The 57,671-nt window shown below is 48.3% G+C and carries 56 protein-coding genes and 2 tRNA genes (2 of these 58 running past the window's edge); 11 read left to right on the forward strand and 47 right to left on the reverse strand.

The features are described 5' to 3' along the window. Positions 1 to 651, reverse strand: the 5' portion of a protein-coding gene (locus tag MAQ5080_RS10240; RefSeq protein ID WP_067209551.1) for a S49 family peptidase. The gene continues 357 nt to the left of window position 1, outside the view; the window shows 651 of its 1,008 coding nt (coding positions 1-651); the start codon lies at positions 649 to 651; its stop codon lies beyond the left edge, outside the window. A gap of 142 nt (positions 652 to 793) precedes the next feature. Between MAQ5080_RS10240 and MAQ5080_RS10245 the strand changes: the two genes are divergently transcribed. Beyond that, positions 794 to 1,201 (forward strand): MaoC family dehydratase, encoded by a 408-nt coding sequence (locus MAQ5080_RS10245; RefSeq protein ID WP_082861076.1) that lies wholly within the window; start codon positions 794 to 796, stop codon positions 1,199 to 1,201. Between the two features lie 77 nt (positions 1,202 to 1,278). On the opposite strand, the gene rluC is transcribed toward MAQ5080_RS10245, so the two are convergent. Further along, positions 1,279 to 2,247 (reverse strand): 23S rRNA pseudouridine(955/2504/2580) synthase RluC, encoded by a 969-nt coding sequence (gene rluC / locus MAQ5080_RS10250; protein WP_067209557.1) that lies wholly within the window; start codon positions 2,245 to 2,247, stop codon positions 1,279 to 1,281. Positions 2,248 to 2,677: 430 nt separating this feature from the next. On the opposite strand from rluC, the gene rne reads away from it, so the two are divergent. After that, complete coding sequence (gene rne / locus MAQ5080_RS10255) at positions 2,678 to 5,953, forward strand: ribonuclease E (RefSeq protein WP_067209561.1); 3,276 nt, start codon at positions 2,678 to 2,680, stop codon at positions 5,951 to 5,953. A gap of 113 nt (positions 5,954 to 6,066) precedes the next feature. Here rne and murI read toward each other — a convergent pair whose 3' ends face one another. The 8 genes from murI to MAQ5080_RS10295 are packed head-to-tail and all read right to left on the reverse strand — an operon-like array spanning position 6,067 to position 12,349. Continuing rightward, positions 6,067 to 6,843 (reverse strand): glutamate racemase, encoded by a 777-nt coding sequence (gene murI, locus MAQ5080_RS10260; protein WP_156496563.1) that lies wholly within the window; start codon positions 6,841 to 6,843, stop codon positions 6,067 to 6,069. Then, positions 6,834 to 7,871 (reverse strand): UDP-N-acetylmuramate dehydrogenase, encoded by a 1,038-nt coding sequence (murB, locus tag MAQ5080_RS10265; RefSeq protein WP_067209567.1) that lies wholly within the window; start codon positions 7,869 to 7,871, stop codon positions 6,834 to 6,836. The genes murI and murB overlap by 10 nt, the downstream gene beginning before the upstream one ends. Beyond that, complete coding sequence (locus MAQ5080_RS10270) at positions 7,864 to 8,319, reverse strand: low molecular weight protein-tyrosine-phosphatase (RefSeq protein ID WP_067209571.1); 456 nt, start codon at positions 8,317 to 8,319, stop codon at positions 7,864 to 7,866. The genes murB and MAQ5080_RS10270 overlap by 8 nt, the downstream gene beginning before the upstream one ends. 3 nt (positions 8,320 to 8,322) lie before the next feature. Beyond that, positions 8,323 to 8,511, reverse strand: coding sequence for a Trm112 family protein (locus MAQ5080_RS10275; RefSeq protein WP_067209574.1), 189 nt, complete (start codon positions 8,509 to 8,511; stop codon positions 8,323 to 8,325). Next, positions 8,504 to 9,535 carry a tetraacyldisaccharide 4'-kinase gene (lpxK, locus tag MAQ5080_RS10280; RefSeq protein ID WP_067209577.1) on the reverse strand — a complete coding sequence of 344 codons (1,032 nt, stop codon included), beginning with the start codon at positions 9,533 to 9,535 and terminating at the stop codon, positions 8,504 to 8,506. Before lpxK ends, MAQ5080_RS10275 begins: the two co-directional genes overlap by 8 nt. After that, entirely contained in the window at positions 9,532 to 9,954 is a 423-nt protein-coding gene (locus tag MAQ5080_RS10285; RefSeq protein WP_067209580.1) for an ExbD/TolR family protein, read from the reverse strand. The genes lpxK and MAQ5080_RS10285 overlap by 4 nt, the downstream gene beginning before the upstream one ends. Before the next feature lie 12 nt (positions 9,955 to 9,966). Then, on the reverse strand, positions 9,967 to 10,578 hold the full coding sequence (locus tag MAQ5080_RS10290; protein WP_067209584.1) for a MotA/TolQ/ExbB proton channel family protein: 612 nt from the start codon (positions 10,576 to 10,578) through the stop codon (positions 9,967 to 9,969). Further along, positions 10,562 to 12,349, reverse strand: a complete 1,788-nt coding sequence (locus MAQ5080_RS10295) for a ComEC/Rec2 family competence protein (RefSeq protein WP_067209587.1) — start codon at positions 12,347 to 12,349, stop codon at positions 10,562 to 10,564. The genes MAQ5080_RS10290 and MAQ5080_RS10295 overlap by 17 nt, the downstream gene beginning before the upstream one ends. A 37-nt stretch (positions 12,350 to 12,386) precedes the next feature. On the opposite strand from MAQ5080_RS10295, the gene MAQ5080_RS10300 reads away from it, so the two are divergent. Next, complete coding sequence (locus MAQ5080_RS10300; RefSeq protein WP_067209591.1) at positions 12,387 to 12,911, forward strand: DUF2062 domain-containing protein; 525 nt, start codon at positions 12,387 to 12,389, stop codon at positions 12,909 to 12,911. A 69-nt stretch (positions 12,912 to 12,980) separates the two neighbouring features. Here MAQ5080_RS10300 and MAQ5080_RS10305 read toward each other — a convergent pair whose 3' ends face one another. From MAQ5080_RS10305 to dapA, 5 genes are read right to left on the reverse strand one after another with little or no spacing between them, the layout of a single operon-like run. Continuing rightward, entirely contained in the window at positions 12,981 to 13,664 is a 684-nt protein-coding gene (locus MAQ5080_RS10305) for an ABC transporter ATP-binding protein (RefSeq protein WP_067209593.1), read from the reverse strand. Beyond that, on the reverse strand, positions 13,657 to 14,898 hold the full coding sequence (locus MAQ5080_RS10310) for a lipoprotein-releasing ABC transporter permease subunit (RefSeq protein ID WP_067209596.1): 1,242 nt from the start codon (positions 14,896 to 14,898) through the stop codon (positions 13,657 to 13,659). Before MAQ5080_RS10310 ends, MAQ5080_RS10305 begins: the two co-directional genes overlap by 8 nt. A 59-nt stretch (positions 14,899 to 14,957) precedes the next feature. Beyond that, positions 14,958 to 15,674 (reverse strand): phosphoribosylaminoimidazolesuccinocarboxamide synthase, encoded by a 717-nt coding sequence (gene purC, locus MAQ5080_RS10315; RefSeq protein WP_067209600.1) that lies wholly within the window; start codon positions 15,672 to 15,674, stop codon positions 14,958 to 14,960. A gap of 36 nt (positions 15,675 to 15,710) precedes the next feature. Next, the gene (locus MAQ5080_RS10320; RefSeq protein WP_067209603.1) at positions 15,711 to 16,805 is read right to left on the reverse strand and encodes a hypothetical protein; all 1,095 of its coding nucleotides are present in this window, start codon (positions 16,803 to 16,805) and stop codon (positions 15,711 to 15,713) included. A gap of 2 nt (positions 16,806 to 16,807) precedes the next feature. Continuing rightward, entirely contained in the window at positions 16,808 to 17,689 is an 882-nt protein-coding gene (dapA, locus tag MAQ5080_RS10325; protein WP_067209606.1) for a 4-hydroxy-tetrahydrodipicolinate synthase, read from the reverse strand. Positions 17,690 to 17,862: 173 nt separating this feature from the next. Here dapA and bcp point away from each other — a divergent pair, with 173 nt between their 5' ends. Further along, positions 17,863 to 18,309: a thioredoxin-dependent thiol peroxidase gene (gene bcp / locus MAQ5080_RS10330; RefSeq protein ID WP_067209608.1), complete on the forward strand. Its 447-nt coding sequence runs from the start codon at positions 17,863 to 17,865 to the stop codon at positions 18,307 to 18,309. Between the two features lie 62 nt (positions 18,310 to 18,371). On the opposite strand, the gene MAQ5080_RS10335 is transcribed toward bcp, so the two are convergent. Together MAQ5080_RS10335 and MAQ5080_RS10340 are read right to left on the reverse strand one after the other, a co-directional pair. Then, positions 18,372 to 19,454: an AI-2E family transporter gene (locus MAQ5080_RS10335; RefSeq protein ID WP_067209612.1), complete on the reverse strand. Its 1,083-nt coding sequence runs from the start codon at positions 19,452 to 19,454 to the stop codon at positions 18,372 to 18,374. 2 nt (positions 19,455 to 19,456) lie between these two features. After that, entirely contained in the window at positions 19,457 to 19,702 is a 246-nt protein-coding gene (locus MAQ5080_RS10340) for a sulfurtransferase TusA family protein (RefSeq protein ID WP_067209614.1), read from the reverse strand. A gap of 96 nt (positions 19,703 to 19,798) precedes the next feature. On the opposite strand from MAQ5080_RS10340, the gene MAQ5080_RS10345 reads away from it, so the two are divergent. Then, entirely contained in the window at positions 19,799 to 21,148 is a 1,350-nt protein-coding gene (locus MAQ5080_RS10345) for a M48 family metallopeptidase (RefSeq protein ID WP_197464603.1), read from the forward strand. 82 nt (positions 21,149 to 21,230) lie between these two features. Here the strand turns inward: MAQ5080_RS10345 and nadA are convergent, their stop codons facing one another. The 18 genes from nadA to MAQ5080_RS10435 all read right to left on the reverse strand — a co-directional run bounded on the left by nadA (position 21,231) and on the right by MAQ5080_RS10435 (position 37,210). After that, complete coding sequence (nadA, locus tag MAQ5080_RS10350) at positions 21,231 to 22,277, reverse strand: quinolinate synthase NadA (protein WP_067209620.1); 1,047 nt, start codon at positions 22,275 to 22,277, stop codon at positions 21,231 to 21,233. Between the two features lie 36 nt (positions 22,278 to 22,313). Then, positions 22,314 to 22,389 (reverse strand) — tRNA-Lys (locus MAQ5080_RS10355). A gap of 23 nt (positions 22,390 to 22,412) precedes the next feature. Beyond that, positions 22,413 to 22,488 (reverse strand) — tRNA-Lys (locus MAQ5080_RS10360). Between the two features lie 43 nt (positions 22,489 to 22,531). After that, positions 22,532 to 23,293 (reverse strand): tol-pal system protein YbgF, encoded by a 762-nt coding sequence (ybgF, locus tag MAQ5080_RS10365; protein WP_067209623.1) that lies wholly within the window; start codon positions 23,291 to 23,293, stop codon positions 22,532 to 22,534. Beyond that, positions 23,293 to 23,847, reverse strand: coding sequence for a peptidoglycan-associated lipoprotein Pal (pal, locus tag MAQ5080_RS10370; protein ID WP_067209625.1), 555 nt, complete (start codon positions 23,845 to 23,847; stop codon positions 23,293 to 23,295). Before pal ends, ybgF begins: the two co-directional genes overlap by 1 nt. A gap of 24 nt (positions 23,848 to 23,871) precedes the next feature. Continuing rightward, the gene (tolB, locus tag MAQ5080_RS10375) at positions 23,872 to 25,170 is read right to left on the reverse strand and encodes a Tol-Pal system beta propeller repeat protein TolB (RefSeq protein ID WP_067209628.1); all 1,299 of its coding nucleotides are present in this window, start codon (positions 25,168 to 25,170) and stop codon (positions 23,872 to 23,874) included. Next, the gene (gene tolA / locus MAQ5080_RS10380; RefSeq protein WP_067209631.1) at positions 25,170 to 26,156 is read right to left on the reverse strand and encodes a cell envelope integrity protein TolA; all 987 of its coding nucleotides are present in this window, start codon (positions 26,154 to 26,156) and stop codon (positions 25,170 to 25,172) included. Before tolA ends, tolB begins: the two co-directional genes overlap by 1 nt. Positions 26,157 to 26,159: 3 nt before the next feature. Continuing rightward, positions 26,160 to 26,582, reverse strand: a complete 423-nt coding sequence (gene tolR / locus MAQ5080_RS10385) for a protein TolR (protein WP_067209634.1) — start codon at positions 26,580 to 26,582, stop codon at positions 26,160 to 26,162. Between the two features lie 2 nt (positions 26,583 to 26,584). Continuing rightward, positions 26,585 to 27,259, reverse strand: coding sequence for a protein TolQ (tolQ, locus tag MAQ5080_RS10390; RefSeq protein ID WP_067209637.1), 675 nt, complete (start codon positions 27,257 to 27,259; stop codon positions 26,585 to 26,587). A gap of 14 nt (positions 27,260 to 27,273) precedes the next feature. Continuing rightward, the gene (gene ruvB / locus MAQ5080_RS10395) at positions 27,274 to 28,287 is read right to left on the reverse strand and encodes a Holliday junction branch migration DNA helicase RuvB (protein WP_067209641.1); all 1,014 of its coding nucleotides are present in this window, start codon (positions 28,285 to 28,287) and stop codon (positions 27,274 to 27,276) included. 2 nt (positions 28,288 to 28,289) lie between these two features. Continuing rightward, positions 28,290 to 28,889: a Holliday junction branch migration protein RuvA gene (gene ruvA / locus MAQ5080_RS10400; protein ID WP_067209644.1), complete on the reverse strand. Its 600-nt coding sequence runs from the start codon at positions 28,887 to 28,889 to the stop codon at positions 28,290 to 28,292. Then, positions 28,889 to 29,437, reverse strand: a complete 549-nt coding sequence (gene ruvC / locus MAQ5080_RS10405; protein WP_067209647.1) for a crossover junction endodeoxyribonuclease RuvC — start codon at positions 29,435 to 29,437, stop codon at positions 28,889 to 28,891. Before ruvC ends, ruvA begins: the two co-directional genes overlap by 1 nt. 131 nt (positions 29,438 to 29,568) lie before the next feature. Then, positions 29,569 to 31,338, reverse strand: coding sequence for an aspartate--tRNA ligase (gene aspS, locus MAQ5080_RS10410; protein ID WP_067209650.1), 1,770 nt, complete (start codon positions 31,336 to 31,338; stop codon positions 29,569 to 29,571). A gap of 166 nt (positions 31,339 to 31,504) precedes the next feature. After that, on the reverse strand, positions 31,505 to 31,990 hold the full coding sequence (locus tag MAQ5080_RS10415; protein WP_067209653.1) for a GreA/GreB family elongation factor: 486 nt from the start codon (positions 31,988 to 31,990) through the stop codon (positions 31,505 to 31,507). Positions 31,991 to 32,053: 63 nt separating this feature from the next. Then, a complete protein-coding gene (gene cysN, locus MAQ5080_RS10420) occupies positions 32,054 to 33,667 on the reverse strand; it encodes a sulfate adenylyltransferase subunit CysN (RefSeq protein WP_067209656.1) in 1,614 nt (537 codons plus the stop codon). 17 nt (positions 33,668 to 33,684) lie between these two features. After that, positions 33,685 to 34,599 (reverse strand): sulfate adenylyltransferase subunit CysD, encoded by a 915-nt coding sequence (gene cysD, locus MAQ5080_RS10425; RefSeq protein ID WP_067209659.1) that lies wholly within the window; start codon positions 34,597 to 34,599, stop codon positions 33,685 to 33,687. Positions 34,600 to 34,754: 155 nt separating this feature from the next. Further along, on the reverse strand, positions 34,755 to 36,113 hold the full coding sequence (trhP, locus tag MAQ5080_RS10430) for a prephenate-dependent tRNA uridine(34) hydroxylase TrhP (protein ID WP_067209662.1): 1,359 nt from the start codon (positions 36,111 to 36,113) through the stop codon (positions 34,755 to 34,757). Positions 36,114 to 36,250: 137 nt separating this feature from the next. Further along, complete coding sequence (locus MAQ5080_RS10435) at positions 36,251 to 37,210, reverse strand: hypothetical protein (protein WP_067209665.1); 960 nt, start codon at positions 37,208 to 37,210, stop codon at positions 36,251 to 36,253. A gap of 166 nt (positions 37,211 to 37,376) precedes the next feature. On the opposite strand from MAQ5080_RS10435, the gene MAQ5080_RS10440 reads away from it, so the two are divergent. From MAQ5080_RS10440 to fusA, 4 genes are all read left to right on the forward strand, one after another. After that, entirely contained in the window at positions 37,377 to 37,961 is a 585-nt protein-coding gene (locus tag MAQ5080_RS10440) for a superoxide dismutase (protein WP_055462928.1), read from the forward strand. A 165-nt stretch (positions 37,962 to 38,126) separates the two neighbouring features. Then, positions 38,127 to 38,792, forward strand: coding sequence for a TIGR04211 family SH3 domain-containing protein (locus MAQ5080_RS10445; RefSeq protein WP_067209668.1), 666 nt, complete (start codon positions 38,127 to 38,129; stop codon positions 38,790 to 38,792). 19 nt (positions 38,793 to 38,811) lie between these two features. Next, a complete protein-coding gene (locus MAQ5080_RS10450) occupies positions 38,812 to 39,987 on the forward strand; it encodes a cation:proton antiporter domain-containing protein (RefSeq protein WP_067209671.1) in 1,176 nt (391 codons plus the stop codon). Positions 39,988 to 40,146: 159 nt separating this feature from the next. Continuing rightward, positions 40,147 to 42,237, forward strand: coding sequence for an elongation factor G (fusA, locus tag MAQ5080_RS10455; protein WP_067209674.1), 2,091 nt, complete (start codon positions 40,147 to 40,149; stop codon positions 42,235 to 42,237). Between the two features lie 78 nt (positions 42,238 to 42,315). Here fusA and MAQ5080_RS10460 read toward each other — a convergent pair whose 3' ends face one another. The 10 genes from MAQ5080_RS10460 to gorA all read right to left on the reverse strand — a co-directional run bounded on the left by MAQ5080_RS10460 (position 42,316) and on the right by gorA (position 55,391). After that, positions 42,316 to 43,368 (reverse strand): aldo/keto reductase, encoded by a 1,053-nt coding sequence (locus tag MAQ5080_RS10460; RefSeq protein WP_067209683.1) that lies wholly within the window; start codon positions 43,366 to 43,368, stop codon positions 42,316 to 42,318. A gap of 106 nt (positions 43,369 to 43,474) precedes the next feature. Continuing rightward, a complete protein-coding gene (locus tag MAQ5080_RS10465) occupies positions 43,475 to 44,536 on the reverse strand; it encodes a cytochrome-c peroxidase (RefSeq protein WP_231870819.1) in 1,062 nt (353 codons plus the stop codon). A gap of 238 nt (positions 44,537 to 44,774) precedes the next feature. Further along, positions 44,775 to 45,032, reverse strand: a complete 258-nt coding sequence (gene minE, locus MAQ5080_RS10470; RefSeq protein WP_067209689.1) for a cell division topological specificity factor MinE — start codon at positions 45,030 to 45,032, stop codon at positions 44,775 to 44,777. A gap of 1 nt (position 45,033) precedes the next feature. Further along, entirely contained in the window at positions 45,034 to 45,843 is an 810-nt protein-coding gene (minD, locus tag MAQ5080_RS10475; RefSeq protein WP_067209691.1) for a septum site-determining protein MinD, read from the reverse strand. A gap of 44 nt (positions 45,844 to 45,887) precedes the next feature. Then, positions 45,888 to 46,610, reverse strand: a complete 723-nt coding sequence (minC, locus tag MAQ5080_RS10480; RefSeq protein ID WP_067209694.1) for a septum site-determining protein MinC — start codon at positions 46,608 to 46,610, stop codon at positions 45,888 to 45,890. Between the two features lie 270 nt (positions 46,611 to 46,880). After that, positions 46,881 to 50,546: an AAA family ATPase gene (locus tag MAQ5080_RS10485; RefSeq protein ID WP_067209697.1), complete on the reverse strand. Its 3,666-nt coding sequence runs from the start codon at positions 50,544 to 50,546 to the stop codon at positions 46,881 to 46,883. Beyond that, positions 50,543 to 51,736 carry an exonuclease SbcCD subunit D C-terminal domain-containing protein gene (locus tag MAQ5080_RS10490; protein ID WP_067209700.1) on the reverse strand — a complete coding sequence of 398 codons (1,194 nt, stop codon included), beginning with the start codon at positions 51,734 to 51,736 and terminating at the stop codon, positions 50,543 to 50,545. The genes MAQ5080_RS10485 and MAQ5080_RS10490 overlap by 4 nt, the downstream gene beginning before the upstream one ends. After that, a complete protein-coding gene (locus MAQ5080_RS10495; RefSeq protein WP_067209703.1) occupies positions 51,736 to 52,476 on the reverse strand; it encodes a 2Fe-2S iron-sulfur cluster binding domain-containing protein in 741 nt (246 codons plus the stop codon). The genes MAQ5080_RS10490 and MAQ5080_RS10495 overlap by 1 nt, the downstream gene beginning before the upstream one ends. Next, on the reverse strand, positions 52,469 to 53,962 hold the full coding sequence (locus MAQ5080_RS10500) for an aminoacyl-histidine dipeptidase (protein WP_067209705.1): 1,494 nt from the start codon (positions 53,960 to 53,962) through the stop codon (positions 52,469 to 52,471). The genes MAQ5080_RS10495 and MAQ5080_RS10500 overlap by 8 nt, the downstream gene beginning before the upstream one ends. A gap of 70 nt (positions 53,963 to 54,032) precedes the next feature. Continuing rightward, the gene (gorA, locus tag MAQ5080_RS10505; RefSeq protein WP_067209709.1) at positions 54,033 to 55,391 is read right to left on the reverse strand and encodes a glutathione-disulfide reductase; all 1,359 of its coding nucleotides are present in this window, start codon (positions 55,389 to 55,391) and stop codon (positions 54,033 to 54,035) included. Positions 55,392 to 55,563: 172 nt separating this feature from the next. Between gorA and xthA the strand changes: the two genes are divergently transcribed. Further along, positions 55,564 to 56,376 carry an exodeoxyribonuclease III gene (gene xthA, locus MAQ5080_RS10510; RefSeq protein WP_067209712.1) on the forward strand — a complete coding sequence of 271 codons (813 nt, stop codon included), beginning with the start codon at positions 55,564 to 55,566 and terminating at the stop codon, positions 56,374 to 56,376. A 178-nt stretch (positions 56,377 to 56,554) separates the two neighbouring features. Then, positions 56,555 to 56,860 (forward strand): ArsR/SmtB family transcription factor, encoded by a 306-nt coding sequence (locus tag MAQ5080_RS10515; protein ID WP_067209715.1) that lies wholly within the window; start codon positions 56,555 to 56,557, stop codon positions 56,858 to 56,860. Positions 56,861 to 56,873: 13 nt separating this feature from the next. Here the strand turns inward: MAQ5080_RS10515 and MAQ5080_RS10520 are convergent, their stop codons facing one another. Together MAQ5080_RS10520 and MAQ5080_RS10525 are read right to left on the reverse strand one after the other, a co-directional pair. After that, entirely contained in the window at positions 56,874 to 57,563 is a 690-nt protein-coding gene (locus tag MAQ5080_RS10520) for an alpha/beta fold hydrolase (RefSeq protein ID WP_067209718.1), read from the reverse strand. Further along, on the reverse strand, positions 57,563 to 57,671 hold the final stretch of the coding sequence (locus MAQ5080_RS10525; protein ID WP_067209721.1) for a DNA ligase. The gene runs 734 nt beyond the window's last position; 109 of the gene's 843 nt are visible here — the last part of the coding sequence; the start codon falls outside the window, past its right edge — the gene reads right to left on this strand; its stop codon occupies positions 57,563 to 57,565. The genes MAQ5080_RS10520 and MAQ5080_RS10525 overlap by 1 nt, the downstream gene beginning before the upstream one ends.

The following is a 57,671-nucleotide window of genomic DNA, read 5'->3' on the forward strand; positions in this document are numbered from 1 at the left end:
CCCAGCGGTGAACAATCGACGTTTAACGCCCACCTTGTCAAGCAACTCACTGGCTTCAAAGCCACCTGATACCACACCAATAGAGCCCACTAAACTGGCCTTATCGACAACAATCTTATCGGCCGCGGAAGCAATATAATAGCCACCGGACGCTGCCATGTCCTCAACCGCCACCACCACAGGTATCGTAGGGTATTGGGCGCGATATTGCATAATCACATCATGCAGAATGCCTGAGTGCACCGGACTGCCACCAGGGCTATTCATTTCAATCAGCACCGCTTTGGTTGTACGATCAGCATAAATCTCATCAAACAACGGCACATAGTCGTTGGCATCCACTTCATTCTCTGCGCCAATGGTGCCCTGCATACGCAGCACCGCGACACTGTCATTTACCGAAACATCTTCCATATCGGCCCGCATTAAGGTCGTCACGAGAACACCAATAAATACAAACAGATACAGGAAACGGAAAAAGATTTTCCAACGCCGAGCGCGACGTCGCTCAACCATATGAGAGCTCAATACTTCTTTAAGCGCCTCAATTACTTTTGTTTCACCATTATCACGAGATTGCTGTGGAGCCTGCTTAGTAGCCCCCTTTTCAATCTCAGTATTGTTTTGATCGTCTTCTTCGTTCCAAGCCATGAAACACTCCGTCCGGCGAACCGCTACTACTATCTAGAGTAGACCGTAAAACAAAAATACGGCGCTTAAATGCACCATAAGCCTTAAGTAAACACTGATTGGAGTGTAACATAGCGCCATTTACAGAAATAAGGACTTAATAGTGAGCTACTCATTTGAAGACTTGACCGAAGGTCTGAGCGCAAGCATCGAAAAAACTGTCACAGAACAAGACGTTCAAGCGTTCGCTCAAGTAACCGGCGACACCAACCCAGTGCATCTGGATGCAGACTATGCTGCCACTACAAGCTTTGAAAAGCCGATTGCCCACGGCATGCTGACCGCAGGCTTTATCTCTGCTGCCATTGGCACCCAACTACCAGGGCCTGGCTGCATCTACCTAGAGCAAACCCTTAAGTTTCGCGCCCCAGTATTCATTGGCGCCACCGTCACAACTACCGTAACTGTAAAAGAGCTAAACGAGCGCCGTCGTCGCGCTGTGATCGAAACCGTTTGCACCGTAGAAGGCAAAAAAGTGGTGACAGGCGAAGCCACCATCATGATCCCTTAACCCAAACGCAAACAAAAAAGCCGCATAACTGATTCAGTGATGCGGCATTTTTACTTTATTTTCGATCACACAAGCCGTTAATACTTACTCGGTAGCGCTTGCATGGCTTCTTTCCAAGCGTCTTCAATCGGCGCTTCGAGCACTAACTTCTCACCTTCATAATCGATCTCAAGCTTTGCTGCATGCAAACATAGGCGTTTAAAGCCCAACTGCTTGGCCTGCGCATTGGCCTCATTCGGTGCGTACTTATCATCGCCAACGATTGGATAGCCGGCAAACTGAGTGTGCACACGAATCTGGTGAGTTCGCCCCGTCACTGGCTCACATTCGATAAACGTGAAGCCATCAAACGCTCGTAACACTTTAAAACGCGTTAGTGACTCTTTGCCATCTGTATGTACTTTCACCACACGCTCACCAGATTTCAATTCATTCTTGAGCAGCGGAGCATTCACCTGCAGCTTACGTTTCGGCCAAGAACCAAACACCAAAGCATTATAAGTCTTCTGCACCCCTTCTTTTTCACGCAGAGCGGCGTGCAACAATTTTAATACGCTACGCTTTTTGGCGATCATAATCAGACCTGAGGTATCACGATCCAGTCGATGAACCAGCTCAATGAATTTTTCTTGTGGGCGCATTTGACGCACCACTTCCACCAAACCAAAACTCAAACCACTGCCACCATGTACGGCTAGACCAGAAGGTTTGTTGACGACAATCAAACCTTTATCTTCGTACACGATACGGTTTTCAATCTCTTGCTTAAGCCCCTCAGCCACCATCGGCTTATCACTTGGCTCTGCCACGACAATTGGCGCAATACGGATCACATCGTCACTATTAAGACGAAAATCGGGCTTTATGCGCTTCTTATTGACACGGATCTCACCTTTGCGCAGTAAGTTGTAGATTTTCCCCTTGGGCACACCTTTTAAGAAAGTGACCAAAAAGTTGTCGATACGTTGACCATGATTATTTTCATCAATCGTCACAAAACGTACCTGTGGGCGCTCTGGCGCACCATTATTTTCACTTGCAGCCAAAAGATTGGTTTCCTATGTAATTGAAGCACTTAGATTTTACTGTTATATTCAAAACCACAGAGGGTAAGAGGCAACAGAAAGCCTCGAAGAAGCAATTGTAACGAATGAAAAGCCATTACCAAAGCGACACTTTGGTCATTTCTTACCTCTGAGCAAAAAGTTAAATTTTTATATAATAAACCGCATGAATCAGTGAATCGGTTCATGGGTGTAACAGTTTACCATTGAAGACGCTTTCAAGATCAGCACCTTTCATGTTGACCGATAGTTGAATCACACATTACAGCAACACAGAAAAGAGCGATGCCATCCCTACAAACGGGCAACAGTGGCGAGCCTGTAAATTGTGACTGAATCAAGATAGCACTTTAAAAAATCGTTATAGCTCATGAGCTTAGCATTCTCTGAATCATTAAGAAGAGTCATTTCAATGATAAGAATGTTAATAAACGCAACTCAACAAGAAGAGTTGCGCGTTGCGTTAGTAGATGGGCAGCGCCTGTACGATCTAGATATCGAATCAGGGTCACGTGAGCAAAAGAAGGCGAACATTTACAAGGGTAAAATCACTCGTATTGAGCCAAGTTTAGAAGCCGCTTTCGTAGACTACGGTGCAGAACGACACGGCTTCCTACCTCTTAAAGAAATCTCCAAAACTTACTTTTCCAAGAAATCTAATTCTGATGGTCGCATCAACATCAAAGACGTGTTGACGGAAGGCCAAGAAGTAATCGTTCAAGTTGATAAAGAAGAACGAGGCAACAAGGGTGCAGCACTGACGACCTTCGTGAGTTTAGCTGGTCGCTACCTTGTCCTAATGCCAAACAACCCTCGCGCTGGCGGTATCTCTCGTCGTATCGACGGTGACGATCGCACACAATTGAAAGAAGCCATGTCAGGCTTAGAAGTACCTGACAACGGCGGTCTAATCGTTCGTACAGCGGGTGTTGGCCGCTCAACTGAAGAGCTTCAGTGGGACTTGGATTACCTACAAACGCTTTGGGATTCGATCACTAAAGCCGCAGCCGATCGCCCTGCTCCATTCTTGATCTACCAAGAAAGTAACATCGTTATTCGTGCCATCCGTGACTACCTACGCGATGACATTGGCGAAGTGCTAATCGATGAGAAAAGTGTTTACCAAGACGCTCTAAACTTCGTTATGCAGGTGATGCCGCACTTTAAGAGCCGCATCAAGCTGTACACAGAGCCAACCCCACTGTTTAACCGTTTCCAGATCGAAACTCAGATCGAAACGGCTTTCCAGCGTGAAGTACGATTACCATCTGGTGGTTCGATTGTTATCGACCCGACGGAAGCATTGGTGTCTATCGATATCAACTCTGCTCGTGCTACTAAGGGCGGCGACATCGAAGAAACTGCGCTGCAAACCAACCTAGAAGCGGCAGACGAGATTGCGCGCCAATTACGCCTACGTGACATCGGTGGATTGGTGGTCATCGACTTTATCGACATGACCCCTGTGCGTAACCAGAAAGAAGTAGAAAACCGCATGAAAGCGGCTCTAGAAGCGGACCGTGCGCGCGTGCAAATCGGCCGCATCTCACGCTTCGGCCTTCTTGAAATGTCACGTCAGCGCCTACGCCCATCACTAGGCGAAACCAGTGGCATCGTCTGCCCACGCTGTAACGGCCAAGGCTTTATCCGTGACGTAGAATCTCTAGCACTGTCTGTCCTTCGCCTAATCGAAGAGGAATGTGCTAAGGAACGTACCGCACAAATCCGCGCTATCCTGCCGGTTTCTGTCGCGACTTTCCTATTGAACGAGAAGCGCACTAACATCGCTAAGATCGAAAAGCGCAACCACGTTCATATTATCCTCGTACCAAACCCACACATGGAAACACCTCACTTCCATGTAGAGCGTATCCGTGATGACAACGAAGTCATTGCCCAAGACGACAGCAGCTACAACTTGGTAGAAGAGCCAGTACAACCTCCGTACGAGCCTCGCCAAGCCGGTGAAAGTGCCCGTCAGCAAGCTGCGGTAACCAGTATTGCCCCAGCACAACCAGCACCTGCCCCCGTCGCACCGGAAGCGAAGGTAACGGCGAAGAAACCAGGCTTCTTCAAACGTCTCTTTAATGCCCTATTCGGTTCAGCAGAAGAAACCGTTGAGCAAGAAGTAGCGCCGAAGAAAGAAGAACAGAAACCAGCTGCAAAAGCTGCCTCTGAAGAGCGTAAACCACAGCGCAACCGTCAACAACGTGAACGCCGCCCTGCGCGCCAGCAAGACAAGGACAGCAAACCTCGTCAAGACGGCGAGCAAAAGCCTAAATCAACACGTCAGTCACGTCGTGCTCAGGCACAAGCTCAAACTCAAGACACAAACGCAAACGCAAAAGAGAGCAACAACCGCAACAAGCAGCGCGAGCAATCAAACAAAGACGAGCAGCAAACGCAAACTAAAGAGCCGACTAATAAGGTTAAAGCGCGTCGCCCTGAGCCAGAAGTTTCAGAACGCAAGCGTGATCGCAACGACAACAAACGTCGTAACGGCAAGCTGAAAGACGAAATTGAGCAAGCACAGCAACAAGCACAAGCTGAGGCGGAAGTTGAAGCGAAAGCCGCTGCTGAGCAAGCTGAGAACTCAAACAACGCTGCGCAAGATAATTCTGAAGCTAACTCTGGTGAGCGTAAACCACGCCGCTCACGTCGCTCACGCCGCAATAACAACAAGTCTGAAGAGACTGCGGCAGCTGCGAACACTGAGGAAGCCAACACAGAAGACAAGTCAGCTTCTAAGCCTCAAAAATCCGAGGCAACAGAAGTAGCGACAGCACAAACTGATGAGCAACCGACTAAAGCAAAAGCCGCTAAGTCAGACACAAGCGCGCAAGCCGAAGATCAAGCTGACAAAGCTGAAGCAAAAGGCGAAAAAGGCGAAAAAGGCGATAAGCCAAGCAAACCAAAAATGTCAGTTAAAGCAGGCATGAATAAGGTTGAGCAAAGCGAACAGGCTGATACTCAAGTAGCTGAACCAGCAGAACCTGCTACAGCCGCCAAAGAAGAAATCGCTGATACGCCAGCCATTGCGCCAGCAGCAAGCGATACCGAGCAAAGCTCTGACACTGAAGCAGCTAAAACTGATACGACTGAAGCCGTTGAAACAGTTAATACTGATACAACCGAAACAGTTGAAGCAGCTAAGACGGATGCAGCAGAAGCAGAGACAGCCAAAGACATCGAGTCAGAAAGCGCTAACCAGCAAGAGTCAAGCACTGCACTTGAGGCAACCGAAACAGAAGCACCAGCATCTGCCGAAGAAGAAAGCCCTGCAGCGTCACTTGAAAGCCCTGCAGCGTCACTTGAAAGCACTGAGAGCGAAGCGGTGACTGAAGAAACCTCTACGACGGCAGAACCAGCACCACAATCTGCCAAGCCTGAAGTTGAGTCGGAGCAGAACAGCGACAACACCTCAGGCCGTAAAATTCGTCAACCGCGCCCAATCCGTGGCCGTAAAGCCGCTAAGCCAGCAAGCGAAGAAAAAGCGCCAGTGGAGCTGCCGAAAGCACTGATCGAGCAACAGGAAAAGGCGAAGCAAGAGCTTCTTGAGAAGCGTGAGCAAGCGGCTCAAGAACGTCGCCAGCGTCGTTCAGGTCGCGTTAAGAACGATCCTCGCCTAAGCAGTGAAGCGAACTCTGCAACAGATAGCACACCTGAAACTGAGTCCGTTTCCGAATAAAGGAAGCGGTCACAGCACAGGCACAAAACAAAAAGCCAGCTAAGAAATCCTTAGCTGGCTTTTTTAATGTCTAAAACCTTGGCAATGAACTATCGCATTACAGGACCTAGCGCTTACAGCTCAATACACAGCACATCCCCAAGCGCGGGCGTCGCCCAGTATTGCAATGCATGGCGGGGCTCACCATCGACATTGGTCAACAACGACAAACGCCCCTCACCCGACTCATGATGACCATCTTGCAAAAGCCGCAGCACTTGGGCCGTAACCCCCTTACTGGGCTCAATGATCACCACATCCGGCAGTACCTCATCGAACATTTCTTTAATTAAAGGGTAATGCGTGCAGGCCAACACCAAGGTATCCGATTGGTTTTGCTGAACCAACTCAGCAATACGCTGCACTTCAGCCCGCACCGCAAGCAGGGACTGTGGCATCGCATCAATCAAGGAAGCAAGGGAAGGACTGGCAACAATCGACACCTGAGTATCCAAGCGCCAAGTGTCGATCAAATCATTGAGCCGACGGCTCTTACTGGTGCCTAAAGTGGCCAAAACCGTGACACGCTTGCATAAACTGCTGCTGCAGGCCGGTTTCACTGCGGGCTCAACGCCGACCACAGGCATGGATGTCGCCGCCCTTAACTTAGCAATGCCTGCTACGGTTGCCGTATTACAGGCCACCACCATCAACTGACATCCTTGACGTACAAAATAGTCTGCAATGGTAATCAGACGCTGAGCGATGCAGTCATTGTCTCTAGCGCCATAAGGCGCGAACGCTTGATCCGCAAAATACAGTAAATCCGCTTGCGGCAAAGCAGCGTGAATCGACTGGAGAATGGTTAAGCCACCCGCCCCAGAATCCATCACACCTATTTTTATCGACACGAAGCGGCTCCTAACAGCACCGGCTCTCGCTCCAATTCAACGCCAAACATGGCTTGCACCGAGTCCTTTATCGACTGCTCTAGGGCCAACAAAGCATCAGCCTTGGTGCAGTCATAATTGACCAACACTAACGCCTGTTTCTCATACACCCCAACACCCTGGCCACGGTAACCTTTCCAACCTGCTTGATCATTCAACCAACCAGCGGCCAACTTCCATTGCTGTGCTTGCGCAAAGGCCACCACATTAGGAAATTTCGCTTTAATGGCAGCATAACATTCAGCATCAACCACAGGATTTTTAAAGAAACTTCCTGAGTTGGCAAGTTGGGCAGGATCAGGCAGCTTACTACGGCGTATCTCGCACACAGCATCAAACACCTGACGAATCCCAGCACCTTCTGACACGGCATTTTTGAGGCCGCCATATTCAAGCGTCAACAGCGGCTGCTTACTTAAGCGTAATGTCACCGAGGTAATCACATAGCGCTCACGCCATTCATGCTTAAAGCGCGACTCGCGATAGCCAAATGCACAGTCTTCTGGTGCTAGGGTATGCAAGGATAAGTCTGCAACATCCAACACCTGAATCGCAGCGATCACATCTTTGACTTCCACCCCATAGGCGCCAATATTCTGAACCGGAGCCGCACCCACTGAGCCAGGAATGAGGGCTAAGTTTTCAATGCCGCCAAGCCCTTGCTCGACCGCCCAAGCAACACTGTCATGCCACACCTCCCCAGCACCAAACTCAATCAAAGCTGAGTCCAGCGTTTCTTCTAGGCGAGTAAGACGTTTGATGTGATTTAGCAACACCAGTCCAGCAACATCACCTTGAATAAGAAGATTACTGCCCCCGCCTAAAACCGTGACAGGCAGCGTACAAGACTTAGCCCAAGCAATGGCCTGAACTAATTGCTCAATGGTTTCAATCAGAGCGAAGTATTGCGCTTGATAATCAAAGCGAAAGGTATTGTAGGGCTGTAAAGACACATCCGTTTCAATAAACGCAGGACGAGGATCATTCATAAAGATGGGCCAAAAAGTCGTTACTGATCTTAATAAGCTGCTGCTTCATGTCTTCGAATCCTTGCTCGCCACCATAATAAGGATCGTCCACCTCGCCAAAATCGACACCCTTACGGTAACGACCAAACATCACCACTTTCGCCTCATGGCCAGCAGGTGCAATGCGTTGTAAATTGGCCAGATTTTCGGCATCCATGGCAAGAATCCAATCAAAGCGATGAAAGTCTTCAGGGGACACTTGGCGGGCGCGCTGATGAGTAATATCGATCCCAGCGTTACTTAATGTACGAATCGAGCGCGCATCAGGCAACTTACCGACGTGATAGGCTGCTGTACCTGCTGAGTCGACACTCAAATCAACACCGCGCTGTTGCGCTAAATGCTCTAGAATCCCCTGCGCCGCTGGGGAACGACAAATATTACCCAAACAAACCGTCAGTAGTTTCATCGCTTACTTGTCGTCTAGACGCTCTTCTGCAGTCAGAGTGCGAGCTTCCGTTTCCAACAAAACAGGAATACCGTCACGCACAGGGTAAGCCATGCCACCCACTTTGCTGATCAGCTCTGTCCCTTCCTCATTTAGCGTTAACGGCGCTTTGGTCACAGGGCATACTAAAATTTCTAACAATGCTTTATTCATGTTTTTGTGTCTTCTGTTGTATTACATCTTTCAATCGCGCCATAAATGCACGAACAAATTCTTCTGGCAGCTCTAACTCGGCCGCCACATACCACCAATCATCAGTGGGTTTGGCAAAGCTTTCAACTTTTACCGCATCTTTTTCGGTCATTAATATAGAGCATGAGCTGTCCAAATCCGAGCGCTGGTAAGCATGGTGGTCCGCGAAAAAGCGCGTGTCCGCCGTTGCTGGTAGTCCCTGATCCTGTAATGTGGAAACAAAGCGCTTTGGATTGCCAATACCTGCCACCACCAACCATGCTCGTTGTGCCAACGCGGCCAAAGGCAAGCTTTGCTTTGCTGAGGCAATATGAAGGATATTCGCCAAATGCAAAGCGCCATGATAGCTCGGCGTGCGTGTCATGACTGGCGCGGGCTTACCAATAGCAAAGACAAAATCCGCTTCATCTAGGCGTTGTGCCGGTTCGCGCAACGGCCCTACTGGCAATAACATATGATTACCCAAACCACGCTCTGCATCGACCATCACCACTTCGAGATCACGGTCCATGGCATAGTGCTGTAAGCCATCGTCACTGATAATGATGTCCACATCTGGCAATGTTTCTAGGGTTTGCACCGCATCGGCTCGCTTGGCCGATACCGCTACCGGACAGCCCGTGCGGCGTTGCAGCATTAACGGTTCATCCCCCACTTCGCTAGCAGCAGAATGCTCCGCAACCAGAATCGCTTGGTTTGAATCACGCTTATGGCCTCGAGTCACTATGCCTGGACGATAACCCTGTTGTTTTAACAAGTTGGCCAGGGCAATCACCATCGGCGATTTTCCGGTACCGCCGACGGTAATATTACCGACCACGACCACGGGCAAACGGGATTGGTAACTCAGCTGTTTACGCTGGGCTAAAAACTGACGGCGCTTACGCTTAACAATGGGCGCCGTCACCATCAGCAAAGGCGCTAGGCACCAAGTCCAACCGACTTTGGCATACCATGAGCGCGAAATGGAGCGCTCAAGACTCACTGAGCCGCCTCTCTTTGCGCAGTGTGAGCCAGTTTTGTAATGCCTAATTGGGCGGCCGCATCGTATACCTTCATCACCATATCGTAAGAAGCATTAGCATCGGCGGTGATGATCAAAGGCCGCTCATAATTATCATTAAAAGTCTCTCTTAAACCCTGCACCAAGGTGTCGATGCGCTCATTAATCAAGGATTGGCCATTGATTACGAATTGGCCATCTCGGGTAATGGTAACCTCAACAGGGTCTTGAGTAACAATGGACGGCGCACCATTGGCGGCGGTCGGCAGATCAATGGTTAAATCGTTGGTCTGCTTAAACGTGGTGCTGACCATAAAGAAGATCAACAGCAAAAACACCACATCAATCAGAGGCGTCAGATTGATGTTAATGTCTTCTATTTTCTGTCTGCGAAATTTCAATGGGTGCCCCTGCTATTCTTTGCCATCCGCATTGAGCACATCAATCAACTTGGTCGATTGCTGTTCCATGTTCACCACTACTTCGTCGATACGACGCACGAAATAGCGATGAAAAACCAAGGCAGGAATCGCCACCACCAAGCCTGCAGCCGTGGTAATCAAGGCTTCAGAAATACCGCCGGCTAACAATTGCGTATTGCCAGCGCCCTGCTCCATCAGCACATTAAACACCTTAATCATACCGACCACAGTACCCAGCAAACCGATCAAAGGCGAGATCGCAGCAATGGTACCCAAGGTACTCATAAAACGCTCCAGCTCATGGATCACATGATTGGCTGCTTCTTGAATACTCTCTTTCATGGCACGGCGACCATGCTTAGAGTTTAGTAACCCTGCTGCAAAGATAAAACTCAGGCCAGACTGTGATTGCATGGTACGAATGTAGTCAAGCGTCATACGGTCTTCGCGCAGACGCGTCAAAACATCAGACAGCAAAGATCTGGGAGCCACTCGGTTGTTACGCAATGTCCAGAAACGCTCTAGAACGATTGCAAGGGTAAGAATAGAACAAAGCAACAGCGGCCACATAAAGAAACCACCTGATTTAAAAAGCTCTAGCACCGAGACCTCCTGTATCAAATTGTGGATAATTTAACACACTCTCAAGCCATTCTGCATGCTCGCAAGCAACTGTTTTCACAAGATTTAATAAATGATAGCAATCCGACGATTGCACCTGCCAAACCGCGCCATCACGATAGAAACTTAAGCGCTCTCCTTGGCGCATCGTAAGTACCTGAACTTGCATGGCACGCAGCAAATCCGCCTGCTTGGCATCCCCCAACAACGCAAGATGCCAATTATCTTGCAAAGCATGCTCTGCAATCGCGTCTTTACTTGGGTTGAGTGCGATATTTAAGCCATTCAGCGATAGCATCTTAGGCACACTAAACACCGGCACATCGTGTGCGGACGGCTGCCAGTAAAGCACCTCAAAGCGATCTTGATACCACTGCATCTGCCACGTCTTTGGCAGTGGCGTAAGGATTGCGGCACTCAACAGCATAATCATAAACCCCATTGCACGACGGCTCGGCAGCCAATACACACCCCAAAATGCCAGTCCAATCAAACACAGCTTAACGAGCGCGGTAACATCTTCATTCGGCTGAATGGCCGCCACCTGATACAAGGGATCCTCTACCCGTCGGTAAACCCAAAGTAATAGACGATCCAACTGCGCATACAGCAGCGTACTGTGACAGCAAGTGAACTCCAACAAAGACACTAAGGCCACAGGAAACCAGACGAAGGCTACAAACGGGATCAGAACCAGGTTCACCAATACCGTTAAGGTACTTAGCGACGATTGCCAGCCCAAGGTTAACAGCAAGGCAAACAAGGACATCAAGCACTGCAACCAGAGCAGGCGGCCAAAGCGTTGCACTCGAGACATTAACAAGCCAATCAAGAGCACGAACGCAAACGATAACCAGAAGGATGGATCCAAGGCTCGGCCAGGCCATTGCAGCAACATCAACCAAGCACACAGACTGAGAACATTAAGCAATGACACCTTGTGATGAAGTGCAGACACACTCAAAAATACCAGGGCCATCACTGCGGCGCGAATGGCGGGTTCTCCAAATCCACTCCAGCCTGCATACAGAAAGCAAAGCGGTGCCGCAAGCAGCCCATTTAACCAGGCGCGACTTGGGACATAATATTGGATTAACGCGCTGCAACGCCACAGCATACGACTGCACAGCAGTGCCAGAAGACACACGAAACCGACGTGCAAACCCGATACAACAAATAGATGCGTAATGCCCAAGTAATTGATAAGCCAGCGATCCCGTTCATCCCACTGACTACGATCCCCCTTGATTATGGAGTAAGCAAAGCGCCAACTGGCGTACTGATCGAGCTGAGTTAAAACTGGGGCAGGCTGCGAGGCTTGCGGCAAATACAAGAGCGCATCGACACCTTTGACAAAGGCTTGATGCTCTCGATAATCGCCAAATAAATGCGCATGATGCAGAGAGATCGGCACTCGATCCAGTGGCTTTGAAGCTTGGCAGAGATCTGCTTTATGGTTGCCTTGAGGCGTTTTAAGCAAGATGTAAAAGTCCTGCGTGAAGCGTGGTGTCCAAGCGCAGTGTTGCTCTACATCCCAGTACCATTGCTCTGTTATTTCACTTTTTGAGCGTTCTTGCCATATATTGCTACTTATCAGTGCAACTAAGGAAATAGTTACAATAAACAAACCAAGCCAGTCTTTACGAAAGATTTGATAGAGACATAATAGAGCTATGCAAGTAGAATACAGCCACCGGAGCGATGGCGGTGTTAGCACAGCACCGATCAGCACGCAAATATTGAAAAGCAGCATAGGACCTCCTTGTCCATGTGTCGCCTAAGTAGTTATTATGCCTAAGCATTACCTAAAGAAATTTGTCCCACATCCTGAAAAGCTGAAACAAAATAAAGCGCTCGGCATCCTCGGGTCACAAATCTACGAAGCCGATCTTTGGCATTTATCACGTCGCTCTGTTGCTCGTGCGTTTTGGAATGGCTTTTTTTGGGCGGCTATCCCTATGCCCTTTCAGATGGTGGTTTCAGCACTGTTTGCCATCCCACTACGCGCCAATATTCCACTGTCCATTGCCCTGGTTTGGATCACTAACCCGTTGACCATGCCGGTGGTTTTCTATGTTAACTACCTCGTTGGCACCTGGATTGTCGGTAATGGCATAGACTCTGAATTTCAAATGTCAGTTGACTGGATCTGGCGCCAGATGGAGCACATTTGGCTTCCCTTGTATGTCGGCTCTGCGGTGAGTGGCTTTGTGATGGGGGGAATTGCCTACGTCTCAATTTTATTACTGTGGCGTTTACATGTGATTAAGCGTTGGAAACACCGACGAGAGCGCAAACAACAAAATTCCAAATAACGCCTGCCGAATAACAAAAAAAGGGAGTGGATTGTGTGACCAATCCACTCCCTTTTTTATCACTGGCACTTAAATCAAGGTCAGGGTTTTGTTACTCAAACGATACGCCCTATCCATCCACGACAACATTTTTTCGTCATGAGTCACAATTAAGAAAGCCATGTGCTTGTCTGTTTTCAGACGCACGATCAGTTCTTGAATTTCTTTTGAGGTGGTTTCATCTAGGTTACCGGTTGGCTCATCCATCAACACACAGGCTGGATCATGGGCCAATGCACGTGCAATGGCAACGCGCTGACGCTCACCACCAGACAACTGGGCCGGACGATGATCTAAACGCTCCCCCAAGCCCACATCTTGTAGCAAAGCGCTAGCAATCTGCTTGGCTTGGGCGGTTTTCTCACCCGCAATCAGCAACGGCATCATGGCGTTCTCCAAGGCACTGAATTCCGGCAACAAATGATGAAACTGATAAACAAAGCCCAACTTTTCATTACGCAACTTAGAACGCTTAGCATCCCGCAGCGCATCCCACGCCTGCCCCTCAATCTCAACACAGCCACTGCTGGCCTTATCCAGACCCGCAAGGAGGTTTAACAAGGTGGTTTTACCCGAACCAGAGCTGCCGACAATGGCCACTGCTTCACCTTTATGCAAGGCGAATTCAATGTTTTCAAATACTTGCACATCGCGCTTACCGTCACGGTACTGCTTACTCAATCCGGTACTCGTTAATACAGCTTGATTACTCATAACGTAACGCCTCCGCTGGGTCCACTTTTGATGCGCGCCAAGCCGGATACAAGGTCGCCAGAACGGTCATGGTAAAGGCCGATACCACAATGAAGCGCACATCCTGCCAATCCAACTGGGACGGTAAGTAATTAATAAAATACACATCACCGCTTAGGAACTGAATCCCTAGGAAACCTTCCAGCCAAGCAATAAAGTCGCTAACATTGAGCGCCGCCACAACCCCAAGGGCAAGACCAATCAAGGTACCCAGCAAACCGATAAAGATGCCTTGTACCACAAACACCCACATTACTTGCGTGGAAGTCAGCCCCATGGTTCTCAAGATCGCAATATCATTGCGCTTATCGGTCACGACCATGACCAAGGTGGAAACGATATTAAACGCCGCTACCACGACGATCAGCAGCAACAATAAGCCAATCATGGTTTTTTCCATTTTGATGGCTTGGAATAAGTTGCCGTGGGTACGAGTCCAGTCACTGACCTTGTTTTGCCCAGGAATAGCGCGTGCAATGTCCCATACCAATCGTGGCGCCTGAAACAAATCATCAAAGGCAATGCGCAGTGCCTCAACATCATCTGGTTGATAACGCTTTAAACGGGCCGCATCTTGGATATGGATATAGGCCAAACTTGAATCCAGCTCAGCACCGACTTTAAAGGTACCAACTAAGGTAAAACGCTTCAGGGTCGGAGTGATGCCAGCAATGGAGACGTTTGCTTTTGGCAGTAACGCCGTCACTTTATCCCCTGTACGAACCCCCAGCATTCTGGCCAGCTGCTCACCCAGGACAATACCAAACTCACCCGGCTGTAGAGACTCCAGAGCACCTGACGTCATGTGATTTGGCAGGATCGAAACATTGGCTTCTAGGGCTGGGTTAATGCCGTTTAACAAGGCGCCATGCACCGCCCCATCCGATTGGAACATAACTTGGGCTTGTATGTGTGGTGCAACCGCCTTAACACCTGGCATGGTCGCCACTTGGTCAGCCGTTTGCTGCCAGTTTAGTAAGGTAGGCGTGCCCCATACCGTTGCGTGCGGCACCATCCCCAGAATACGCTGGCGCAGCTCACGATCAAAACCATTCATGACCGACAATACCGTGATCAACACGGCAACACCCAACGCAATCCCGGCAATGGAAGAGAAACTGATAAAAGAGATAAAGTGATTGGCACGTTTTGCACGGGCATAACGCAGACCAATTTTCACCGGCAATAAATTCATTTAGCAATCGTCCATAACAAAAAAGGGGCATATAGCCCCTTCTTACAAATCAGCGTGTATTACGCATCGAAATCGATACCAATACGACGACCAACATCTTCGTAGGCTTCAATCACGCCGCCAAGACCTTGACGGAAACGATCTTTGTCCAATTTTTCTTTGGTTTCTGCGTCCCATAGGCGGCAACCGTCTGGAGAGAACTCGTCACCTAGTACCACTTCACCATTGAATAGACCAAACTCTAGTTTGTAATCCACTAGTGTCATGCCACCTTCTGCGAACAAGGCTTTTAGCACATCATTCACTTTGTAAGTTAGTTCTTTTGCTTTCGCTAGGTGTGCTGGGTCTGCCCAGCCAAATGACTCAACGTGAGACTCGTTGATCATTGGGTCACCTAGCGCATCATTCTTAAGGAACAACTCAAATGTTGGTGGTGTAAGCTCAAGACCCTCTTCAACGCCAAGGCGACGACATAGGCTACCTGCTGCTACGTTACGCACAACACATTCGATCGGCATCATATCTAGACACTTCACCAAAGACTCAGTATCGCTTAACAATGCTTCAAAGTGTGTTGGGATACCAGCTTCTTCTAGTTTACCCATAATGAAGGCATTAAATTTGTTATTTACCATGCCTTTACGATCTAGCTGCTCAACTTTCTTGCCGTCAAAAGCAGACGTGTCGTTACGGAATACCAGAACCATTTTATCAGGATCATCGGTACGAAATACCGATTTTGCTTTACCTGCATATAGCTCTTGTCGTTTTTCCATGTGGAGAATCTCCAATAAATACTGTGAGGGGATAAATTACTTCGCTAACAGCGAAAGGATTCGGTAAGACGTCAGAGTCGGATTTTCCGTCGCTGAAGCATCCACCGTTAAGAAATAGCCTTCCCGTTGGCGAATCAATTGATAAGGATAGCTACGCTCTGTCCATTCTACATCATCGAGGTTACGACGACGCACCTTAAATAAGATGACTTCTTCATCTTCAGCCAAAACACCTAGGGGCACTTTGAAATCGATAATATCACCGACACGCGCCAACTTATCTTGTGGCACTAGAGACAGTTCTTTTGGCTCTTCATTGGTGATGTGCAGCCCTGATGTGGCACGAATGTAATCGTCAAGTACCGCTTGATTGGCTTGTCTACCAAGGTACAAGGCCAACTTACCTTCGCGATTGGTCCAAATACTGGAAGTTTGCACGGCTTCACGCCCTTGCTTGGACAACAACGCGGTTTCTACCGTCAACTCTTTTGAAATGTAAGACCAAGCATCTACCATTTGCCCAGCAGTGGCTTCGTTAAGCGTCAGATCGACAGCTTCTTCTGCACCATCAGGATCGATAGCAACCAATTGAATCGTGGTGATGGTTTGCGCACTCTGTGGTTCAAAAGCCACCGCTAGACGGTATTGAGTTGGCTTCAAACGAGTCACATTGCTCCACAATTTACTCAAGCCACTTTGGCTTTCAAATTGCAGCGGCTCGCTGACCAATTGATTATCACCAGCGCTTTGGAATACGACTTCCTCGCCACTGAAACTAGAGAAATAATCGGTCACTAGCTTCTGTGATTGCGCTAAGCTTGCTGGAATCTTTAACGTCACATCGTACTGGCCAATGATCATCGGCACATAAGCCATAGATTCATAGGGCTTCGGTGCACGTGGTGTTTCAAATTCACCAGTCGCTTCGAGGGTCGCAACACGATCCTCGTTAGGAATAATCATCTTATCAGAGATATCATGTCGACCTGCAGGCAACTGCAATTCAACATCACTGCTTCGTGCTGACTGATAATCCAACCCATGATCGGTCACTAGGTTGGAACAGCCCGAAAGCAGCACAGCAGAAGCTAAGCTCCCTGCCATCACCAATTTCTTGGTATGCTTGCTCATACTTATTTGTCCTTAATGCCAGAAGCGACTAGCGCTTGATTTACTGCATCATGGAATGTTGCAGACAATTCTGTCAATGGCAAACGAATAGACATGTCACACAGACCAATCTGCGCCGCGGCCCATTTCACTGGAATTGGGTTTGGCTCTACGAATAGTGCGCTGTGTAGGGCTTTAATACTGTTATCAACGGCATGAGCCGCTTCAGCATCACCGGCAATCGCTAATTCCGCTGCTTTGGCTACCGCAGCAGGGGCAATGTTTGCCGTCACCGAAATATTACCTTTACCACCCATCAACATCAGGTCAACGGCCGTTGGATCATCACCTGAGTAAACAGCGAAGTCTGCAGGCGCTTTTTCAATCAGCTCTTTACCGCGCTCAAGGTTACCTGTCGCATCTTTGATACCGATAATGTTTGAGATGCTGGCAAGACGAAGTGTCGTCTCGTTAGACATATCGGCCACAGTACGGCCAGGTACATTGTATAGGATTTGCGGAATATCAACGGCTTCTGCAATGGCTTTGAAGTGTAGGTACATGCCTTCTTGCGTTGGGCGGTTGTAGTAAGGCACAACCAGTAGACAAGCATCCGCGCCCGCTTCTTTTGCACGCTGAGTCAGATCGATGGCTTCATGGGTCGAATTTGCCCCGGTACCCGCGATCACAGGCACACGGCCATTTACTTTCTCAACAACCTGACGAATCACGTCAGCGTGCTCATCGTAAGTTAATGTGGCAGATTCACCTGTCGTACCAACAGCAACAATACCGTGAGTACCTTGGGCGATATGGTATTCAACGAGCTCATCTAGCTTTTGCTTATCGATATTACCATCGAGTGTCATCGGTGTGATAAGCGCCACTAAGCTTCCAGTAATCATTCTTACATCTCCACATTGAATTAAGCGTGCATAGTCTACCGCTCACGTAATCCCTATACAACACACCAGAATGGCAATATTTAGACTAACTAAGATATCAAGTACACTTGGCATCCAATTTAACGCTTTCATGCGTATAGAAAGCGGAAACTATTGAATAAACGGAGCAGAAAATGAGCTTAAGTATTGGACAAACCGCGCCAGACTTCACATCCAAAGACCAAGATGGCAACCCTGTCACCCTGAGCGATTACCGCGGTAAAAAAGTCGTTCTCTATTTCTACCCAAAAGATTCAACACCAGGCTGTACTGCGCAAGCATGTAATTTGCGAGACAATCACGAAGCTTTGACCGAAGCAGGCTATGTCATTTTAGGCATCAGCCCTGATAGCGAAAAGCGCCACCAGAACTTCATCAATAAAAACGAACTGCCATTCACGTTAATTTCGGATGAAGACAAGTCAGTGCACGAACTCTATGGCACATGGCAATTGAAAAAGTTCATGGGGCGTGAATACATGGGCACGGTTCGCACCACCTTCATCATTGACGAGAACGGTGTGATTGAAAACATCATCGAGAAAGTCAAAACCAAAGAGCACACAGCGCAAATTCTGTAATCACCAAATGCCAAAAAGCCCAGCGATTGCTGGGCTTTTTTATACTGAGCAGACAAAGTCACCTAAGCTTGTTTATCCGGTGATATCAGACGCTGATCATTGACGTTGGGCCAAGCGTTGATAATAGCTTTCACCAAGGTCGCCAAGGGGATAGCAAAAAACACACCCCAGAATCCCCAAATCCCGCCAAAGAATAAGACGGCGATAATGATCGCCAATGGGTGCAGGTTGACGGCCTCAGAAAACAATAAAGGCACCAACACATTACCATCCAGCGCCTGCACAATTAGATAAGCAACAAACACGTACCAAAACTCATTACTGGTGCCAAATTGATAAAACGCCACCAACCCCACAGGCACGGTGACCGCCGCTGCACCAATATAGGGAATCAATACTGACACCCCCACCAACAACGCCAGCAGTGCCGAATATCTCAGATCAAAGAACCAAAATACAGCGAAACTCACTAGGCCCACCACGATCATTTCGATCACCTTACCGCGAATGTAGTTGGCGATTTGATCGTTCATTTCATGGGAAATATCGCGCATCATCTGGCGCTCATTCGGTAGCCATGAGGTCATGTAGGCGATGATTTTTGCTTGGTCTTTAAGAATAAAAAACATCACCAAGGGCACCAATACTAGGTACAGCATCAATGAGAACAAGGAAGGAATACTGGTTAAGGAATAAGACAACAACCACTGACCGACAGTCGCAGCTTCTGCTGCCAGTAAATCCACAGCCTCGTCTACCGCTGACTGGCTAATATAGCTGGCGTGTTCTTGCGCCAGAGCCTGGATCAAGGCCTGCAAATCACCAAACATTCGTGGCAGATCGTTCACAAAGCGTACGGCTTGCTTCCAAATAATAGGCGCCATGACACCGATAAAGGTGCCACACACGGATATAAAGCCAAGAAAGACCAGGGTGACCGAGAGATTATGACTGAGCCCCAGTTTTTTACAGCGACCAATGACCCCTTGCAGCAAAAATGCAAACACCACGGCAATAAAGACGGGGGCCAGAATGCCGCCCCAGAATGCCACCACTAGCAAAGTGGAGATCAACAGCAGAATAAAGATCACTACCTCTTCATTATTGAGATAGCGCGTCATCAAATTATCGAGTATTCGAATCATATCTACGACTCTTGTTTACGAATGACAAAATGAAAGATACTGTCTTGCTCACCTTGCTCCACAAGTGGCAGCCCCACCAGCGCAAGGAAATGCGGAATATCTTTTAGCGACCCTTCATCGGTAGCGTAGACACAAATTGTTTCGCCAACCGCCATCTTCGCCAAGGCCAACTTTAACTTAAGTAAAGGCATTGGACATCGATCTTCTTTTGCATCTAGGATTACGTCATACTGCTGTACGTTAAGCATTTTTTATCCCGCTTTAAAACTCAGGCCACTATGAGACATTTTTTTTTACAATTCAGCAAGCTACTTATATCAATAACCGCCATCATGCACTTGGCAATGGCCAATGCAAACGTGAATGAGTTGCCGGATCTTGCTAAAGCGGAAGCCGAACGAAGTCTGTCCAACCCAAGCTACATTTTAGGACAATACTGGTTTCGAAAGATCAGTGGCAGCCCTGGCTTAATTGAGTTTCCACCCGCCTACAACTACTTGCGTGATGCCGTGGCGAAAATTGTGCCCCACACGGGCCTATATGATAAAGAAATCGATCTGGCCTTGCTCAACAGCGCGCAAACCAATGCGTTTGTCATACCGGGCAACCACCTTTTCCTATACTCGAACATTCTTCGCATCATCGACAATGAAAACGCCCTGATGGGATTGCTCGGCCATGAAATCGCCCACTTAGAATTGCGCCATTATCAACGCACCTTAGAGAATCAGCGCAATGAACAAGGTAAGTCACTGCTGCTACTGCTAGCGGGCGTGGCAGCGGCCAGCGCAGGCGATGGCGAAACCACCTCCGCTTTATGGTTAGGAGGCATGGCTAACCAGATGGAAAACATGCTCAGTTACTCGCGCGCCCACGAACGGGAAGCGGACCGACGTGGACGCGAGCTCCTTGCGGCCAGTGGTTTCCCTTCAACGGGCATGAACACCCTATTAGAAGGCTTGTTTCGCGAATCTTCTAATGCTGACCGTATGGAGTTCTTATCCACTCACCCGCTCCCTCAAACTCGCCTTAGTGACACTCTGACGGGGGACGCACAACCCTCTATATTGTACCAACCTTCAAGCGAGGATTTTCGCTACTTCCGTGCCACCTTGCTGGCTTATCGCGCCGCCATGGAAGGGGTCTACTATCAAGACTATCTACGTCGCAACCTCACCACTCAAGATGAGTACCATTATGGGGCCGCGCTTGCTGAATTACTGATGCACTATAACGACAGCGCTTTGCAAAGCGTGGCCAAGGTCAGCTCTAACAACGAGTTTACTGACTATTTAAAGGCCATTATCTATCTTACGCTGAAACAAACCGAGAATGCCAAAGTGCTCATTGATCAACGTCTTGCGCTGGCACCCAACGACCTTACTTTCACCTATTTATCTGGCCAATTTTCTGAAAACAGTGCCTATTTGCACACCAACTCCGAGCAACTCAGCTATGAGCGACGCATGGTCTATCGTCACAATATCGCCATCGCAAGAGAGCGAAACAATCAGCCCTACGCACTGTACAACCACGCCCTATTAGAGTTTGCCCTGGGCAAAGATAAACCGGCCCTTAACCTGATTAATCGAGCCATTAGACAGTCTGAGACATCAGATAAAAACGAGATGGAAAATCGCAAGGCACAACTCGAGCTGCTAGAAGAAGCACAACGAAGAGAGGGCTTAAATTAATCAGCCCAAGCAAAAGACATCCTATAAAAACAAAAAAAGCAGCCATTGGCTGCTTTTTAGAATTCAATGGACGCTTAAAAGCTTATGACTTTTTGAAGTCCAACATACGTTGCAAAGGTTTAAGCGCCTTCACACGGACTTCTTCATCAACAAAGATTTCATCTGTGCCATCACGCAGTGCGTTGCGCAGCAACTCAAGCGAGTTCAACGCCATCCAAGGACAGTGAGCACAGCTACGACATGTCGCACCGGAACCCGCTGTTGGCGCCTCTACAAAACGCTTATTCGGGGACGCCTGCTTCATTTTGTAGAAAATGCCGCGATCCGTTGCCACGATAAAGGTGTCGTTATCCATCTCTTTGGTTGCTTTTAGCAACTGTGATGTCGACCCAACAACGTCAGCAATCTCAACCACTGGCTCTGGTGATTCTGGATGCACCAATACCGCTGCATCTGGGTAGATGGCTTTAAGGTCCAAAATGCCTTTGGCCTTAAATTCTTCGTGAACGATACAAGCACCGTCCCAAAGCAAAACATCGGCACCTGTTTGCGATTGCACATAGTTGCCTAGATGCTGATCTGGCGCCCAGATAATCTTTTCACCATTGTCGCTTAGGTGTTGCACCACATCGAGAGCGATCGCTGAGGTTACTACCCAATCTGCACGGGCTTTTACCGCCGCAGAAGTATTGGCATAGACCACCACGGTACGATCTGGATGCTCATCACAGAACTTTGAAAATTCTTCTTCTGGGCAACCAATGTCCAACGAGCAAGTGGCTTCTAGAGTCGGCATCAGAATGGTTTTCTCAGGGCTAAGAATCTTAGCCGTCTCCCCCATAAATTTAACGCCCGCTACGACGAGCGTTTTAGCAGGGTGTTCAGCACCAAATCTGGCCATTTCTAAGGAGTCAGCGATGACACCGCCGGTTTCTTCAGCAAGCTCTTGGATAGCATCTTCACAATAGTAATGGGCTACGAGTACCGCATCTTTTTCTTGCAAAAGCGCTTTGATCTCATCGCGAAGTGCTTGGTTATCAACAACTGGCTTTTTAAGTGATTCTTCAGCTTCAGATAAGTACTTCTGAACTGTATCGCGTAACGCGGCTTTATCGATTAATTCAGACATTGAGTAACCCCTTGGGAATGGGCAGTGTTGGAGTGATGGTGGGTCGTACTGGATTCGAACCAGTGACCAATTGATTAAAAGTCAACTGCTCTACCAACTGAGCTAACGACCCATTATCACTAAACAAAGAAGAGTTGGTGGGTCGTACTGGATTCGAACCAGTGACCAATTGATTAAAAGTCAACTGCTCTACCAACTGAGCTAACGACCCAACGGGCGCGTATATTACAGTGGTCACTGGATATTGCAAGAAATTATTTCATATTATTCAAATAATTAGTCGCAAGGGTGGCGGAATTTGAATCAGGATAGTTAACAATCACACGCTGCAAATACTCTCGCGCCATCGATTGATTGCCCAACTGATCGTTGACAATTCCTAATTTATAAATGGCATCAGGTACCTTGGCATGCCCTGCAAAGTCATCTTGTACCGTCTGAAATTGCACCAGTGCCTCGCCTTGGTTACCAAGCACTAACGCTAACTCACCCAACCAATAATGACCATTACCAGTCAAACTGTTATTAGGATAAGTCTTCACAAAACTTCGCAGTGCCGTTTGCGCACCTTCAAAATTTTTCGCACGGATCAAATCATAAGCTTCGTCGTAAGCCACCTTGGCTTGCGCACTCGGCTCTTCGAGTTTCACTGGACGCACCGGAGCCGTTGCGACAGGTACTGACTTGCTTTGCGACGCGCTGTTTGCATTAGCGACATTGGTCTGACTGGTATTAGCTGCTGGAGCAACACTTGGCGCACTGGCTACTTTTGAGGTCAGATCTGAAACACGCTTATCTAAGTCGATATAGCGGTCCTTGGACAGCGCTTGCAACTTATTCAATTCGTATTGCTGCTGCTCTACCTGACCACGCAGATGTGAGACTTCCTGCTGCAACATTTCAAGTTGATACAACAAGTCTGCCGCGACATTCGGGGAGATGGTATTCGCCGTTGCGATTGGCGCTGACAACGTCAGCACCAATGCAAGGGAGCTTATCTTAAAACGAGTGCTCATTACTCGTAGCGAACCTCAACACGACGGTTTAGCTGCCAAGAAGAATCATCATGGCCAAACGCTACTGGCACTTCTTCACCAAAGCTTACTGCTTCGATTTGAGACGCTGCAACGCCTTGGATAGTTAGGTAACGCATGATTGCTTTGGCACGGCGCTCACCTAGTGCCATGTTGTATTCACGTGTACCGCGCTCATCTGCATGACCTTCAAGAACGATACGTGCATCTGGGTTTTCCATTAGGAATTGAGCGTGTTTTGCCAATGCTTCACGAGCTTCTGGACGAACGATAGATTTATCGAAGTCGAAGTAGAAAACAGTCGCTACACCCGCAAGAAGATCCGCCGCTTTTTGCGCAGCAGTACGATCATCGATCATTACACTGTTCAAAGAACCGTCTTCACCTGCTGCGTAAGTAGAATCTGTAGAACCCGCCGCAGAACCTTCGCTACCCATAGCTGATGTGTCAGAATCTGACGCAGTCGTACTACAACCAGCTAACCAAGCTGCAGATAAACCGATCACTGCAAACTTACCTAATTTTTTTACACTCATTACTAGCTCCTTAAAAGTGCTTTCTTATTTAAAGTAGGGAGACCAAGCAGGTTCTCGCACATCTCCTTCAGCTGATGGTAGCCTATATTTAATAAGACCATCAACTGAAACAACTGACAAGATCCCTTTTCCACGATTAGACGTGGCATACATGACCATACTGCCATTTGGGGCAATGCTTGGTGACTCATCCAAGTAGGTTTCCGTCAACACTTGCACGCGGCCAGTGTTCATATCTTGCAAAGCAACATGGTAGTTGCCGTTATTCTTTTGCACCGTCACTAAGTAACGTCCATCTGGCGTCATACGGGCGCGGGTGTTTAACTCCCCTTCGAACGTGACACGCTCAACATTCTTAGTACGCACATCCAAACGATAGATCTGTGGGTTACCACCACGGTCTGAAGTAAAGATAATGCCTTGACCGTCTGGCTCCCAGCTCGGCTCTGTATCAATTGAATAATGGTTCGTCATTCGCTCAAGCCGACGAGTGGCAATGTCCAACGTATAGATCTCTGGGTTGTTGTCCTTAGACAAGACTAACGCCAGTTTCTTACCATCCGGTGACCACGCTGGGGCACCATTCAAACCACGGAATTGCGTCAACTGCTGTTGCTTACCACTGGCCAACTCTTGAATAAAGATACTTGGTCGGCGATTACGGAACATAACGTAGGCAATTTGACGACCATCACTGCTCCAAGAGGGCGATAAAATCGGCTCTTTTGAGCTCACGATCACTTGTGGACGATAGCCATCGGCATCGGCCACCTGCAGTTTATACGTCGGGCTGCGCTTGTCGCCTTCTGCCGTGACATACAAAATACGTGTACTGAAGGCGCCACGAATCCCGGTCAACTGCTCGTAAATCTTGTCACTGATAAAGTGTGCTGCATCACGGAAGTTACTCGGTTTCACATCTAGCGCTTCACGCTTACCAACGCGGGCTTGTGTCAACACATTTAGCAGCTCATAACTGATACGGTAGGTACCGTTACCATTATTCGCGACACTCCCCACTAACACATAATCCGCTTTTAACAGCCGCCAATCACGGTAGAACACATTCTCCGAGGAACTCGGCAAGCTAAGCATATTGGCACGAGGAATCGCCTCAAACACGCCACTGCGCTGAAGATCGGCTTCCACAATACCCGCCACATCCTCTGGCAAGGGCGCACTTCCAGTATAGCCAAACGGCACAATGGCAATAGGCAGTAACTGATCAGCGCCACTGGTAATTTCAATCACAAGCTGAGCCCTTGCAGGCAAAGCGAACGTTAAACATGCCACAAACAGGGCAAACACAATGTTCTTTTTCATCAGTTTCTCAAATCTTGTGGGTTAAACAACAAATCGACCTGTCTAAAATTACGCTCAAAGATATAAGACTCAACCTCTGACAACTCTTCGATTCGACCAACTTTGTACACGGCATCCATTGCACGCTTATCAAACACAGCATCGCCACTGCCCTTCAAGACACGCACATCCGCCACTTCACCATTAGGTAAGAAGTTAATGCGTAGCAAGGTTTGCATACCATTGCGCGCACTCGGTGGACGAATCCAAGCATCGGTGACACGACGGTTAATTAAACCACTGATGGATTGCACCATTTGCCCAGCTTCGGCAGCCCTGCGACGGGCATCTTCTTCCGCTACAGCACGCTGCACCGCTTCTTCTGCACGCTTACGACGTTCTGCCTCTTGTCGCGCCTGCTCTTCTGCTTTACGTTTGCGCTCTGCTTCGGCCGCGCGTTGTCGCTCTAGCTCCTGTTGACGCTTACGCTCAGCTGCTTGTTTCGCTTTTTCCTCGGCGGCCTTTTTCTCTTTAGCAATGCGCTCTTGACGTGCTTTTTCTTGCGCTGCTTTCTTTTCTTTAGCGATACGCTCTTGTCGCGCCTTCTCTTCAGCTGCTTTTTTCTTCTCTAATGCCGCCTGACGCTCTGCTTCGGCTTTTTGACGGGCCTGCTCTTGTTGTCGCCGAGTGGCCTCAGCTTCACGCCGCTGCTTTTCTAATGCTGCACGTTCCGCTTTACGCTGAGCTTCTTCTTGTGCTTTACGCTTTGCTTCTTGCTGTGCTTTCACCGCCGCTTCCGCCGCCCGCCTTTCCTCAGCTTCACGCTTACCGATTACGGTCTCAGAGACATCGATAATGGTGGCATTAACGATAGGAGGTCGCTTGGGTGGCTCAGGAGCTTTTTCAGAGAAGCCTGCCAATAAAGCACCACCCACAAGCACGGCGACGTGAAGACCGAGAGCCAGCACGACCGGAAGTGAGTAGCTTTCTTTATCCGTAAACTTCATTATTTATTCAGGCTCCGTCACCAAGCCCACATTGGGCGCCCCAGCGCCCTGCAGCGCGACCATCAAGCCAACCACTTGTCCGTACGGCACATTTTTATCGCCTCGAACGAGAATCGGCAAACGAGGGTTTTGCGCTAACACCTTCTCAACCCGTGTTGTCAGGTCCTCCAGTGAGATGGCACTTTGCTCACCACCGATATCAATAAAGTAGTTGCCGTCACGGTCCACCGAGGCCACCAACACATCCGATTCATCATTTTCGATCGGCGCCGCATTAGCATTTGGCAATTCAACATCCACCCCTTGAGTCAACATAGGGGCAGTGATCATAAAGATCACCAGCAGCACCAACATAACGTCTATGTATGGAACTACGTTGATTTCCGAGACTGGCTTACGACGATTGTCACGACGTCTAGAAGGCATGATTAGTTTCCTTCGCGAACATGCACTTTACGGTATAAGACACCACTAAATTCGTTGGCAAAGTTTTCATAACTGGAAGCCAAAGAGTCTGCTGTGGTTGAAAAACGGTTGTATGCCACCACCGCAGGAATCGCCGCAGCAAGACCAATCGCGGTGGCGATCAAGGCCTCGGCAATACCTGGTGCTACCGTCGCCAAGGTGGCTTGCTGCACTTCAGACAAACCGATAAAGGCATGCATGATCCCCCAAACGGTACCAAACAAACCGACATAGGGACTGATGGATCCAACGGTTGCTAGGAATGGTAGGTGCTGATCAAGCTTCTCTTCTTCACGGTACAATGCCACGCGCATAGAACGATCCACACCGGCAATGATGGCATCCGCTTCAACGGTGCCGTTTTGACGCAAGCGGGTAAATTCTTTAATACCGGCGGCAAAGATATTTTCCATACCTTCGACTTTACGACCATCCACCGTCAGCTGACGATACAGGTTGCTTAGGTCGATGCCAGACCAGAACTGATCCTCAAAGTGACGACGCACTTTCAACGCACGACGCAATACACGTTTACGCTGAAAAATAACAATCCAAGAAAATATCGACGCCAATAACAGCGTCAACATGACGAGTTGCACGACAAAACTGGCGTTAAAAATTAAGCCCCAAATGGACATGAGTTAAGATTCCTCTATTCAAAATCTTGAGGTAATTGGTAATCGAAATGTTCGTAAGCACGCTTTGTTACTTGCCTGCCTCGCGGCGTTCGGATAACAAACCCTTGCTGAATTAAGAACGGCTCGATTACGTCTTCAATAGTATCTTTGTCTTCGCCAACAGCGGCCGCAATACTGTCCAAACCAACCGGACGACCATCAAACTTTTCTATCATGGTCAACAACATACGTCGGTCAAGATGATCAAAGCCTTGGCTGTCTACACTTAACATATCCAAGGCACGTTGGGCAACTGCTTGTCCAACAACCGCCTCACCACTGACCTGTGCCACATCTCGCACACGTCGCAATAAACGGTTGGCAATCCGTGGCGTCCCTCGGGAGCGTCGTGCCACTTCAAAGCAACCCGAGTCATCTAAATCAATGCCTAGCTTGGAGGAAGAGCGCTTGACAATTGTAGTCAGCGATTGGACATCATAAAACTCCAATCGTTGCACGATTCCGAAACGATCGCGTAAAGGTGATGTAAGGAGCCCAGCACGTGTGGTTGCGCCCACCAAAGTGAAAGGGGGAATATCGATTTTGATGGATCTCGCCGCCGGGCCTTCACCAATCATGATATCGATTTGATAATCTTCCATGGCGGGATAAAGCACCTCTTCAATCGCAGGATTGAGTCGGTGAATCTCATCAATAAACAGCACATCGCCTTCTTCAAGATTGGTCAACAATGCTGCCAAATCCCCTGCACGCTCTAATACAGGACCTGAGGTGGTTTTGATTTCCGCGCCCATTTCGTTGGCAATAATGTTCGCCAAAGTCGTCTTACCCAGACCAGGGGGGCCGAATATCAAAGAATGATCCAATGGCTCACCACGCTGGCGCGCCGCTTGAATAAAGATATCCATCTGCTCTTTTACAACAGGCTGACCAATGTATTCGGCCAAACTTTGCGGTCGAATCGCTCGATCCACCTGCCCTTCACTGCCACGTACTTGTGGCGAGATGATACGATCATGTTCAATCATAATTATTTCAACATACTCTTCAGAGCAGCTTTAATCAGTGTTTCACTGTCCGATTCATCCTTAGGCAGCTTAGCGATCACGCGCGCCGCTTCCTGAGGTTTATAGCCCAAGGCAATCAAGGCCGCCTCCGCTTCTTGACGAGGATCGGCTTGCACCTGCACTACGACAGAACGCTCGGTAAACAAATCCTGTTTAGCCGCATGACCAAGCTTATCACGCAACTCCACCACAAGTCGCTCTGCAGTACGCTTGCCAACCCCAGGAATTTTCGTCAATGAGTCTACCTGAGACTCTTGCACGGCTAGGATCAGCTCCGAGGGCGACATACTCGACAAAACAGACAGCGCCATTTTCGGCCCTATGCCATTCACTTTGATCAGTATACGAAACAGCGCCCGCTCATCCTTGGTGGCAAAGCCATACAATGATTGCGCATCTTCTTTGACTTGAAAATGGGTGTGCAAAATAACACTCTGACCGATCGGTGGTAACTCATAAATGGTGCTCATGGAGGCCATAATCTCATAGCCTACCCCTGCCACATCCACCAACAATTCTGGCGGTGACTTCTCTACCAATGTCCCGACAATACGTCCTATCATTACTTCGTCCTCAAATCTGATAACTGCCAGCGTTTCGATGTTCTCCCCGCGCGCTTGCCCACACCATACTCTAAACCATCCGCGGTCCGCGTATTCGCGTGACACAAAGCAATTGCCAAGGCGTCCGCTGCATCCGCTTGGGGCGTCGTTTCAAGCTTCAGCAGCAACTGCACCATGGCCTGCACCTGACTTTTATCGGCATTACCATTACCCACCACTGACTGCTTTACTCGGCGCGCGGCGTATTCATAGACAGGCAGATCCGCCATCGCCGCTGCCACAATGGCCGAGCCACGAGCTTGCCCAAGCTTTAATGCAGAGTTAGCATTCTTTGCCAAAAACACTTCCTCAATGGCAAATTCATTCGGCTTGAACTCTTCAATCACTTCGCTGACACATTCAAAAATGCGCTTTAGACGCACGGGTAAATTCTCATCAGGCAAGCGTATACAGCCACTGGTGACGTAATGCGTCTTGCCATTAATAAAATCCACGACCCCAAAGCCCGTCATACGTGAGCCAGGGTCGATTGCTAAAATTCGAGCCAAAACGCTTCCTATCCTGCAGCCAACAAAAAACACTGTATATTTCAACAGTCTAGACGAGACATTGCAATCAATAGCCATAAAAAAGGGCCAACGATGTGGCCCTTTTTGATTCAAACGGAGTGTTTGATTAATTACTCAGCAACTGGCTTACGCACACGGATGCTCAGTTCTTTAAGCTGCTTCTCGTTTACTTCGCCAGGCGCTTGCGTCAATAGACATGTCGCACTCTGAGTTTTCGGGAAAGCAATCACGTCACGAATAGACGCAGAACCTGTCATCAGCATCACTAGACGGTCAAGACCGAATGCTAGACCACCATGTGGTGGCGCACCGAACTTCAGTGCATCTAGCAAGAAGCCAAATTTCTCTTCCTGCTCTTCAGCTGAGATATTTAGCAATTCAAATACTGTTTGCTGCATTTCTGCTTGGTGGATACGAATCGAACCACCACCTAGCTCAGTACCGTTAAGCACCATATCGTAGGCTTGAGAAAGCGCAGTTAATGGGTTCGCTTGCAACTCTCCTGGCGAACAAGAAGGCGCAGTGAATGGGTGGTGAATTGCTGTGATACCACCATCAGACGTCTCTTCGAACATTGGGAAGTCGACCACCCATAGTGGCGCCCATTCGCAAGTGTACAGATCAAGATCCGCACCCAGCTTGCAACGCAACGCACCTAGCGCTTCGTTGACAACGTGTGTCTGGTCCGCACCGAAGAAGATCAAATCGCCATCTTGCGCTTCGACACGGTCTAGCAATGCTTGACGCACGTCTACTGGCAAGAACTTAACGATTGGTGACTGTAGACCTTCTTCAAGATCAGACTTATCGTTCACCTTGATGTAAGCCAAGCCTTTCGCGCCGTAGATGCCAACAAATTTCGTGTATTCGTCGATTTGCTTACGCGTTAGCGAGTTACCACCTGGCACTTTCAGTGCTGCAACGCGGCCTTTTGGATCCGCTGCTGGGCCAGAGAAGACTTTAAAGTCTACTTCTGTCATCAGGTCAGATACTGTTTCGATCGTTAGCGGGATACGTAGGTCAGGCTTGTCTGAACCGTATTTTTCCATCGCTTCAGCAAACGGCATACGTGGGAAGGTACCCAAATCGACGCCTTTTAGCTCTTTGAACAAGTTAGTAATCATACCTTCTGTTAGAGACATGATTTCTTCTTGACCTAGGAAAGAAGTCTCCAAGTCGATCTGTGTGAATTCTGGCTGACGGTCAGCACGTAGATCTTCGTCACGGAAACATTTAGCAATTTGGTAGTAACGATCAAAGCCAGACACCATTAGTAGTTGTTTGAACAACTGTGGTGACTGAGGCAACGCGAAGAAGCTGCCTTGGTGTGTACGGCTTGGCACCAAGTAATCACGCGCACCTTCTGGTGTTGCACGAGTCAGGATTGGCGTCTCAATATCTAGGAAGCCATTCTCATCTAGGTAGCTACGTAGCACAGAAGTCACTTTTGAACGGAAACGTAGTTTCTGTTGAATCTCTGGGCGACGCAGGTCTAGGAAACGGTTCTTAAGACGAATGTCTTCGCCAACCGTTTGGTGATCGTCTAGTTGGAATGGAGGTGTCGCTGCACGGTTAAGGATTTCTAGCTCATGACCTAGAACCTCAATCTCACCCGTTACCATATTTGGGTTAACAGTACCTTCTGGACGCGCACGCACCAGACCTTTGATCTGTACTACGAACTCACTACGGCAGCTATCCGCTAGGGCAAAACTTTCTGCACGATCTGGATCAAATACTACCTGAGTCAAACCTTCGCGATCACGTAGATCCAAGAAAATAACACCACCGTGATCTCGGCGACGGTGTACCCAGCCGCTAAGAGTGACTTCTTCTGAAATGTTTTTTGCTGTTAACTCGCCGCAATAATGGCTGCGCATAATTCCTATCCTATTACTGTCTCGCTAATATGCGAACGTACCGTTATTCACCCTGTTTCATTCACTTGAAATGATAAAAAATGCTCTAAACAGGGAGGTATTAATCATTTAAGGCCCAGCATTATATGCCAAGCGCTTTGGACTCTCTAGGGTATGACCTAAATTTCTAATCTTGTTCAAGAAAAATTCTTACAATTTCTGCGTCAAGCTGCTCTCCACGACGCTTCATGACCAGTTCATCGCCCTCTTCCTTTCCCAAAAGCGATTTACCGAGCGGGGTCTGCGGTGTCACCAGAAGTACCGATTTGGCTTGGCACTCAAACTCACCTCCGCCACAGCATTGCGACAAAATGACGACCTTACTCCAGCCATCTTCTCGCTCAACCTCAAATACCGACCCGAGCGTAACCTCCTCACTGTCAGCAAAAGTAAACTTGCGAAAATACGCCAAGTCGGCTTCGCACTCTGCCACACGAACAGACTGACCATGAGCTAAATAAGAGTTTTCCAAACCAAACGTATCCCATTTGGTTTCCGCGACACTTTCGGTATTCGTTGCCGCCGATCGGGCTTGGGCAGCCGCCTCTTGCGCCACTTTGACGCGATTTTCAGCGTAGGCGATCAACGCCTGATAGAGACTGTCTAAAAACATTTTCTTCACAAACAAAAAAGCCACTGTAAAAACAGTGGCTTTTATACACGATTTATCGACTAATTACAGACGAACGGTCGCTAAAACTTGTTCTGCAACATCTTCAAGGTTGCCGTCGGTTAGTTCGATGTCAGCAACCGCTGCATCGGCTACTACAACTACAACACCCGTTTGCTTAAGAAGCTCAGCTTCTGCTGCTGACGCATCCAGCTTCGCAAGCGCTACCACACCGCGGCGTAGTAGAGAACGCTCTAGCTGCTGCGCATCCACTGCAGAGCCTGATGCTAGCGCTACCACTGCAGGCTTTTGACCAAGGCGAGCGGCACGCTCTTCAGCAGTCACTACAGTATCTGCATCCAAATCACCAACAACTTCCTCAACCATACCCGCACCAACGGTTACGTTTGAAAGACGATCAATGACAATTAATGCACCTGTTAGCGGGCTAGTCTGGTAGTTATCGAACGCCACTGGCGCATCGAAGCTGATCACACAGTCCGCAATAACGTTTAGATCCACTTGATCAACTTCTGTTTGCTCAAGTGTGTTTACGTCAACACGGTAGTTGATGTGATGCACTTTACCAGGCACCGTTTGCGTGCCCAGCTTAAAGTTGTACAGCTTACCTGGCACCAATGGTTGGTCAGACATCCACACAACTGACGCACGCAGGTTAGCACTGATTTCAGGCTCATGACCTGGGTGAACAATCATATCACCACGACTGATGTCGATCTCGTCTTCTAGCGTGATTGTTACCGCTTGACCCTTCTTAGCGACATCTAAGTTGCCATCGTACGTTACGATTTCAGCCACTTTAGATCTCTTACCAGAAGGCAGTGCAACAACATCATCACCAGGCTTCACTTGACCGGCAGCGATCGTACCAGCAAAACCACGGAAATCTAGGTTTGGACGGTTAACGTACTGCACTGGGAAGCGGAACGAATCGCTCTTCACATCACGGTTAATTTGAACCTGCTCGAGGATCTCCATCAAAGGTCCACCTTGGTACCAAGGCGTATGCTCAGATGCATTAACTACGTTGTCACCTTTAAGCGCTGACATTGGCACAAAGTAAACATCTTCAGGCTTACGGTTACCAAGCTGTTCAATGAACTCTAGGTAGTCAGCACGGATTTCGTTGAACTTCTCTTCCGAGAAATCCACCAAGTCCATTTTGTTTACGGCTACCACAACGTGCTTAATACCTAGCAACGAAGCGATGTAGCTATGACGACGCGTTTGCGTTTGCACACCGTAACGAGCATCGATCAAGATGATCGCCAAGTCACACGAAGAGGCACCTGTCGCCATGTTACGTGTGTATTGCTCGTGCCCAGGGGTGTCCGCAATGATGAATTTACGTTTCTCAGTTGAGAAGTAACGGTAAGCTACGTCAATGGTGATACCCTGCTCACGCTCTGCTTGCAGACCGTCTACTAGCAGCGCTAGATCGACTTCTTCGCCCTGCGTACCAGATTTTTTACTGTCGCGTTTTACCGCATCTAGGTGATCTTCGTAGATCAACTTAGAATCATGAAGCAAGCGACCGATTAGCGTACTTTTACCATCGTCTACGTTACCGCAGGTTAGAAGGCGAAGTAGGTCTTTTTCTTCATGCTGTTTTAGGTAGCCAAGGATATCTTGACTGATCAATTCTGATTGATGAGACATTCTTACAACTCCTAGCCTTAGAAATAACCTTGCTTCTTCTTCTCTTCCATCGAACCAGCGGAATCGTGGTCGATGACACGGCCTTGACGCTCTGAACTCTTCGTCAACAGCATCTCTTGAATGATTTCAGGCAATGTATCCGCTTCAGACTCCACCGCACCCGTTAGTGGGTAACAGCCAAGCGTACGGAAACGTACTGATTTCATTTCTGGCACTTCGCCTTCTTTCAACGGCATACGTTCATCATCAACCATGATTTGTACGCCATCACGCTCAACAACTGGGCGTTTTGCAGCAAAGTAAAGAGGAACAATTGGAATGCTCTCTAGGTAGATGTATTGCCAGATATCCAATTCCGTCCAGTTCGATAGAGGGAACACGCGAATACTTTCGCCTTTGTTCACTTTACCGTTGTAGATGTTCCACAACTCTGGACGCTGGTTTTTAGGATCCCAGCGGTGTTGCTTATCACGGAAAGAATACACACGCTCTTTCGCACGCGACTTCTCTTCGTCACGACGCGCACCACCAAAGGCGGCATCGAAACCGTATTTATCAAGCGCTTGTTTCAAGCCTTGCGTCTTCATCACGTCTGTGTGTACTGCACTACCATGAGAGAACGGCCCGATACCTTGAGCAACACCCTCTGGGTTTTGATGCACTAGAAGGTCAAGACCTAGTTTCGCGACCATTTCGTCACGGAACGTAATCATTTCCTTGAACTTCCAACCTGTGTCAACGTGCAATAGTGGGAAAGGCGGTTTACCTGGGTAAAACGCTTTCATAGCAAGATGCAGCATTACTGCTGAATCTTTACCAATCGAATAAAGCATAACCGGGTTATCAAACTCTGCGGCTACTTCACGAATAATGTGAATACTCTCAGCTTCAAGCTGTTTAAGGTGAGTCAGTCTTGCCTCTGTAACTGTCATATTATCTCGTCCAAATAGTAAAAGGCTTCGGCATTTAGCTAACTATAACATGCCAGAAAGTTATAAAAACCAGCCCAACTAGATTTTCATAGCATATAGATATTAAAAAAGGCTCATAATGAGCCTTCTTATCGAGCCAAATCAATGCAACGAACTTAGAAGCCGTTTGGCAGGTTGCGCATTACCAATCCAAGCTCAAGTTGCTCAGGCTGATATGGCAATGGAATACGCACTTTATGACCCGATCCTGGCGCTACCGCCATCGTCTCGCCCTTCAAGTTTTCCATGGCTTCAATAGTATAAATCATACTACCTTTAGGTGTAATGAGCTCAATCGAATCCCCAACCTTGAAGCGATTCTTAACATCGATGGTCAACCAACCATTATTCCAATCCAGCATTTCACCCACAAACTGCTGACGATCAGAAATAGAATTGCCGTATTGATAGTTCTGGTACTGATCGTGCACGTGACGACGGTAGAAGCCTTCGGTGTAACCTCGGTTCGCTAAGCCCTCTAACTTATCCATCAAAGACATATCAAATGGCTGACCATGTACCGCATCATCGATCGCTTTACGATACAACTGGGCAGTACGTGCCGCGTAAAAGTGCGACTTGGTACGACCCTCGATTTTTAGAGAATGAACCCCCAACTCAATCAGCTTCTCTACGTGCTGGATCGCACGCAGATCACGGCTATTCATGATGTAGGTACCGTGCTCATCTTCAAAGGCAGGCATGAACTCCCCTTCACGGCCTTGCTCACGCAGTAACACCACATCATCAAAAGGTTTGCCTTCACCTAGGGTAGGCGCAACATAGTCTGACGGATCAAAACTCTGCACGCCTTTTAGGTGACTACCATCTGCCGGCACAATGTCGCCATTTTCATCTTGCACCGCCGACTTCATATCATATTGCCAGCGACAAGAGTTCGTGCAGGTTCCTTGGTTAGGGTCACGACGATTAAAATAGCCAGACAACAAACAACGACCAGAATAAGCAATACACAAAGAGCCATGAACAAACGTCTCGATTTCCATTTCTGGCACCATCTGACGAATTTCACCGACTTCATCCAAAGACAATTCACGTGACAAGATGACACGCTCCAAGCCAAAGTTATGCCAGAACTTAACGGTTGCCCAGTTCACCGCATTGGCCTGCACAGATAAGTGAATTGGCATGTCCGGCCATTTCTCTTTGATCAGCATCATCAAACCAGGGTCTGACATAATCAAAGCATCAGGCCCCATTTCCACCACAGGCTCCATGTCTTTGATAAACGTCTTAATCTTGGCGTTGTGCGGTGCGATATTCGTCGCAACGTACAGCTTCTTACCTTGGCTATGCGCCTCTTCAATACCTTGAGCAAGGTTCGCCATAGTAAAATCGTTATTACGAACACGCAGGCTGTAGCGCGGCTGGCCTGCATAAACTGCATCGGCACCGTACGCATAGGCATAGCGCATGTTTTTCAGGGTACCAGCAGGAGAAAGCAATTCGGTCATAATGTATCTTTATAGAGGAGTGAATATGGCGCGAATTCTAGCGAATTGCTTAGCTTTTTCCTTACGCCAAACGCAAGAAAGGCTGAACAAGTCAGCCTTTCTTTGACCTAAATCAAGCTTTAAAAACTTACCTTCGGTTATCCACCATTTGCCATACTTAACTCTAGAGACAGTTGGCGCACCTGCGCTTTCAGGCTGTTAATCTCACGCAAAACCTGCGGACGAAATTGATCAATAGACTGAATCGACTCATCAATATTTTGCAGTTGGCTGGTTAGATTAGCTGGCACTTGTGGCGTGCTTGAAGCATTAGCCAGACTATCTAATCCTTGCGCCTGCTGATTGACGTTTGACGTCAAACGCTCAAGCGATTGCTGCAACGCTGACAACTGCTGATCCAGGCTGGCGATACGATCTCGCTGCGCAGCAATGGTCGACGCCTGCTCAGACACCTTCCCCACCACCTCATCAGACAACTGTGTCACTTTCGTTGACTGCTCGGTTTGTGTTGCCTCAAGAGCCGCCACGGTTTTCACCATAGCATTAAAACCACTCTCGATTTCATTAAACGCATCGGCTTGCACTGCAGCACGCTTACCTTGAGTAGAAACGGTATCACGCAACTCAGATAATTTTGTTTCCAGCAGCTCGATTTGTGAGTCGTTCGTAGCAATGGCTTTTCGATTTCGATCGTAAGCCACTCCCCACAACTTGCGAATTTCGCTTTCATGGGTCTTCAAGGTTTCTTCAACTGTTGTCCCCAGCTCACTGTTGGAGACATCCGCTGCCACTAATTGACTGTCTAAGTCCTGTATTTGACTACGAGCGCCCAATAATTCATCGCGTAGCTTTTGATTTTCCATCCATAACCAGTAGCCGCCAGCGCTTGCGCCACCTATTATTAAAAGCAGTAGCAAATAAACAAAACCTAAACTGGGCTTTTTGGCCGCAGCCTGAGTCGCCGCCGCAGGCTTGGCCGGCGGAGGGTTAAGGCGCTGTTTACCAGCCTTTTGCGCTCCAGCCACCGGTGTTCGGTCACTGAGCTCATCTTGGTCGAGCGTTAAACTTGGAATCTCAACGTCATCATCTTTGCGCATAAAAGTATTCGGCCATTAATCTTTGTACAACTATGAAAATCTATGGGAATAAATAACCACACAAACAGAATGAATATAATATTCAAATGTTCAATGCTACTATATAAGCACCATTAACTGCTTGATCACAAGCACTTTTCATTACAATAAAGCAAGGAGAAAAGAAATGGCTTTTGAATTACCAGCTCTACCTTACGCTAAAGACGCTCTTGAGCCACACATGTCTGTTGAAACGCTTGAGTTCCACCACGGCAAGCACCACAACACTTACGTAACTAAGCTAAACGGTCTTGTTCCTGGTTCAGAGTACGAAGGTAAGTCTCTAGAAGAGATCATCACTTCTGCTCCAGCTGGCCCAGTATTCAACAATGCTGCACAAATCTGGAACCACACTTTCTTCTGGAACAGCCTAAGCCCTAACGGTGGCGGCGAGCCTACTGGCGCTCTAGCTGACGCAATCAACGCTAAATGGGGCTCTTTCGCAGCGTTCCAAGAAGCATTCAACGACAAAGCAGTAAACAACTTCGGTTCTTGCTGGACTTGGTTGGTGAAAAACGCTGACGGTTCTCTAGAGATCGTTAACACTAGCAACGCGGGCACACCAATGACAGCTGGTCAAACTGCTTTGATCACTGTTGACCTTTGGGAACACGCTTACTACATCGACTACCGCAACGTACGTCCTGATTACCTAAAAGGTTTCTGGGCGCTTGCAAACTGGGAGTTCGCTGCAGCGAACTTCGCAGCTTAATTAAAAAATTAAGCCAGTCTATAAAAGCGCAACCTCGGTTGCGCTTTTTTGTTTTACGCATTACTGACACAATCCCTTAAGAATGAAGACCCGCTAATTGTTGCGCTAAAGCCATAGTAGCGTTATTGTCTTGTTACAAGTAATTGATTGTAAAAGGGTCTTCACGTGCTAAAACAAATACTGTTCGGATTAACGGCTTCCTTTAGCGTTATACTTTCAGCACAAGCGGAAACGGTTTATGTTTCCGACATTCAATTCGTTGCCATCCGTGAAGGGTTAAGCAATGACACACGCGCTACCGAACGCGGCATTAAGAGCGGCACCGCCTTGACCGTATTGGACCGCCGTGATGACTACATTAAAGTACGCACCCCCGATAGCAATGAAGGCTGGCTACCTAACTACTTTATTAGTGAAGATCGCGTCAGTCGAGACCAATTGGTCTACCTACAAAGCCAGCTTACCGACGCCAAAGAAGCTCAAATTGAAGCCGAAGAAGCCGCGCTAGCTAGCCAAGAAGCCCATGATCAATTAGCAGAGTCTGTCGAATCTTTAACCGCGCAAAAGCAAGCACTTGAAAACCAGCTCAACAGCGTGTCAGAGCTGGCGCAACAAGCAAAAGCCATTGTTTCTGCCAATGACGAATCTGATTACAAGATCCAATCACTGCAACAGCAAGTGGACACACTACGCGCTGAAAACGAAGCCATGAGTTCTTCCATTGAACAACGCTGGTTCTTAATTGGTGCAGGAACATTGATCGTCGGCGGTCTTTTCGGCCTTCTATTCCCAATGACGCGAAAAAAGAAGGTATCATCTAGCTCTTGGTAACTTGTATTGAGGGCAAAGCATGGATGTTAGTATTGTTCACTCCTTTTTTCTAATCTTTGCTGGGGCGGCGGTGGTCGCCTCAGTTGCCCTCTATACCAAACAACCCCTTATACTTGCCTACATCGCCTTAGGCGCCCTACTTGGCCCCTACGCCCTAAAACTGGTCGACCAACCCAAGTTGCTAGAAGGCATGTCTCATATTGGTATCATCTTCTTATTATTTTTACTCGGGCTCGACATGAAGCCCAGTCACCTCTTTAATATGTTGCGTAAAGCGTCTTGGGTCGCCATTGCTTCCTCACTGGCGTTTGCCGCAGTCGGTTATTTAACCGCCAAAGCCTTTGGTTATACCCAGATGGAAGCCATCATGATGGGGTTGGCAATGATGTTTTCCAGCACCATCATTTGCATCAAGCTTTTGCCCACCACGGTACTGCACCATAAACACACTGGCGAAATCGTGGTTGGCCTATTACTTTTACAAGACATCATCGCCATCGCCGTATTACTAGCCCTAGCAGCCATCGGCAACAGTGCGAACAGCAGTGACTCCTTACAACACTACTTAATTCCCCTTATTGGCCTGCCCACTTTAATCACTGGCGCCTTTCTATTGGTGAGATATGTGCTATTGCCGCTATTAACCAAGTTTGACCGCTTTCATGAGTACATCTTTTTACTATCAATCGGCTGGTGCCTATCCATGGCAACCGCCGCTGAAGTGCTTGGACTGTCCGCTGAAATGGGGGCTTTTATCGCCGGTGTCGCCTTGGCCACCTCGCCAATTTCACAGTACATCGCCATCCACCTAAAACCGCTGCGAGACTTCTTCTTAATCTTGTTCTTTTTCTCAATCGGCGCGAGTTTTAACTTGGATTTATTAGGCTTAGTCATCTGGCCAGCGCTAGTGTTAGCGCTACTCTCTATGATCGTGAAGCCAACGGTGTTTCGCTTCCTCCTAAAAGGTTTAAAAGAAGATAAAAGCACCAGTTGGGAAGTCGGCTTTCGCCTTGGCCAAGTGAGCGAGTTTTCTTTATTAATCGCTTACTTAGCCACATCTCTTGGACTGATTGGCATTGAAGCCAGCCATGTCATCCAGGCCACAGCCATCTTAACGTTTGCCCTGTCGACCTACGTCGTCATTCTCTGCTACCCCAACCCAATTGCGATTTCTGAACGACTAAGACGTGATTAAGCGAAAATAATCTTATAAATATCGGGGGCTTCAGGGCATGCCCCTTTTATTGCGCTAGCAAAGTAATATAGAATACGCGCGAATACCTGACTACTTCGCTGAAAAGTCTTGTATACTATCCATGCGAAAAATTCATTCTACACTTATTAGAGTAATGTAATGGCTGACTTATCTCTTTACAGAAACATTGGTATCTTCGCCCACGTAGACGCGGGTAAGACTACCACTACTGAACGTATCCTTAAGCTTACCGGTAAAATCCACAAGACTGGTGAAGTACACGACGGTGAATCAACTACAGACTTCATGGAACAAGAAGCAGAGCGCGGTATTACTATCCAGTCTGCTGCTGTAACTTGTGAGTGGAAAGGCCACCGCCTAAACGTTATCGATACTCCTGGACACGTTGACTTCACAGTAGAAGTATACCGTTCTTTGAAAGTACTTGATGGCGGTATCGGTGTATTCTGTGGTTCTGGTGGTGTAGAGCCACAATCAGAAACTAACTGGCGTTACGCTAACGAGTCAGAAGTTGCTCGTATCATCTTCGTTAACAAACTAGACCGTCTAGGCGCTAACTTCTACCGCGTTGTAGACCAAGTTAAGCGCGTTCTTGCGGCTAACCCACTTGTTATGACTCTTCCTATCGGTGAAGAAGATCAATTCGTTGGTGTTGTTGACGTTCTTTCTCAGAAAGCTTTCATCTGGGACGACACTGGTCTTCCAGAAAACTACGAAATCACTGATATCCCAGCTGATATGGTAGACAAAGCTGCTGAATACCGTGAGCAACTAATCGAAACTGCTCTAGAGCAAGACGAAGACCTAATGATGGCTTACCTAGAAGAAGGCGAAGAGCCATCTGAAGATGACATCAAACGTTGTATCCGTAAAGGTACTCGTGAACTAGCGTTCTTCCCAACTTACTGTGGTTCTGCATTTAAGAACAAAGGTATGCAACTAGTACTTGACGCTGTTGTTGACTACCTACCAAACCCAACAGAAGTTGACGCACAAGATCTAACTGATCCTGAAACTGGTGAGCCTACTGGCGAGAAAGCAATCGTTTCTGCTGACGAGCCTCTAAAAGCGCTTGCATTCAAGATCATGGACGACCGTTTCGGTGCCCTAACCTTCATCCGTGTCTACTCTGGCCGCATGAAGAAAGGTGACACTATCCTTAACTCTGCGACAGGTAAAACTGAGCGTATCGGCCGTATGGTTGAGATGCAAGCAGACGACCGTACTGAGATCACTGAAGCGCAAGCGGGTGATATCCTAGCGGTTATCGGTATGAAGAACGTTCAGACTGGTCACACTCTATGTGATCCTAAGCACGAATGCACTCTTGAAGCGATGATCTTCCCTGAGCCAGTAATCTCTATCGCTGTTCAGCCTAAAGACAAAGGCGGCAACGAGAAAATGGGTATCGCGATCGGTAAAATGGTTGCAGAAGATCCATCTTTCCAAGTTGAGACTGACGAAGAATCAGGTGAAACTATCCTTAAAGGTATGGGTGAGCTTCACCTAGACATTAAGGTAGACATCCTAAAACGTACTTACGGTGTAGACCTAATCGTTGGTCAACCACAAGTAGCGTACCGTGAGACAATCACGAAAGAAGTTGAAGACAGCTACACGCACAAGAAACAGTCTGGTGGTTCTGGTCAGTTCGGTAAGATCGACTACCGCATCAAACCAGGCGAAGTGGGTTCTGGCTTCACGTTCACTTCAACAGTTGTTGGTGGTAACGTACCGAAAGAATTCTGGCCTGCAGTTGAGAAAGGCTTCAAGTCTATGATGGAAGAAGGTGTTCTTGCCGGCTACCCAGTACTAGACGTTGAAGTTGAACTATTCGACGGTGGTTACCACGCAGTTGACTCGTCTGCAGTAGCATTCGAAATCGCAGCGAAAGGCGCGTTCCGTCAGTCTATTCCAAAAGCTGGCGCACAACTTCTTGAGCCAATCATGAAAGTTGACGTGTTCTCTCCAGAAGACAACGTTGGTGACGTAATCGGTGACTTGAACCGTCGTCGTGGTATGATCAAAGACCAAGAAGCTGGCCTAACAGGCGTACGCATCAAGGGTGATGTTCCACTTTCTGAAATGTTCGGTTACATCGGCCACCTACGTACAATCACTTCTGGTCGTGGTCAGTTCTCTATGGAGTTCTCTCACTACGCACCATGTCCTGCTAACGTTGCTGAAGCAGTAATCGAAGCAGCTAAAGCGAAGAAAGAAGAGAAGTAATTCTCCTCCATCTTAAGTAATAAAAAACCCGGCACAAGCCGGGTTTTTTTATGCTTATCTAGTGCAGCAAAGTAACACTTAGTAAGGTACAGGATACTGCTTAAAGATTGCCGCAATATCAGCCTGCAACGAGTCATTTAACCCCATATCAAAGGCTTTCATATCTTCTTTTAGCTGAGACATTTTGGTGGCACCAATAATCGTCGATGTCACGCCATCCAATTGATCCACCCAAGCCAATGCCATTTGCGACGCCGTCAAGCCATACGACTCAGCAAGCTCTTTGTAAGCCTTGATCGCCGCATTTGAAGCGCCTGTATCACGGAATAAGCCATTGCGCTGAGCAAAGCTCCAACGACTACCCTCAGGACGAGCACCATCTATGTATTTACCGGATAAGGCACCAGCCGCCAATGGTGACCATGGCAAATACGCCACATCTTCGCGCACACAGCTTTCAATCAGATAGGGCCAATCTTTGGCATGCAATAAACTAAACTCGTTTTGAATCGACGCCACCCGTGGTAAGTCGTGCTTATCACTTAAACGAAGGTATTCGTTAATTCCCCAAGGCGTTTCATTTGACAGACCAAAGTGCTTAATTTTGCCCGCTTTGACGCATTCACCTAAAGCCTGCAAAATTTCCAGCATTTGCTTAGATTGCTCTTGGCTATCCACATTTGAAAAATTTAAGCGCCCCGGCCAATGCTTAGCAAAATGCGGCGAGGTACGATTGGGCCAGTGAATTTGATACAAGTCGATGTAATCGGTTTGCAGGCGCTCTAAAGAAGCTTCTATCGATGCAACGATTGCCTCACCGGTAACATCGCCACCATCACGCACCCAAGACAAACCATTACCAGCAATTTTTGTGGCCAGCACTATCTCTTCACGACGCTGCCCATTGCGCGACAACCAATCACCAATGATGGCTTCCGTTTTACCGTAAGTCTCAGGTGTTGGCGGCACGGCGTACATTTCTGCGGTGTCAATAAAGTTCACACCCTGATCTAGAGCAAACGCCATTTGTTCGTCGGCATCTTTTTGGCTATTTTGCTTACCCCAAGTCATGGTACCCAGACAGACTCTTGATACTTCTATACCAGTTCGACCTAACTGACTGTATTTCATGAACTGCGTTCCCTCTTAAGTTTTCGATTAACTCTTAAAATGTAATGGCTAGACAACCAGCTTGTCTAGCCATGGATAGGGAAACAATATGAAGGCAGGAGACTTATTAGGGCTGCTCTAGTAGAGGCTCGTAACGCTGGTCCGTTAGGGTTTTTAAAAAGGCAACCAAGGCGTCCACACGCTGATCATTCAATGCTGGCGCTTGAGTCAAGGTGAGCGTATCAAGATTTTCCGCTACCTCTGGCTCACCCCAAGCTTTACCGGTCTCAGGATTCAAGGTACGCATGGGATTATTGTATTGGTCATAGAATAGAATCACAGTACGTAAGTCCTGAAAGGCACCGTTATGCATATAGGGCCCTGTTACCGCCACATTACGCAAGGTAGGCACTCTAAATTTGCCTCGCTCTGCCGGGTCCACCACCTTGGGATTGTCATACAACCCCTCATCCAGACTGCTCAACGCCAGATCTGGGTTCACAGGCACACCAATGTTGCGGTATTCATAGTTGGTAAAGGTTTCACGGGAGAAGAACGGCGATGGATTCAACTGGTGACAAGAATTACAGTTGGTAAACTGCTGTGAGAAAAACAGCGTTCTACCCAACTCTTCTTCAGCGGTGAAGCGCTCTTCTCCGCGCATCACACGGTCGTACTTAGAATCAAACGCTAAAAACAACTCAGTCTGTTCAAAATACGCAATCGCATCCGTCACCGCACGAAACGCCCGCGCTTTATCAGCAAAGATTTTCGCACCGTAGACCTGTTTGAACTGCTGCATGTAGACCGGATTCTCCATCACACGATCCACCACTGCGGACTCACTGGGCATTTGCATTTCGACTGGGTTGGTAAAGGGTCCGGCCGCTTGCTGTGCTAAATCATTGGCTCGGCCATCTAGGAATTGACCACCACGAAAGACACCGTATTTGGTCCGGTGAAATGGCGGCGTTAGCGCGGCATAAGCTGCTGAAGGCGCATTGCGCTCACCCACTGAAATACTGTCACTACCCAATGAAACGGCGCCATTGAATGCATCTTGACGGACATCCGTAAAGGCTCGGGAAATATCATGACAACTGGCACAAGACTGATTGCGGTCAGCGGAAAGGTTGGGATCAAAAAACAGCTGACTGCCCAGCTTTGCCTTAGGATGATCCAAGGACACAGGCAAATCAACAGCGGCTGTTGGTTTGGCCCTATCTATATTTGAAACTTGTGTTGCTGGCTGACAACCGAGCAACAAAAATGCGGATGCTGATATCAATGAAACTAGATACTTCATAGGTCTACCACTCATAAAGAAGGCGACATGATACTAGCTAAACAATTAATTATGGAAGCGAGAATAATTGCTAATCGCAAAAAGAAGCCACTTAAATCAAACAATTTAAGTGGCTAGCAGGTTAGCTCTTTTCAGGAATGGTCACATTCAATTCAAGTACCGAACAGTCATCGGTATTTTCTAATTGAATTTGTACGTCATCGCTCTCAATCTGAACGTACTTGCGAATCACGGCAATGATTTCCTGTTGCATTTGCTCTAGGTAATCAGGTTGAGTTCGACGGCTACGCTCATGGGCAACAATGATCTGCAAGCGATCTTTTGCTACGGACGCCGAACTTGGTTCACTTTTACTTTTGAAATAATCAAAAATTCCCACGTTAGCCTCCTAATAATCGCTTGAAAAAACCTTTCTTTTGCACATCGGTAAAGCGCAATGGACGCTGCTCACCGAGCAGACGTTCTACCGCGTCGGCATATGCCTGACCCGCTACTGCCTGTGTATCAAGGATAACCGGTGTACCCTGGTTTGACGCTTTCAATACCGCCTCAGACTCAGGAATCACGCCCAATAGTGGGATCGCTAAGATTTCCTCAACGTCTGCCACACTTAGCATTTCACCTTCAGATACACGTTCTGGGTTATAACGTGTCACCAACAAATGCTCTTCAATCGGCGACAGACCTTGTTCAGCACGACGACTCTTGCTTTGTAGGATGCCAAGAATACGATCCGAGTCGCGCACAGAAGACACTTCTGGGTTTGTCGTGACGATGGCTACATCGGCAAAGTACAGTGCCATTTGTGCACCTCTCTCGATGCCGGCCGGCGAATCACAGACAATGTATTCAAAGTCCTTTGATAATTCATTCAGTACTTCTTCCACACCTTCCGGCGTCAAGGCATCCTTATCGCGTGTTTGCGACGCTGGCAGGATGTACAAATCTTTAGTACGTTTGTCTTTAATCAAGGCCTGTGACAAAGTCGCTTCTTTATTGATCACGTTGACGAAGTCGTACACCACACGACGCTCACAGCCCATGATCAAGTCCAAGTTACGCAAGCCCACATCGAAGTCGATCAGAACTGTCTTGTGACCCTTCATTGCCAAACCAGTACCAATTGCAGCACTGGATGTTGTTTTACCCACCCCACCTTTACCTGAGGTTACGACGATAATCTTAGCCAACTATATATCCCCCGAAACTTAATACTTTTAGCCGTTGCCCTAACCTATAGTGAGGCGATTTCCAATGTTTCATCCACTAATAGCACTTGCGCGGCATCTTTCCAAATGATTTTTTGCAGAGCGTCACTGAGCATAAAATTACCAGCAATGGCAACCAGCTCCGCTTCCATGTTTTTACAAAATATACGCGCCGAAGTATCACCTTTTACTCCCGCTAGCGCCCGGCCTCGAAGGGCCCCATAAATGTGAATATTACCTTCCGCTAACACCTCTGCACCAGCACTGACTTGCGACAACACCACCAAATCACCTGATGAATAGATCTGCTGTCCTGAACGAACCGGTTTAGTAATCATTTTGGTTGGTTGAGAGACTTCACGCTCTTCGACCACCGTCTTAATCACGACATGGGGGTCCTTTGCCGGAGCAGGCGTTTCACTCTTGATATTGATTTGACGACTATTGGCGTTTGGCAACAATGGTAATTGGCAATCTTGACGCCAAGCAGGAATCGCATCGTCCGCGGCGCGCCAGCCAATGACGGCCAAGCCTAATTCTCGGCAGAGGCTGATCAAGCCTTGAAATTGCGCCAACGAAAGCGAACATTGACTGATGTCGATAATTAGAGGCGCTTGATTAAAAAACTGAGGAACCTGAGCAATCTTTTCCTTTAGCCCCAACTCAATCTGCTCCAGATTTGGGGATTTGACCTCCAATAACACGGTGGTCACTACACTCCCTTTGAGGCGAAAGTCATTATCTGACATCTAAAGAATTTCCTTAATTAAATCAAAGCTGTAGCGCTTATAAATACAATACTTTACGCAATACGCTATTTTAACAACATACGACTAGAAATGAAGCAATTCTATGCAAACAAATCACAAACTGTCATGACATTGTGCCCTAACAGTGCACTTGTGCGCAATTTGAACCAAGATTATAACCAACTGATTTTAATGTTATTTTACGGCTTATTTACAAGGTTTTACTATCATTTCTGGGGAAAAGTCATGCCCAACAATGGCCCATCTTTTTTATCCCCGAAACGCACTGGCCAGCGTCGACACCCCAAGGCCAGCATGCTTACTGACCTGCAATTGCACTGGAATGCGCTCTTTAAGCGCTTCCACGTGGCTGATCACGCCAATGGTTTTTCCGCTACTGTTCAAACGATCCAAGGCATCCAGTGCAACATCTAGGGTTTCACTGTCTAACGTACCAAAACCCTCATCCAAGAATAACGAATCAATAGAGGTTTTATGTGACACCAGTTCCGACAAGGATACCGCCAATGCCAAGCTGACCAAGAAAGACTCGCCACCTGAAAGGGTTTTCGTATCACGAGTAATATCCCCCTGCCAGCGATCAATGACCTCTAAAAACAACCCCTCACCTCTTTGACGCTGTAGTTGATAGCGACCATGCAAAGTATCTAAATGTCGATTTGCCAGCCACACCAAATGATCAAGCGTCACACTTTGGGCATAACGTCTAAAGCGCGCCCCGTCGGCAGAGCCGATCAAGCCATTCAAATCATCCAACCATTCAAACGCTGCTTTTTGCTCAGCAATCTGTCGCAACATGGCTTCGTTTGCTTCGCGTTTACTCTGCTCTGCGGCCATACGCTCTGCTATTTGCCCCAACTCAAGCAGCAAGGCTTGCTGATTCTCCTTTAAATTAGTTAAGCGATCCGCCAACTCTTGCCTATTCGCAAAGGCTTCAATGTCAGGTAATTGCGCATAAGCTTCCTGATGCGCGGCCACATCTGCCTTAGTTTGAGTGACCAAGGTTTGGCTTTGCTGCAGGGCATGCTCAGCCGCCTGTTTCTGCTGCTCTAAACGTGACTGCTCCGCTTGCGACAACAACACCGCTTGCCAATCCTCGACACTGGCTAAGCCCTGCAGCAAGAGCGCATTGCGCCACCCGTCCTGCATTGACTCAAGCGCTTGTTGCGCCTGTTTTAATTGCAGCGCCAATTGCTCTAAACGCGTATGCAACTGAGCCATAACAAGCTTGTGCTCAGAGTGACGCGCAAGAATCGCTTCTTTGTCCTGGCGCGCCTGCTCAGTCGCTTGGCTAAGGCGCTGACGACACTGCTGCACCGTCTCCCCCTTGAGGCCTGCTTGATATGCCTGCTGTAACTCATTCAATTGGCGGGTTAGCTGATGATGCTGAGCCTGTTCTGACTCTAGCTGCACGGTTAGGCCATGCGCTTTCTCGCTCAGTTGCGCAAGGTGCCATGAGCACTCGGAGATGGTTTGCTCAAGCTTTTGCGTCTGTTGTTGAGCGGCGTGCCAAGCATTCAGCGCCTGTTCAATCACAGACAGATCTTGGGGGACATTTGCCAGTAATGTCTGGTCCGCCACCAACTCAGCAATCGATTGCACCAAGGTTTCAGATACGCTTTTCTGCTCAGTGACCAGTTGCCCTGCCTGAGCTTCATGATCCAATAGTTTTTGCGCCATTTGCTGCAATTGTTGCGCTATCTGCTGACACAACGCTTCTTTCTTATGGAGCGTCTGTGCCAACTGAGATAATTGCTCTGACAACGTCCGACGCTGTTCCTCAATATCCTGATAATAGCGATTGGCTTGTTTGTAATGCTCAATCTTATGATTTAACGCCAGTAACGCTTGTTGGCAGTGCTCGATATCAAAATCTGCTTGCGCCAAGGCGGGATAACGTTCTGCTAAGGCCACTATTTCCGCATCATTGGCGTTTAGGTTAGGCTGCATGGCCTCTAGGCGCCCCGTGATTTGCGCCATGTCTTGCAAGTTGGCTTGCAGCGCTTGCTGCCTTTGTCCCTGCTCGGCGATACAGGCATTTAAACGCTGTGTTAGCTCTTGGTCTTGCTCGACGCTCTCCACAAGGCCTAAGTCGTGCTCTTTTGCACCACACAAGGGGCAGGGACAGCCGGCTTCTAGCTGCTGACGCTCCTGCTCTAAAATGGCAATACGTTGCTGTAAGCTGATTCGCTGTTGAATGTCTTCAATTTGCTGCACCAAACACTGCAACGATTGCTCCATGCCAGACTTATCCGTTGCCAACTGCTGCAGCCTTGCTTGCCATTCGGCTTGCTGTGCCAAGTGACTAGCCTTAGATGACAGCAGTTGCTGATAACGCTCCGCGGCCTGCAGTTGCCCCTGTTGCTGAACTTGCTGCTCAGAAAGAGACTCAAGCTCGTCTAACCAAGCTTGATAGGATTTACCTTGGACTAAGCGTTCAAGCTCGGCCTGCTTAGTCGCTAGTTGCTGTTCGAAGTCCAGCTTGCGCTCTTGCAACTGTGACAAGGCCTCTGACTCCAGCTGCAGTTGTGCGGCGGCCTTACTGTGCTGCAGCTGAACCTGCTGCGTAGCATGATCTAACTCACGTTGCTGACGCTCAAGACTGACCAAGGTTTGCGATTGCAACTGCCACTTTTCTCGCAAAGACAGTGCTTTTGCGCCGTCTTTCCAACGAGCCAAGGCCGCCTCATGGTCCAGACGCTCTGTTTCAGCCTGAGCCTTTTGCAGCTCAAAGCGCTGCTGGTCATGAGCCAGCTGTGCCTGAGCCGTTTGACTGGCTTCAAGGCGCGTATTGGCTTCGCTGATACGATGACCTAGAGTGGCCATTTGCTCTTCCAGAGGTAGCCACTTATCAACAGCCTCCTGCTCAAAAGCGTGTTGTTGCGCTTTTTGTTGGTTCAGCGCCGTATCCGCTTGCGATACTTGCGCCTCGATGTTCGTCATCTGCTCAGCGGCATCAGAGCCCTCCTGCTGAAGCGCTGTTTCTTGCTGCTGTAAGGCTTGAAGTGTTTGTTGAGCACTTTGCCATTGGCGGTATTCTGGCTCTATGCGCTGTGCCTCTATAGATCGCTGCAGGCGCTGGTTGTCAGGCTCAATCGCTACTAGATGTTCGCTTGCCTGCTCTGCTTGATGTTGCTGCAGTGTCAGCTTTTGCGCCAAGCGCTCAGACTGCTGATGCCAATCAAACACACTTTGCACTGCTTGTACGTTTCGTTCTAACACTTGCTGTCGTTGTTGCGCGCTGGACTTTTGCGCCTGCAATGATTGCCACGCGTCTTCATCCATTAGCTTATGGCTGGCTTGTACTGCTTCAAGTTGCTTAATGTGCGCTTTTTGCTCACGATGTTTTTCAAACACACGACGGGAAATGTCCGCGTACACTTCCGTGCCCGTCAACTCCTCTAGCAACTCCGCACGCTCATCGGTTTTAGCATTTAAAAAGGCAGCAAAGCCCCCCTGCGCCAACATCATAGAACGAGTAAAACGGGCAAAATCGAGCCCCGTTATGTCCGCGATCTGGGTTTGTTTCTGGGCCACTTTGTCAGCTAGCACCCTACCATCATCCAGGCTTAAGCTGCATTGAATCGGCTGCAGGTTACCGTCTGCTTTATTACGTGCACGCTTTTGCTCCCAAGAGGAAACATAACGCTTTCCTTTTACCTCAAACACCACCTCTGCCGAGCAATAGCCGGTATGTCGTGTCATAACATCATTGGCGGATTGGGAAACATTGACCCTGGGCGTTTGGTGGTAAAGCGCCAAACAAATGGCATCAAGCAAGGTGGATTTACCCGCCCCAGTGGGCCCTGTGATAGCAAAAATTCCTGTATCCTTAAATGGCTCGACTTCAAAGTCGATAAACCACTTGCCTTTCAGGGAATTGAGGTTTTCAAAGCGCAATGAACAGATCTTCACGGCTGATCCTCCTGATCATTCACTATGCTGTTAAAGAGTTGCTTCAAGGTGCTGGCACGAGATGCTTCGATTTCTTTTTCCATTAACAAACGATCAAACACTTCTTCGGGAGTGATGTCTTCTAAGGTGGAGGTTTCACCACCGCCATCAAACAGGCCGGCCGCCTTACGCGTACGCTGCACTTTCACGACTTCGATGTTGCGCCCCTCACACAGTTCAGCAAGCTTTTCTTGGAAAGGCCCTAAATTAATGTCTTCGCTAACCGTAATATCCAGCCAAATCGCTAAATTTTGCTCATCATCTAGTGCTTCGATCTGCTTAAGCAATTCATTGCGGGACCCAGTGAGCGCCATTAACTGACGAAATGCAGGAATGGCAATACGCTCTACTTGTCGCGCCTCAGTGTCATACACACACACCGTTTTAGGGCTGTTCGCTTCATCGAAACTCATCGCCATCGGCGAGCCCGAATAACGCCACAGGGAATTGCCCCCCACTGGCATAGGTTTATGAATATGTCCCAAGGCAAGATAGTCAAACGGAGGTAATAAACTCGGGGGCAACGATTCTAGACTGCCGACGTAAATGTCGCGCACCGACTCTGTCTTTTCACCGCCCACCATCGTTAAGTGCCCGGTACCAATGATGGGCACATCGCCCGCCATAGACTGAGCACAGTCATACTGTTGTTGGTAATAGCGCTGAATTTGTTCCGCCAACTGCAGCTGTTTATCAGAGCCGGATTGCCCTACTTCGTAGCGCACCATATCGCGCGCGCGCAAAAATGGGATGGCACACACAAGCGCTGCTAACTGCCCCTGCTCATCGACTAATCGCACTACCGCCTGCTCGGCCTCGTCCCAAGCAGGCTGCGTCACAACATAGGTGTTCAGTGTCGCTAACAGGTTTTTACTTTCATTTAGCACACTGACGGAGTCGTGATTACCAGCCACCACGATCAATTGGCAATTCAACTTATTTAGCTGCAGCACACAGTCGTGATACAGCTCTCGCGCATAACTTGGCGGAGTCGAAGTATCGAACACATCCCCAGCCAAAATGACCGCACCAATCTGCTGCTCTGTGACTGTTGTGGCTAACCAATTGATAAAAAGTCGATGCTCTTCTAAACGACTTTTCCCCATAAAACTCTGGCCTAAATGCCAGTCGGAGGTGTGTAAAATCTTCATTAATTTGAGTGTGTCATAAAGGTAAATTCGGCCACGCGGCAACGGCTGTCGCTGAGCCACTGCTCAAGCTCATCTAAAGCCGCTGGCTGATCATTCAAAACAAGAGCCTTATCAAAGCGCTGAAACGATAACGCGGTCGGCTTGCTGCTCATATCAATCACGCAAGTCACAATGCTTTGCTCAAACCCGGCTTGGCGCATCAATGCCTGAAAGTCCTGCGCCAACACCTGATTGTGCGCTGAATACAACAGCAAATGAGAAGCGGATATGTCTAATTGAGCGCGCTGTGCACCTTGCTCAATGCGCACCTCGGCCAACTGTTCAACGAAGCGTGTGGGGAAATAAAACGTCAGTAAGTCCCCTGTTGTACTGCAGCTAACCGAGCGCCCAATTTGCTCATCCAGCTGCCAACGAAACACAGCGCCAAGCGGTAAACTCAAGGAACAATGGGCGGCTACCTTGCACCATTGATCTGACAGTGGTGTCACCTCATAGCGATCAAGAGCAATAGTAAAACGCTCGGCGGGTTTACTGAGTAACGTAAGAGAGTGCTGTACACTTTGCTGGCAAGCCAATAATGCCTCACCTTGGGGTTGATAAAGCTTACAGCTACCGCAAGCACCTGCCAAACAGCTGTGTGGCACCAAGGCCCCCTGACGCAGTAAAGCAGATAATAAATTGTCGCCTAGGCTGACAGGATAAATTTGACCATCCAGACTGACACTACAGGTTTCACTCATGTGGGCTCTCGCACTGCAGAGTTTTTGGGGTCTGCGCCAACAAGGTCACAAGAATTTGCCAAAACTCGGCGACCGAGCTGATTTGCAAACGCTCAGACGGTGAGTGAGCACCACGAATATTGGGGCCAAAGGAGACCATTTCCATACCAGGGTATTTTGCACCGATAATGCCGCATTCTAGCCCTGCGTGTATCACCTTAACGCTTGGGGCAAAGCCCATAACTTGCTGATGTACGCTATTAAAGTGCTGCAATAAATTAGAATTAGGTTCCGGCTTCCAGCCTGGATAGCCATTTTCGAGTAACACCTCACAGCCAATCAGTTCAAACGGTGCACTGGCAACAGCGGCTAGAAATTGGGTTTGGCTGTCCACCAAAGAGCGCACCAACAAACACCCCGAGAACGCCATGGAGTCATTGTCATCCTGTAGTTGTATCACGCCGAGGTTACAGGAAGTCTCCACCACCCCCTCTAACGTTGGCGACATGCGGTGCACACCATTAGGGGCACACATTAACGCTTGTAGCAGCTGTGCTTGCGCGCTGCTTGTTAGGTGTGCTGCCTTGGCAGCGGGCTCTATTTTCAGCACTAGGTTTGGATCAGTATCGGCAAATTCGCTGGCAATAATCTGCCCTTGTTGATACAGCCAAGCTTCAACCAAAGCTTGATCCGAGGTGGCAATCTGTAAGGTGGCAGTCGCGTCTCGGGCAATGGCATTGCGTAATGTGCCACCTATCAACTCAGAAACACCAAACGCCACGTGTGACTGCAATTGCTGCAGCAGTCGTACTAATAACACATTGGCATTGGCTCGGCCTTTGTGGATATCCAACCCTGAGTGACCGCCTTTTAGCCCCATGATGCTGACACGCAGAGCCGTCTCGAATTCACTATTCAGTTCAGAGGCAAAACGCTGACTAACATTGATGTCGATACCACCCGCACAGCCAATGTACACATCACCGCGATCCTCAGAGTCTAGGTTGAGTAAACGTTTGCCTTGTAAAATACCCTGTTGCAATTGGCTCGCGCCACGCAGACTGGTTTCTTCTTCAATGGTAAACAGCGCTTCTAACGGACCGTGAGCAAGCTCTTGGCTTTCTAATACCGCAAGAATCGCCGCCACACCAATGCCATTATCTGCGCCTAAAGTGGTCCCTTTAGCATGCACCCAACCATCTTGCTCAAACGTCTCAATAGGATCCGTCTCAAAGTTATGAGCAGAGTCAGACTCTTTCTGTGCCACCATATCTAGGTGACCCTGAAGGACCACGGTTTCACGGTCTTCCATACCGGCACTGGCCGCTTTATAGATAATCAGGTTACCAGCCGGATCCACATAAGGCGTCATCCCCAATTGCTGAGCCCAATTGAACAAGTAATCGCGCAGCGCTTGCTCATGAAAAGATGGGCGCGGAATGTCACACAAGACGCGAAACTGTTGCCAAATCGCCATGGGCGTTAGGGACTCTAACCATTGGTTCATACTGTTTACTTCTCCCAAAAAATAAGCCGCTTAATCGAACATTAAGCGGCTTATAGACTGTATGACTTGCTTAGCGCTTTTTCAACGATCCCGCCGAAAAGGTCACAAACTCTTCCGCACTGGTTGGGTGTACCCCCACGGTACTATCAAAATGCGCCTTGGTGGCACCAGCCTTTAGCGCGATTCCCAAACCTTGAATGATTTCACCCGCGTAATCCCCCACCATGTGGGCGCCTAACACCCTATCCGTGGCACGATCCACAATCAGCTTCATAAAGGTACGCTCTTGGGCCCCCGAAAGTGTATGTTTCATGGCACGGAAGTCAGTCTGATAGACATCGATATCCAAGCCGCGCTGATCCGCTTCTTGCTCAGACAACCCCACCGTACCAATCGGCGGCTGAGAGAACACGGCGGTCGGAATGTTATCGTAGTCAAAGTTCGGCTCGACGCCGTCAAACCAGTAACCAATCAGCGCCATGGCTTCTTTAATAGCAACAGGCGTCAATTGCACTCGATCGGTCACATCACCAATGGCGTATACAGACTCAACACTGCTCTGGTAACGGTCATTGACCACAATAGCACCGTTCTTCGTTGTTTCGATGCCAACCTGTTGCAAGTTCAATGCGCCAGTGTTTGGCACACGTCCGGTGGCGTACAGAACTTCGTCAAACATCAACACACGACCATCTTTTAAGGTCACTTGTTTCTGACCATCAACGGATTCGATCTTTTCAACATCGCTGTTTAGTTCAACGTTGACACCGGCACGAGCATATTCGTTGCTGGCAAAGTCACGCACATCCTCATCAAAGCCGCGTAGCAGTTTATCGCCACGATACATAAGCGTCGTTTCGACCCCAAGACCCTGACAGATACCGGCGAACTCCACTGCGATATAACCACCACCGACGACCAGAATGGACTTTGGTAGTTCTTCTAAATAGAACATATCATCCGACACCAGCACCAAATCATTACCTGGAAACTCTGGTACAAATGGTTTGGCACCCACCGCGATCAAAATACGCTCGGCGCTGATCAACTCGTGACCCACTTTGACAGTGTGCGCATCGACCAGCTCACCATAACCTTGATGAATCGTTACGCCAGGGTTCTCTAACAGATTTTTATAGATGCCGTTTAAACGCTCAATCTCTTTGCTTTTGTTGTCTCGCAACGTTGCCCAATCAAAGCTTGGTTTTGCAAATTCCCAACCATAGCCTTTTGCTTGCTCAGCCACGTGACTGTATTCAGACCCATAGACAAACAGTTTTTTCGGCACACAACCAATATTCACACAGGTGCCGCCGAGTGCTTGAAACTCAGCCACGCCTACCTTAAACCCTTTTGAGGCAGCGACACGGCTTGCACGAACACCGCCGGAGCCAGCACCAATCACGAATAAATCATATTGATAGTTCATCACTGTAAAGCCTTTTTCTTTAAATATGCTTTGTCAATTGGGGCCACATCGGATTTTTCAATACAACTTTTTTGAATAACCGTTCTATAAAGTTGAATGTAGATATTGTCAATGCGACATTAATCTGTAACCATTTGTAAAATTTCACAACAGGTCAGGAATAACAATAAACATGAAAGTGGTCTCCTTTAATATCAATGGATTAAGAGCTCGTCCGCATCAGATCGAGGAGCTAGTCAACACCCAACAACCTGATGTCATTGGCCTACAAGAAATCAAAGTTCATGATGATGCCTTTCCCCATGAAATACCTGAATCTGTTGGCTACCACGCCTATTACTTTGGTCAGAAGTCCCATTATGGTGTCGCCATTTTCAGTAAAGCGCCAGCTATTGAAGTGGAATACGGCTTCCCTAACGATGAAGACGATGCTCAACGCCGCATGATCATTGCCACCTTTGCCACGGAAAAAGGCCCATTAAAGGTAATTAATGGCTACTTCCCTCAAGGGGAGAATCGTGACCATGAAACAAAGTTCCCAGCCAAGCGTAAGTTCTACCAGGACTTGATGGCGTACCTAGAAGCTCAGCCAGCGGATGCGCAAATCATCGTGATGGGTGACTTCAACATTTCACCACAAGATTTGGACATTGGCATTGGCCCACAAAATGCGAAACGCTGGCTACGTACCGGCAAATGTAGCTTCTTGCCAGAAGAACGTGAATGGTTTGATCGCCTACTTGGCTGGGGCTTAACGGATACTTACCGCCATCAGCACCCAAATTCACAGGAGCTGTTTAGCTGGTTTGATTATCGCTCAAAGGGCTTTGACGACACACCGAAACGTGGCCTGCGTATTGATGGCATTTTGGCCAGTGCAGCATTGATAGACAGCCTTGAGGAAACAGGCATCGATTACCATATTCGTGGCTTGGAGAAACCGTCTGACCACGCGCCAGTTTGGGCCAAATTCAATCTAAAATAGATGCTTTTTTAACCAAGCAATCTAAACTGAGGGTAGCCTATCGAATAGGTCGTTTTTACGCTAAATACCCCCAGTTTTATCCACAAACGATGTGGATTATTTATTTTCAAAAGAGCATCTGATATAAACTGATATTCATTCTCACTATACTAATAACTAGCAACTCGAACTACACATCATGCCTAAAGAATTAACTATCTCAGAAATGTTAGACCGCGCAAGTGAAGCCTCAGGCTTTCTCAAAGCGTTAAGCAATGAAAATCGCTTAATCATTCTTTGCAACCTACTTCAAGGCGAGTTGTCTGTGGGTTCACTTAACGAGAAAGTGTTGCTTAGCCAATCGGCTCTTTCACAGCATTTAGCTGTGTTGCGCAAAGATGGCCTAGTGGCGACGCGACGCGATTCGCAAACCATTTTTTACTCGATTGCTGACAGTCGCGTCAAAGAACTGATCCAGAAGCTGCACGATCTTTTCTGCGTCTAGCTCGAACGCTCTACTAGACAAAAAAGTTCGCCATCTTATTGGCTACCCATTTTGGTTGCTCAAGCGGTAACATGTGACCGCTTTGAGCAACAACCTTTACCGAGACGTTGCTCAATTGTGCGATTTGCTTGAGTGCGTCACTACTAACAAACTGATCCCCAAGCCCTGCCAAGACTTGCCATGGTCGGCCGCTCTCTTCAATCGCTGCGACGTTATTGCGCCGCTCAAGCGTCGCTTGTAATTGCGCCACAAACACTGCTTCTCCCAAAGCACCGTCCATATCCAAAATAATCTGCAACAGGCGCTCTTGCACAGCATGCTCAGGCAATAGCATCGCCTTTGCTTTCTTCATAGGAATGCCTCGATAGCCTGATTTCAACACCCATTCAAGCGCTTGCTGACGCTGCTGCTTTTCCGTCTCAGGAAGCTCACTGGCACTGTTTGAGAGCACCATCGCGCGCTCAATACGCTCTGGTGCTAGACGAGCAATCTCGCTCACCAGATAGCCACCAAGGGAAAAGCCTAGCAAATTCACTGGGCGGTCGGGCAGTTGTGAGATTATGACCGACACCATCTCTGACAGGTTACTCACCACTGGCAAAGTAACGTGTTTTAAAACAATATGCTTTGGCAAAAAGGGGAACAACTCTTGCCAAAGCAGCTCGGTACACATGGTACCGGGTAAACAATACACTTCGATCATTAAGACTCAGGCTCTCTAAATTGAAAGGGACCTTTGCGCACTCGGACGTAGCTGGCAAAGCGAGGTAACCCAGTCGCCGTTAACCCTTGATAGCGGAAGGTAATATAC

Origin of the sequence: Marinomonas aquimarina (assembly GCF_900089755.1) — a bacterium.
Lineage (GTDB): Bacteria > Pseudomonadota > Gammaproteobacteria > Pseudomonadales > Marinomonadaceae > Marinomonas > Marinomonas aquimarina.

What these genes read in the sequence shown, in the direction of transcription:
- rne (WP_067209561.1), top strand. Translation starts at nt 2,678, where the DNA reads ATGATAAGAATGTTAATAAACGCAACTCAACAAGAAGAGTTGCGCGTT.
- murB (WP_067209567.1), bottom strand. Translation starts at nt 7,871, where the DNA reads ATGAATGATCCTCGTCCTGCGTTTATTGAAACGGATGTGTCTTTACAG.
- MAQ5080_RS10270 (WP_067209571.1), bottom strand. Translation starts at nt 8,319, where the DNA reads ATGAAACTACTGACGGTTTGTTTGGGTAATATTTGTCGTTCCCCAGCG.
- MAQ5080_RS10275 (WP_067209574.1), bottom strand. Translation starts at nt 8,511, where the DNA reads ATGAATAAAGCATTGTTAGAAATTTTAGTATGCCCTGTGACCAAAGCG.
- MAQ5080_RS10295 (WP_067209587.1), bottom strand. Translation starts at nt 12,349, where the DNA reads ATGCTGCTTTTCAATATTTGCGTGCTGATCGGTGCTGTGCTAACACCG.
- MAQ5080_RS10300 (WP_067209591.1), top strand. Translation starts at nt 12,387, where the DNA reads ATGCCTAAGCATTACCTAAAGAAATTTGTCCCACATCCTGAAAAGCTG.
- MAQ5080_RS10305 (WP_067209593.1), bottom strand. Translation starts at nt 13,664, where the DNA reads ATGAGTAATCAAGCTGTATTAACGAGTACCGGATTGAGTAAGCAGTAC.
- MAQ5080_RS10310 (WP_067209596.1), bottom strand. Translation starts at nt 14,898, where the DNA reads ATGAATTTATTGCCGGTGAAAATTGGTCTGCGTTATGCCCGTGCAAAA.
- purC (WP_067209600.1), bottom strand. Translation starts at nt 15,674, where the DNA reads ATGGAAAAACGACAAGAGCTATATGCAGGTAAAGCAAAATCGGTATTT.
- MAQ5080_RS10320 (WP_067209603.1), bottom strand. Translation starts at nt 16,805, where the DNA reads ATGAGCAAGCATACCAAGAAATTGGTGATGGCAGGGAGCTTAGCTTCT.
- dapA (WP_067209606.1), bottom strand. Translation starts at nt 17,689, where the DNA reads ATGATTACTGGAAGCTTAGTGGCGCTTATCACACCGATGACACTCGAT.
- bcp (WP_067209608.1), top strand. Translation starts at nt 17,863, where the DNA reads ATGAGCTTAAGTATTGGACAAACCGCGCCAGACTTCACATCCAAAGAC.
- MAQ5080_RS10335 (WP_067209612.1), bottom strand. Translation starts at nt 19,454, where the DNA reads ATGATTCGAATACTCGATAATTTGATGACGCGCTATCTCAATAATGAA.
- MAQ5080_RS10340 (WP_067209614.1), bottom strand. Translation starts at nt 19,702, where the DNA reads ATGCTTAACGTACAGCAGTATGACGTAATCCTAGATGCAAAAGAAGAT.
- MAQ5080_RS10345 (WP_197464603.1), top strand. Translation starts at nt 19,799, where the DNA reads ATGGCCAATGCAAACGTGAATGAGTTGCCGGATCTTGCTAAAGCGGAA.
- nadA (WP_067209620.1), bottom strand. Translation starts at nt 22,277, where the DNA reads ATGTCTGAATTAATCGATAAAGCCGCGTTACGCGATACAGTTCAGAAG.
- ybgF (WP_067209623.1), bottom strand. Translation starts at nt 23,293, where the DNA reads ATGAGCACTCGTTTTAAGATAAGCTCCCTTGCATTGGTGCTGACGTTG.
- pal (WP_067209625.1), bottom strand. Translation starts at nt 23,847, where the DNA reads ATGAGTGTAAAAAAATTAGGTAAGTTTGCAGTGATCGGTTTATCTGCA.
- tolB (WP_067209628.1), bottom strand. Translation starts at nt 25,170, where the DNA reads ATGAAAAAGAACATTGTGTTTGCCCTGTTTGTGGCATGTTTAACGTTC.
- tolA (WP_067209631.1), bottom strand. Translation starts at nt 26,156, where the DNA reads ATGAAGTTTACGGATAAAGAAAGCTACTCACTTCCGGTCGTGCTGGCT.
- tolR (WP_067209634.1), bottom strand. Translation starts at nt 26,582, where the DNA reads ATGCCTTCTAGACGTCGTGACAATCGTCGTAAGCCAGTCTCGGAAATC.
- tolQ (WP_067209637.1), bottom strand. Translation starts at nt 27,259, where the DNA reads ATGTCCATTTGGGGCTTAATTTTTAACGCCAGTTTTGTCGTGCAACTC.
- ruvB (WP_067209641.1), bottom strand. Translation starts at nt 28,287, where the DNA reads ATGATTGAACATGATCGTATCATCTCGCCACAAGTACGTGGCAGTGAA.
- ruvA (WP_067209644.1), bottom strand. Translation starts at nt 28,889, where the DNA reads ATGATAGGACGTATTGTCGGGACATTGGTAGAGAAGTCACCGCCAGAA.
- aspS (WP_067209650.1), bottom strand. Translation starts at nt 31,338, where the DNA reads ATGCGCAGCCATTATTGCGGCGAGTTAACAGCAAAAAACATTTCAGAA.
- MAQ5080_RS10415 (WP_067209653.1), bottom strand. Translation starts at nt 31,990, where the DNA reads ATGTTTTTAGACAGTCTCTATCAGGCGTTGATCGCCTACGCTGAAAAT.
- cysN (WP_067209656.1), bottom strand. Translation starts at nt 33,667, where the DNA reads ATGTCTCATCAATCAGAATTGATCAGTCAAGATATCCTTGGCTACCTA.
- cysD (WP_067209659.1), bottom strand. Translation starts at nt 34,599, where the DNA reads ATGACAGTTACAGAGGCAAGACTGACTCACCTTAAACAGCTTGAAGCT.
- trhP (WP_067209662.1), bottom strand. Translation starts at nt 36,113, where the DNA reads ATGACCGAATTGCTTTCTCCTGCTGGTACCCTGAAAAACATGCGCTAT.
- MAQ5080_RS10435 (WP_067209665.1), bottom strand. Translation starts at nt 37,210, where the DNA reads ATGCGCAAAGATGATGACGTTGAGATTCCAAGTTTAACGCTCGACCAA.
- MAQ5080_RS10440 (WP_055462928.1), top strand. Translation starts at nt 37,377, where the DNA reads ATGGCTTTTGAATTACCAGCTCTACCTTACGCTAAAGACGCTCTTGAG.
- MAQ5080_RS10450 (WP_067209671.1), top strand. Translation starts at nt 38,812, where the DNA reads ATGGATGTTAGTATTGTTCACTCCTTTTTTCTAATCTTTGCTGGGGCG.
- fusA (WP_067209674.1), top strand. Translation starts at nt 40,147, where the DNA reads ATGGCTGACTTATCTCTTTACAGAAACATTGGTATCTTCGCCCACGTA.
- MAQ5080_RS10460 (WP_067209683.1), bottom strand. Translation starts at nt 43,368, where the DNA reads ATGAAATACAGTCAGTTAGGTCGAACTGGTATAGAAGTATCAAGAGTC.
- minC (WP_067209694.1), bottom strand. Translation starts at nt 46,610, where the DNA reads ATGTCAGATAATGACTTTCGCCTCAAAGGGAGTGTAGTGACCACCGTG.
- MAQ5080_RS10490 (WP_067209700.1), bottom strand. Translation starts at nt 51,736, where the DNA reads ATGAAGATTTTACACACCTCCGACTGGCATTTAGGCCAGAGTTTTATG.
- MAQ5080_RS10495 (WP_067209703.1), bottom strand. Translation starts at nt 52,476, where the DNA reads ATGAGTGAAACCTGTAGTGTCAGTCTGGATGGTCAAATTTATCCTGTC.
- MAQ5080_RS10500 (WP_067209705.1), bottom strand. Translation starts at nt 53,962, where the DNA reads ATGAACCAATGGTTAGAGTCCCTAACGCCCATGGCGATTTGGCAACAG.
- gorA (WP_067209709.1), bottom strand. Translation starts at nt 55,391, where the DNA reads ATGAACTATCAATATGATTTATTCGTGATTGGTGCTGGCTCCGGCGGT.
- xthA (WP_067209712.1), top strand. Translation starts at nt 55,564, where the DNA reads ATGAAAGTGGTCTCCTTTAATATCAATGGATTAAGAGCTCGTCCGCAT.
- MAQ5080_RS10515 (WP_067209715.1), top strand. Translation starts at nt 56,555, where the DNA reads ATGCCTAAAGAATTAACTATCTCAGAAATGTTAGACCGCGCAAGTGAA.
- MAQ5080_RS10520 (WP_067209718.1), bottom strand. Translation starts at nt 57,563, where the DNA reads ATGATCGAAGTGTATTGTTTACCCGGTACCATGTGTACCGAGCTGCTT.